Below are 43308 nucleotides of genomic sequence, written 5' to 3'. Positions count from 1 at the left end.
CCCGGTTTTCAAGCCATGCTTGCAGACATTGAAGCCGGGAAAGTGGGTACGGTCATAGTCAAGGACATGAGCCGGTTAGGGCGAAACTACTTGCAGGTAGGGTTTTACACGGAAATGCTGTTCCCCCAAAAGGGAGTGCGTTTTATCGCTGTCAACGACAATGTGGACAGCGCAAACGGCGGCATGGACAACGATTTTACCCCTCTGCGAAATCTGTTCAATGAATGGCTGGTGAGAGATACGAGCAAGAAAATCAAGGCAGTAAAACGAGCAAAAGGCATGAGCGGCAAGCCTGTTACCAGCAAGCCGGTCTATGGCTACCTCATGGACGAGGACGAGAACTATATCGTTGACGAGGAAACCGCGCCGGTTGTCCAGCAGATATACCAGCTTTGCCTTGCCGGGAACGGACCGACCAAGATTGCCCGTATGCTTACGGAGCAGCAAATCCCCACGCCGGGGACGCTGGAATACCGCAGGACGGGCAGCACCCGCCGCTACCACCCCGGCTATGAGTGCAAGTGGGCGACGAACACCGTCGTGCATATCCTCGAAAACCGGGAGTACACCGGCTGTCTGGTGAACTTCAAGACGGAGAAGCCCTCTTACAAGGTCAAGCACAGTGTAGAGAACCCCGTGGAGAAGCAGGCCATTTTTGAGAACCACCATGAGCCTATCATAGACCGGGAAACATGGGAGCGCGTGCAGGAGTTACGCAAGCAACGCAAACGCCCGAACCGCTATGATGAAGTGGGGCTGTTCTCCGGTATGCTGTTCTGCGCCGACTGCGGCCATGTGATGTACCAGCAGCGGTATCAGAACAAAACCCGCAAGCAGGACTGTTACATCTGCGGCAGCTACAAGAAGCGCACCCGCGACTGTACGGCGCACTTTATCCGCACCGACCTGTTGACCGCCGGTGTCCTCTCCAATCTCCGGCAAGTAACGGAATATGCCGCCAAGCATGAGAGCCGCTTTGTGAAGCTGCTTATCCAGCAGAACGAGATCGGCGGCAAGAGAAAGACCGCCGCAGCCACCAAGCAGCTTGAACAGGCGCAGGAGCGCATTGCCGAAGTGAGCCGCATTATCAAGCGGCTGTATGAGGACAATGTAAACGGCAAAATCAGCGACGAGCGTTTCATGGAACTGTCGGCAGACTATGAGCAGGAGCAGCGGGAACTGAAAGACCGCGCCGCCGCTTTGCAGGCCGAACTGGACAAGTCGCAGGCCGCCACCGTCAACGCGGAAAAGTTTATGGGTATCGTCCGAAAGCACCTTGCCTTTGAGGAATTGACCCCCACCCTCTTGCGGGAAATGATTGAAAAAATCGTCGTGCATGAGTGCAGCTATGACGAGAACGGCACCCGCAGGCAGGACATTGAGATTTATTACAGCTTTGTCGGCAAGATTGACTTGCCCGAAGCCTAACGCCCGACCTATCCGACACAATGGCCAAGTGCCGGATAGGAACGGCAAAATTTTTTACACTTCTATTACTTCTTTATCGCACATCAGTAAAAAGCCAGGGCATGAAACAGCTCATGGCCGGCGCGGGTGTCGCTATCGTCGGCATGGTGCTGGTGCCCCTGCTGTCCGGCCTGTTTACCGTCTGATCGTACCCCGCTGAAATCCTCGCCCCCTCCCGCGCACAGCGGGAGGGGCAGAAAGGAGGTTTGACACCGTATGGATTTCTTATTGGATGCCCTGACCAACTGGCTGAAAGAAATGCTGGTGGGCGGCATCATGGGAAACTTAACGGGGATGTTCGACAGCGTGAACCAGCAGGTCGCGGATATATCCGTACAGGTGGGCCAGACCCCGCAGGGCTGGAACGGCGACATTTTCAGCATGATCCAGAACCTCTCCAACTCCATCATGGTGCCGATTGCAGGCGTGATCCTGGCCATCGTGATGACGCTGGAGCTGATCCAGATGATTACCGACCGCAACAACCTGCATGATGTGGACACCTGGATGATCTTCAAGTGGGTGTTCAAATCCGCCGCCGCGATTTTGCTCGTCACCAACACCTGGAACCTCGTCATGGCCGTGTTCGACATGGCCCAGAGCGTGGTGGCCCAGGCGTCCGGCATCATCGGCTCGGACGCTTCCATCGACATCTCCGCCGTCATGACCGATATGGAGTCCCGGCTGATGGATATGGACCTGGGACCGCTGTTCGGCCTGTGGTTCCAGTCACTCTTTATCGGCATCACCATGTGGGCGCTGTATATCTGCATTTTTATCGTGATTTATGGCCGTATGATCGAAATTTACCTGGTCACATCGGTGGCCCCCATCCCGATGGCGACCATGATGGGCAAGGAATGGGGCGGCATGGGCCAGAACTACCTGCGTAGCCTGCTGGCCCTGGGCTTTCAGGCGTTTTTGATTATCGTCTGTGTGGCGATCTACGCCGTGCTGGTGCAAAACATCGCCACTGAGGATGACATCATCATGGCGATCTGGACCTGCGTGGGCTACACAGTGCTGCTGTGCTTCACGCTGTTCAAGACCGGCAGTCTCGCAAAGGCAGTGTTTCAGGCGCACTGAGGAGGCTTCCGCATGGGAAAATATCAGATTATTTATGCAGACCCGCCCTGGAGCTACCGTAGCGGCAAGGTGCAGGGGGCAGCCCAAAATCATTACCCAACCATGTCGGACGAACAGCTGTACCAACTTCCGGTATCTACGCTGGCTGCTGATACCAGTGTTTTATTTTTATGGTGTACTTTTCCCAAATTGCCGGAAGCGTTGAACCTCATTAAAGCGTGGGGATTCACCTTCAAAACGGTTGCGTTTGTCTGGCTCAAGCAAAATAAATCCGGCAAGGGATTCTTCTTAGGGCTTGGCTGGTGGACAAGAAGCAATGCAGAGATTTGTCTGTTGGCTGTGAAAGGAAAACCCAAAAGGAAGAATGCCAGTGTCCGGCAGCTGGTTTTTGCACCTATTGAGCAACACAGCAAGAAACCTGATATTGTGAGAGATCGCATTTTGGAACTAATGGGCGATTTGCCGAGAATTGAGCTGTTTGCCCGCCAAGCCTCTCCTGGATGGGACGTTTGGGGCAATGAAGTAAATAGCTCTATCGAATTTCCGTAAAGGAGGGAAAAACGTATGGCTTATGTACCCGTACCCAAAGATCTGACCAGGGTGAAAACCAAGGTCGCATTCAACCTGACCAAGAGGCAGCTTGTCTGCTTCGGCTGCGGGGCGCTCATCGGCGTGCCGCTTTTCTTTTTGCTCCGGGGGCCTGCTGGCAACAGTGTGGCGGCCATGTGCATGATGCTCGTCATGCTGCCCTTCTTCATGCTGGCAATGTATGAAAAACACGGCCAGCCCCTGGAAAAGATCGTCGGCAACATCCTCAAGGTGGCCGTCATCCGGCCCAAGCAGCGCCCCTACCGCACCAACAACTTCTATGCCGTGCTGGAACGGCAGGCAAATCTCGACAAGGAGGTGTATGACATTGTTCGCGGCAAAGACAAAGCGGCAGGCCGAACCGGCACAGCCGCAGACCAGACCCCGGCGTAAGCTGACCCGTGCCGAACGCAGACAGATCGAGGCAGCGATTGCCCGCGCCAACCGCACGGACAAAAAGGCGCTGTCCGCCCAGGACAGCATCCCGTATGAACGGATGTGGCCGGACGGTATCTGCAAGGTGGCGGATGGCCGCTACACCAAGACCATCCAGTTCCAGGACATCAACTATCAGCTCAGCCAGAACGAGGACAAGACCGCCATCTTTGAAGGCTGGTGCGATTTCCTCAACTACTTTGACAGCTCCATCCGCTTCCAGTTGTCCTTTTTGAACCTGGCGGCGTCCAAGAGGACCTTCGCCAACACCATTTCCATCCCCCTCCAGGGCGATGATTTTGACAGCATCCGCACCGAGTACAGCCAGATGCTCCAGGATCAGCTGGCGCGGGGCAACAACGGCCTTATTAAGGCCAAGTACCTGACCTTTTCCATCGAGGCCGACAGTATCCGCACCGCCAAACCCCGGCTGGAGCGCATCGAGACCGATGTGCTGAACAACTTCAAGCGGCTGGGCGTGGCCGCCGAGGTCCTGGACGGCAAAGCCCGTCTGGCCCAGCTCCACGCCATCTTCCATATGGATGAGCAGGTGCCCTTCCAGTTCGAGTGGGACTGGCTGGCCCCCTCCGGCCTCTCCACCAAGGACTTCATTGCGCCGTCCGGCTTCGAGTTCCGCACCGGCAAGCAGTTCCGCATGGGCAGGAAGTACGGGGCTGTCAGCTTCGTGCAGATTCTGGCCCCGGAGCTGAACGACCGGATGCTGGCGGATTTTCTCGATATGGAAAGCAGCCTGATCGTGAACCTGCACATCCAGTCGGTGGACCAGGTGAAGGCCATCAAGACGGTGAAGCGCAAAATCACCGACCTGGACCGTTCCAAAATCGAGGAACAGAAAAAAGCCGTCCGCGCCGGGTATGACATGGACATCATTCCCAGCGACCTGGCGACTTACGGCAACGAGGCCAAGAAGCTGTTGCAGGACCTGCAAAGCCGCAACGAGCGGATGTTCCTGGTGACGTTTTTGGTGCTGAACACCGCCGATACCCCGCGCCAGTTGGACAACAACATCTTCCAGGCCAGTTCCATCGCACAGAAGTACAACTGCCAGCTGACCCGGCTGGACTTCCAGCAGGAGGAAGGCTTGATGTCCTCTCTGCCGCTGGGGCTGAACCAGGTGGAGATCCAGCGGGGGCTGACCACCAGTTCCACGGCCATCTTCGTGCCGTTCACGACCCAGGAACTTTTTCAGAATGGAAAAGAGGCGCTGTACTACGGCATCAACGCCCTGTCCAACAACCTGATTATGGTGGACCGCAAGCTGCTGAAAAACCCCAACGGCCTGATTTTGGGCACGCCCGGTTCTGGCAAGAGTTTTTCGGCCAAGCGCGAGATCGCCAACTGTTTCCTGCTCACCAGCGATGACATCATTATCTGCGACCCGGAGACTGAGTACGCGCCCCTGGTGGAGCGGCTGCACGGGCAGGTCATCAAAATCTCGCCCACCAGCAGCAACTACATCAACCCGATGGATCTGAACCTGGACTATTCGGACGAGGACAGCCCGCTGTCGCTGAAATCTGACTTCATCTTGTCGCTGTGCGAGCTGATCGTGGGCGGCAAGGACGGTTTGCAGCCGGTGCAGAAAACCATCATCGACCGCTGTGTGCGGCTGGTCTACCAGAACTACCTCAACGACCCTAGGCCGGAGAATATGCCCATTCTGGAGGACCTGTACGACCTGCTGCGTGCCCAGGACGAGAAGGAGGCCCAGTACATCGCCACGGCGCTGGAAATCTACGTCACGGGTTCGTTGAATGTTTTCAACCACCGCAGCAACGTGGACATCAACAACCGCATCGTTTGCTACGACATTAAGGAATTGGGCAAGCAGCTCAAGAAAATCGGGATGCTGGTAGTGCAGGATCAGGTGTGGAACCGCGTCACCATCAACCGGGCCGCCCACAAGTCCACCCGCTACTACATCGACGAGATGCACCTGCTCTTGAAAGAGGAACAGACCGCCGCCTACACGGTGGAGATTTGGAAGCGGTTCCGCAAGTGGGGCGGTATCCCGACCGGCATCACGCAGAACGTGAAGGACCTGCTTTCTTCCCGCGAGGTGGAGAACATCTTTGAAAACTCCGACTTCGTGTATATGCTCAACCAGGCGGGCGGCGACCGGCAGATTTTGGCCCGGCAGCTGGGCATTTCCCCGCACCAACTCAGCTATGTGACCCACTCCGGCGAGGGCGAGGGGCTGCTGTTTTATGGCTCCACCATCCTGCCGTTTGTGGATCACTTCCCGAAAAATACTGAGCTGTATAAAATCATGACCACAAAATTGTCCGACCTGTCACAACAAACAAAGGAGGCTGATTGATTATGAAACCCGAAATTCTCAACAATGACCACATGATGTTTCTGGACCGCGCCCTGGACACCCAGCGCGCTGCGCTGCTGACGGCGATGGCGGACGCCGTTGCCGAGTGCCGCACGGCGGCGGACCAGGCGGCAGAGCTGACCGAAACCGGCGAGATTGGCCTGCTGCGGCTGGTAGAGATTCTGTGCGCCGCCAAGGTCCAGAGGGGGCAGGCCGGAGGGGCCATGCTGGAGGGCACCGAAGTCCAGATTCTGGCCGACGTGGTGGCCCAGCTCTACGCCTGCCTGACCGAGTGCCGCTTCGTGGGGCCGATGGGGCTGGCGGCCTATGCGGAGCTTTCCGGCATGATGGCCTCCCTCATGCTGGGGGAATGGTTTGATTAAGGAGCCGCGCCTGCGCTTCACCGAGGAAGAACGGGCCGATCCGGCGCTGGAAAAGCCCATCCGCAAGGCGGAGAAGGCCGCCGCCAAAGCGGACAAGGCGCAGGCAAAAATCCCGAAAAAACAGGTCAAGCGGGCCGAGGTGGACCCCAAGACCGGCAAGGTCACCACCAAGCTGGTGCTGGAGGATAAGCCCCGGCCGCCCTCCAAGCTGTCCCATTCCCTGTGGGATGCGCCGGGCAAAGCGGTGACAGGCAGGATTCACCAGGAGATACGGGAAACCGAGGATGACAACGTGGGTGTGGAGAGCGCCCACAGGTCCGAGAAAGCCGTGGAGACCGGCGTGCATCTGGCGCAGGAGGGCTACCGCAGCCACAAGCTGAAGCCCTACCGCAAGGCCGCCCAGGCGGAGCGGCAGCTGGAAAAGGCCAATGTAAACGCACTGTATCAGAAGTCGTTGCAGGAAAATCCCCAGCTTGCCAGCAACCCGCTGTCCCGCTGGCAGCAGAAACAGCAGATCAAAAAGCAGTACGCCGCCGCCAAACGGGCCGCGCAGTCCGGCGGGACTGCCGCCGGTGCCGCGCAAAAGACCGGCAAGGCGGCCAAAACGGTCAAAGAGAAAGCCCAGAAGGCCGGGGCCTATGTGATGCGCCACAAAAAGGGATTCGGCATCCTGCTGGCGATTTTCCTGCTGGTCTGCCTGCTGCTCAACACCATGTCCTCCTGCTCCATGATGGCGCAGAGCATCGGTTCGATGATCTCCGGCACCACCTACCCTTCGGATGACCCGGAGCTGGTAGCGGTGGAGGCGGACTACGCCGCCAAGGAGGCCGCGCTGCAAGCCGAGATCGACAACATCGAGAGCAGCCACCCCGGCTACGACGAGTACCGCTACGACCTGGACATGATCGGCCACGACCCCCACGAGCTGGCGGCCTACCTGTCCGCTGCCTTGCAGGGCTACACGCGGGCAAGCGCCCAGGCGGAGCTGGAACGTATCTTCGCGGCGCAGTACCAGCTGACGCTGACCGAGGAAGTGGAGGTGCGCTACCGCACCGAGACCCGGACAGACAGCGAGGGCAACGAGTATGACGTTGAAGTGCCCTACAACTACTACATCTTAAATGTGACCCTCACCAGCAAGCCGATTTCGGAAGTGGCGGCAGACCTGCTGACGCCGGACCAGCTGGAGATGTACCAGGTGTACCGGCAGACGCTGGGCAACAAGCCCCTGATTTTCGGCGGCGGGTCCGCCGACACCAGCGATTCCGAGAGTTTGGCCGGTGTGGAGTTTGTGAACGGCACCCGGCCCGGCAACCAGGCGGTGGTGGACATCGCCAAGAGCCAGGTGGGCAACGTGGGCGGCCAGCCCTACTGGAGCTGGTACGGCTTCAATTCCCGTGTGGAATGGTGCGCCTGCTTCGTGTCCTGGTGCTACGGCCAGATGGGGCTGTCTGAGCCGCGCTTTGCCGCCTGCCAGTCCCAGGGCATTCCGTGGTTCCAGTCTCACGGACAATGGGGCGGGCGTGATTACGCCAATATTGCCCCCGGCGACGCCATCTTTTTCGATTGGGATTTGGACGGCAGCGCCGACCATGTGGGCCTTGTGGTCGGCACGGATGGCAGCCGGGTCTACACCGTGGAGGGCAATTCCGGCGACGCCTGCAAGATCAAGAGTTATTCCCTGACCTACGAATGTATCAAGGGCTACGGCCTGATGAACTGGTAACAGAGTTTTTTCAAGAAGGAGTGATTGATTATGGCTAAGAACAAAATCCAGCGCATTGACCAGGAGATTGCCAAGGTCCGCGAGAAGATCGCGGAGTGCCAGGACAAGCTGAAAACCCTGGAGGCGCAGAAAACCGAGGCGGAGAACCTGGAGATCGTCCAGATGGTGCGCGCCCTGCGGCTGACCCCGGAGCAGCTGAACGCCATGCTCTCCGGTGGCACGGTCCCCGGCATGGCCGCTGCCTCCGCTGACTACGACGAACAGGAGGACACCGACCATGAAGAATAAGAGAATTTTCAAGACCTTTTCGGCCCTCTGCGCCGCCCTGGTGCTGATGTTGGGCCTTTCCGTGACCGCCTTTGCCCAGGGGACGGACCAGACCCCGGCAGAGGACGCCACCAATGACGCCAATGTGGTGGTGGAGGAAACCGAGGACAGTCCGGCCCTGACCCCGGAGGGCAACGCCGCCCTGGTAGATGATTTCGGCGGCAACAAGCAGCTCATCACCGTCACCACCAAGGCGGGCAACTATTTCTACATCCTCATTGACCGGGCCAACGAGGACAAGGAAACCGCTGTCCACTTCTTGAACCAGGTGGACGAGGCAGACCTGATGGCGTTGATGGAGGACGGTCAGACCACCCAGGAGCAGCCCGCCACCTGTACCTGTACGGAGAAATGTGTGGCCGGTACGGTGAATACGGCCTGCCCGGTGTGCGCCACCAATATGAGCGGCTGTACGGGAAAAGAGCCGGAACCGGAGACCTCGGAGGAAACCCCAGAGCCGGAAGAACCGGCGCAGAAACCTGCCGGGCTGAATCCGGCCATTCTTTTGGCGGTGCTGGCCCTGCTGGGCGGCGGCGGTGCTTTGGTCTACTTTAAGCTGGTGAAAAACAAACCCAAGACCAAGGGCAACGACAATTTGGACGATTACGACTACGGCGAGGACGATACCGACCAGGAGGACGAGGACTCCTGGGAGACTGAGGAATCTGACGAGCTGGACGCTGACGGGGGCAGCGACGAGGAAAGCGAGGACAAGACGGTTTGACCCGCTTCACCGACAGCCCCTATGAACGCATGATGACACGCAGGCCGGAGGGCGGGAAGGAAACTTCCCGTCCTCCTTCGTTATCTCCCGGCCACCCCTGTTATGGCTGTGGGAATTACCGTCCCGGACAACCCTGTGTAGGATTCTGCCACCGACAGCTGACCGCATGGCTGCGGGAAAGGAGGATGAAAAAACATGAAGCTGGTAATCGCTGAGAAACCGTCCGTTGCCCAAAGTCTGGCCGCCGTGATCGGGGCCACCGCCCGCAAGGACGGCTACCTGGAGGGCGGCGGCTGGCGGGTCAGCTGGTGTGTGGGCCACCTGGCTGGGCTGGCGGATGCCGACGCCTATAACCCGGACTACGCCAAGTGGCGCTATGACGATCTGCCCATTCTGCCGGACCATTGGCAGATGGTGGTGGGCAAGGACAAAAAGAAACAGTTTGATGTGCTGAAACAGCTGATGAACGCCCCTGATGTGACCGAGGTGGTGAACGCCTGCGACGCCGGACGCGAGGGCGAGCTGATCTTTCGCAGCGTCTACGAGCTGGCGGGCTGTCAGAAGCCCATGAAGCGGCTCTGGATTTCCTCGATGGAGGATTCCGCCATCCGGGAGGGTTTTGCGAACCTGCGCCCCGGTGCGGACTATGACGGCCTGCGGGATGCGGCCCTCTGCCGCGCCAAGGCGGACTGGCTGGTGGGTATCAATGCCACCCGGCTGTTTTCGGTGCTGTACCACCGGACCCTCAACATCGGGCGCGTCATGTCCCCGACGCTGGCTCTCATCGTCCAGCGAGAGGCCGAGATCGACACCTTCAAGCCGGTGCCGTTCTACACGGTCACGCTGGAGCTGCCCGGTTTTTCCGCTTCCGGGGAGCGCATGGCGGACAAGGCCGCCGCCCAGCAGCTGAAAACTGTCTGCCAGGGCGCGTCTGCCACGGTGAAAAAGGTGGAACGCAAGGACAAATCCGAGAAGCCGCCCGCCCTCTATGACCTGACCACCCTCCAACGGGACGCCAACCGGCTGCTGGGGTTCACCGCCCAGCAAACCCTGGACTACCTGCAAAATTTGTATGAAAAGAAGCTCTGTACCTACCCTCGGACGGACAGCTGCTATCTGACTTCGGATATGGCGGCGAGCCTGCCGGAACTGGTCCGGCTCACCGCTGGGGCGTTGCCCTTTGCCGCTGGTATGGAGCTTGCCTGCAGTGCGGCACAGGTCATCAATGACAAGAAAGTGACCGACCACCATGCGGTAATCCCTACTCGCAACCTTCAGGGCGCAGACCTGTCCGGCCTGCCGGTTGGCGAAAAGGCGGTGCTGGAGCTGGTGGCCCTGCGGTTGCTGTGCGCCGTGGCCCAGCCCTATACCTTTGCGGAAACCGCCGCCACGGTGGAGTGCGCCGGAGCGGAGTTTACCGCCAAAGGCCGCACGGCGAAAAATCACGGCTGGCGGGCGCTGGACGCTGCATACCGTGCAGGGCTGAAAAATGTGGAACTGGAAACCGAGGACAAGGCTCTGCCGGAGCTGTCTGAAGGTCAGACGCTGCCCCTTTCTGGTGCTGCCGTTAAGGAGGGCAAAACCACCCCGCCCAAGCACTTCACCGAAGATACGCTGCTTTCTGCGATGGAGACTGCCGGGAAGGACGATATGCCGGAGGATGCCGAGCGCAAGGGCCTGGGGACCCCGGCCACCCGCGCCGGTATCTTGGAAAAGCTGGTGTCCACCGGCTTTCTGGAGCGCAAAAAGAACAAGAAAACCGTGCAGCTCATGCCCTCCCATGATGCGGTATCCCTTATCACCGTGTTGCCGGAGCAGCTGCAATCGCCCCTGCTGACCGCTGAATGGGAGTACCGACTGGGTGAGATTGAGCGCGGTGAGCTGGCCCCGGAGGATTTCATGGATGGAATTTCCACCATGCTCAAGGAGCTGGTGGGAACCTATCGGATGATTAAAGGCACCGAGTATCTGTTCACGCCGCCCCGCGAGGTGGTGGGCAAATGCCCCCGCTGCGGTGGCGATGTGGCGGAGCTGCAAAAGGGCTTCTTCTGCCAGAACGAGGGCTGTAAATTCGCCATCTGGAAAAACAACAAGTGGTGGGCCGCCAAGAAAAAACAGCCCACCAAGGCTGTGATGACGGCGCTTCTCAAAGATGGTCGTGCAAGGATCACCGGCTGCTATTCCGAAAAGACCGGAAAAACCTACGATGCCACTGTGGTGTTGGCGGATGATGGGCAGTACGCCAACTTCAAGCTAGAGTTTGACCAGCAGAAAGGTGGCAAACGATGAAGCTCTCACGCTATGAACAGGAAACCATCATTCTCTATAACCAGGCCGAAGCCGCCGCCGAGGTCTATACCCATGACCCCCGACTGCTGGAAAAGCTGCGGCGGCTGGCGGAAAAGTACCCGGATCAAATCGCGAAAAAGGACCGCCAGACCTTTCTCGTTCCCAAACGCTGTGTGTCCGTCCGGGAACCGTACAGCACCGAGCGCCGTAAGGCAGCCAGTGAACGAGCCAAGGCTGCCGGGTACAGACCGCCTAAAAAGCAATGAATCGGCTACCAAAAGGTGTCAGATTGTGTTATAATATTTTCAATATATGTGTAACCGGGGGTATGCTTATGGACAATCAGAATAAAACAAGTAATCCATCAGATTTAAGCAATGGTTTTACATCTAAAGATATTATAAAAATCATCATAGCCGTAACAGTTTCTTTGATTTCTTTGGCATTTGCTTTGCTAATCTGCTTTGTAATATACAGCAATGGCCTTACAGCAGAAAGCATTTTATCCATGCTTTTGGCGTTTTTTTCAATTTTTATCTCTATTTTCTTTTACTTCAAAGCAGATGAGACAAGTAGCAGATTTTATGACAGCTCATATGAGTTCATGAAAGAGCAATCAGAATTGCTTGGACGGATAGAAGAACGCTTTGGCGAAAAATTTGAAAATCTATTTTCTCGCATAGATCACTTAGATGCAGGGCAAGTAGAAAAAGAAACTGAGCTACATGGTAAAACGGAAGAAATTTCAGATATTGTCAGTGAATTAGTGCAAACCATTACTACCCATAAGCAGCCTGAAAAAACAGAAGAATTGTTAGCAGAAATTCAAAAATACGCAATAGAATTAGCTGAGAAAAAGGCTGAATACAATCAATTAGCGGAAAACCTACAAGAGATACGGCAAGAGGCGCAGGAAGCATCGCATTATGTAAAAACATTGCAGACTATTTTGCCAAACAGCGTTTCAGAAGATATGTTACGCTTTTTTGCAGAACTTAGTAATAAAGAATTAACTTACCTTTTGCGATGCGGTGGGAGGATTCAGAGTTCTAACCGCGCATATCGTTTAGCTAGATCGTATGGGCTGTGTAACGAAAAAGGACAGCTATCCTCCGAATTGAAAAAGGCTTTGGACACGGTACGGCACAAAAACTATCATTTCTATTAACTCGAATCATAAAAGGGTGACCTTTAGAGGTCATCCTTTTTTATTTTGAAAACTAGAAAGGAGAGTGAAAGTCATGGCTAATAAGCCCACCAACCGGGAGCGGTTGCAGGAAATCACGGCAGGCATTGAACAGGGTATCAAGGAGCTGTTCGAGAGCGAAAAGTATATGCGCTACCTGTCTGTCATGTCCAAGTTCCACCGCTACTCCGTCAACAACACCATGCTCATCTATATGCAGCGCCCGGACGCCACCCTGGTGGCCGGGTTCAACAAGTGGAAAAACCAGTTTGAGCGCCATGTGAAAAAGGGCGAGCATGGCATTACCATTATCGCGCCCACCCCCTACAAGAAGAAAATCGAGGAAATGAAGCGCGATCCCGACACCAAAGCCCCCATCCTGGACGCAGACGGCAAGGCGGTCATGGAGGAAAAGGAAATTGAAATCCCCATGTTCCGCCCGGTCAAGGTGTTTGATGTAAGCCAGACCGATGGCAAGCCCCTGCCGGAGCTGGCGTCCAGCCTGTCCGGTACGGTTCCGCACTATGAAGCGTTCTTGGAGGCGGTGCGGCGCTCCGCCCCGGTTCCCATCGAGTTTGAGCCGATGGCCGACAACATGGACGGCTACTTTTCCTCCGAGCAGCAGCGCATCGCCATCCGTCCGGGGATGAGCGAGGTGCAGACCGTATCCGCTGCCGTCCATGAGGTTGCACACAGCAAGCTCCATGACCCGAAAAAGTATGCGGTGGAACCGGGCTGGAAGGTCGTCATGGTGAGCGCGGGCGGTGTCAAGCACGATTATCGCCTGGACTTTGCCACCGAAGCAGAGGCGGAACAGGCCGCCGCCGAGGAAGGCTGGCACTTTGTGGACGAGAATCGGTTTGAGTGGCGGTTGGAAGTGGAAGAAGATCTGACGGCGGTGAAACAGGCCGCCAAGAACCGCAACACCGAGGAAGTGGAGGCCGAGAGCATTTCCTATGCGGTTTGCCAGTATTTCGGCACCCAGACCGGTGAAAACAGCTTTGGCTACATCGCTTCCTGGTCCAAGGACAAGGAGCTGAAGGAGCTGCGGGCCAGCCTGGAGACCATCAACAAGACTTCCTGTGAGCTGATTAACGACATCGAGCGCAACTACAAGGAAATTTGCAAGGAGCGCGGCATTGACCTGACTGCCGTCCCGGAGCCGGAGCAGACACCCCCGCAGGCTGCGGAAGAAGTATCTCGGCCCAGCGCCGAGTACCAGGAGGCCCTGCTGGTGTTGGATGATGCCACATATCTTCATGTTCAGCCCTGCGATACCGGCTGGGACTACACGCTCTACGATGTGGCAACTATGAAGCAGATGGACGGCGGCCAGCTGGATGGACCGGACATGGGCCGTTCCGCAGCGGTCAGCCACATCTGCAAGGACCTGGGGCTGGGTGACAAATCCATCAAGTATGCGCCGCTGTCCATGATCGAGACTTTGTATGAACAGGCCAGCCAGCAGACCGCAGAAGCCGCAGCCGCCCTGCTGCCGGATGCTCAGGAACAGGCGCTGGACGAATATCCCATGCCGGACCCGGTTCTGACCCAGGACGATCTGGAGAAATGCGGCTGCCTAGACAGCGATCTTTTGCCCCTCTCCAAAGAGAGAGCCTATGAGCTGATGGAGCGTGACCTGACCGTTTACATTATCCAGGAGGGCGAAAATCCGGTGATGGCCTTTGACACCGCTGACCTGGATGCCCACGACGGTATCTTTGCCCTGCCCCGCGAGGAATGGGAGGAAAGCCCGGAGTTTGATAAGCTGGTCAAGGACCGCATGGCCCACCAGGAGGAACGGGAGCAGGCGTTTCTCTCCCACAAGGGGGACTGCTTCGCTATTTATCAGGTGAAGCACACCGACGAGCTGCGGGACATCCGCTACGAGGGCCTGGAATGGATCAAGTCCATCGGGCAGACAGTACAGCGGAACAACTATGAGCTGGTTTATACCGCCCCGTTGCAGCCCTCCGATCTGAAAGGCGATACCACCGAACAGCTCTTTTACCGCTTCAACAACGAACATCCCGCCGATTACGGCCACCCGTCCATGAGTGTCAGCGACATCGTTGCCATCAAGCGGGATGGCAAGGTATCCTGTCATTACTGCGATAGCTTCGGCTTTGAGCAGGTTCCCGGATTCCTGCCGGACAATCCGCTGAAAAATGCGGAAATGGTCGTGGAGGATGACTACGGTATGATCGACGGCATCATCAACAACGGACCCAAGGAGCCGACAGTGATCCAGCTGGAACAGCAGGCCCGCAGCGGCCAGCCGATTTCTCTCATGGATTTGGCTGCCGCCGCCCACCGGGAGGAACGGGAAAAGAAAAAGTCCGTCATGGAGCAGCTGAAAAGCCAGCCCAAGGCGGAACACAAAAAGACAGCGCCCAAAAAGAGCGCGGAAAGGGAGATTTGATATGGGAAACTTCACTTTTGAGGAAACGAACCTGCTTTGTATCTACAACACCGGCAGCCGCACCGGGCTGATCGAAGCCCTGACGGAGATGTGCGGTGAGCTTTCGCCGGAGGAAGCCGAGCTGCGGGAGCTGACCGACAGCGCCCTTATGAAGCTCCAGACCATGAGCGACGCCGAGTTTGCCGAGCTGGAGCTGTACCCGGATTTCGACGAGTAAAAACCACACCAAGACCCAGCGGGGCGGCCTGATGTGCCGCCCCGTTTCTATTTAACATGAAGGGAGGACAGAAAACCATGCCATCCAAAGCTGAATTTTACCGGCAGATGGCCGAGCAGGTATCGACCCGGCTTGTGGGCAGCTGGAAGGAATGGACGGCCTTTCTCACGACTGCCGCCCGTCTCTACAAATATCCGTTCCATGAACAGATGATGATTTACGCCCAGCGCCCGGACGCCACCGCCTGTGCCGAGTACGACCTGTGGAATGAGAAAATGGGCCGGTATGTGCGTCGTGGCTCCAAGGGTATCGCCCTGGTGGACGATTCCGGCGACAGGCCCCGCCTGCGCTATGTGTTCGATATTTCCGACACTGGCACCCGTGAACATTCCCGTACCCCCTGGCTGTGGCAGCTGGAGGAACAACACATCGGGCCTGTGTCGGCCATGCTGGAGCGCAACTACGGTGTTGCCGGTGACGATCTTGCGCAGCAGCTCACCGATGTGGCCGGAAAGCTGGCGAGTGAGTATTGGGACGAGCACCAGCAGGACTTCCGCTACATCGTTGACGGTTCGTTCCTGGAGGAGTACGATGATCTCAACATCGAAGTCCAATTTAAGTCCGCCGCCACCGTCAGCATCGCCTACGCCCTGATGTCCCGTTGTGGGCTGGATACGGAGCAATATTTCCAGCATGAGGACTTCATGCCGATTTTCGATTTCAATACCCCGGCCACGGTTGGGGCGTTGGGAGCGGCGGTCAGCCAGATGAACCAGCAGGTGCTGCGGCAGATCGGCGTCACCATCCAGAACTATGAGCGCGAACAACTCGCGGAAAGGAGCGTTACACATGGAGAACAACCTGACTTACACGATGAACGGAGATTATCAGATTCCCGACCTGAAGCTGACCGAACAGCCGGAGAAGCCCCTGGGCAAGTACGGCAGGATGCGGAAAGCGTACCTGAAGGAACACCGGCCCCTGATCTACAACCAGCTGCTGCTGACCGAGAAGCTGTACCCGCACCTCATCGAGATCGACGAGACGGCGAACAGCCGTCTGGAGCAGATGATGCCCCAGCTGGCGGAGTCGGCGGGCGCGACGGAGGAGCTGAAAGCCCGCGATCCGATGCGCTGGGTGGGCTTGATGAACACCTGCAAGGCCCAGGCCGAGGAGATTCTGATGGCGGAGCTTATCAACAGCTGACCTTAAACCTGTTCCTCTCCGAAGCGGAACAAATCCAAAGAATAGACGAAGCAGAGAATGTGCAAACATCCTCTGCTTTTTCTTTTGCCCAAGAACAGCCGCAGCCGGAAACTGTCAGCCATGCGGCAGAGACGGCAAAACCCACCCTCCGGGAGCTGCATGAGCGATACAAGCCCATCGTGCTGGAGGCCGTTACCCAGGACATCAGATACCGGAACGCCTGCGGTCACAGTGATTATGAAAACGCTATGATCGAGTGTAATGCTGCTGTGCGCCGCGCCATTCTTGATTCCCACGATATAGAGCTGATCCGCCTGTTCTCTGATGTGCCGGAATTTCGCCAGCGGCTGCACCGAGAAGTGGCAGACGAAACCTATCCCAAGCTCCATGAGCTGCTGCGTCCTCTCTCGGACAATGACATTGACCGGGCTATCCAGGAGTGGAATGGCAGGATCGAGAGCAAACACGCCGTTGTCCGCTACATGAGAGACCATGCGCGGGAGAAAGACACCGCCGCATGGCTGGCTCGTGAATTTGACGGCGGCGACGGCAAAACTCCGTTTGCGGTTCGCCCGGAAAGCCCCGAAGGAACGGCGCTTCCCTGGCCCAAGGTACAGCGCCGGATTGCCCAGCTCATCAAGGAGGATCGCTTCTACACCCAGGTCGAACAGGACAATCTGGACGATGTGGACCCCATCGCCATCCGGGAGGCCCTGGCCCAGCGCGGCATTGTGGACGGTCATGTGGTGGACCCGGAAAAGCTGGACAACGATCCCTTTATTCAGCAGGTCATGCGGGATGTGGAGGCCATATCCAGGGAGACCGCCCAAGCAGACCAGCCGGAACAGCCTTCCTCCGGCAATTCGCGTGTTCCCGTGTCAGACGAAGAATACGCTGCGGCCCGTGGCACGGTCAGGGAGCGGACTTCTTATGATCCAACAGTCCCTCCCTACCATGTGGGGGATATTGTCTATCTGGATGACCGCACTCACCAGATCACAGAGCTGCGGGATGACACGGTGGAGCTGCTGCCCACGGGCATGAGCTATCCCATCTACCGGGCCGAGCGTCAGGAACAGTTTGAGCAGCTTCTTCGGGCAGATAACCGCAACGACTTCTATACCGAGTTTCTTCCGGCAAACCCGGATGCGGTGGACCAGGACCTGCGGGATGTGCTGGCACATGGCCTGATCGGTGAGGCGGACAAGGCGGAGCTTTCCCAGCTGCTGCACAACGGCAAGAGCAACCGGGAGGTTGCCCTGTGGCTGAGCCGGGCCTATCCCAACATTGTGGAAACGATGGAGCTGGAGACCGGCGACACCGCCGACTACCGCACAATGCCTGAAGGTATCGAGCTGGAAGTGCTGGGCGCAGAGGAAAAGCGGCTGGCCATGCTGTTTTTCCGCTGGGACGAAGTTGCGCCTTTGCTGCGCGGGCTGTATGCCCGTCAGCTGGACGGTTTTGGACAGGAACGCCCGGAACCGGCTGCCGAACCCCCGGCTTATCACGCCGAGACGGTGGTTGTCTATCCGGGCGATAAGAACCATCTGCCCTATGATGTGGTGGTTCAGACCCTGCGGACCAATGAGCCGGAGCCGCCCGCACCTGCCGCTGAGCCGGAGAAAGCCCCGGATGAAGTGCTGGACGAACACCCTGTATCCGTTCAGGTCAATGGCGAGTGGCAGACTTTCCCCAATGCCAGGGCTGCCGAGGAAGCCGCCTATGGGGAGTACAAGGAGAACTTGCGCCGCAGCGCCGAGAATTTCCACATCACCGACGATCACCTGGGCGAAGGCGGCCCCAAAGCCAAGTTCCAGGCCAATATTGAAGCAATCAAGCTGCTGAAATACCTGGAGGAAACCACCGGGCAGGCAACGCCGGAGCAACAGCAAGTCCTCTCCCGGTATGTGGGCTGGGGCGGCCTTGCCGATGCCTTTGACCCCGACAAGGAAAGCTGGAGCAAGGAATATGCCCAGCTGAAGGAGCTGCTGACCCCGGAGGAATACGCCGCCGCCAGAGGCTCTACCCTCAACGCCCACTACACCAGCCCCACGGTGATCCGCGCCATCTATGAGGCCGTGGGCCGCATGGGATTTGAGACCGGCAACATCCTGGAGCCGTCCTGCGGTGTGGGTAATTTCTTCGGTATGCTGCCGGAGGAAATGCGAAACAGCCGTCTGTATGGCGTGGAGCTGGATTCCATCAGCGGGCGGATCGCCCAGCAGCTCTACCCCAAGGCTGACATTACCGTGGCAGGGTTTGAGACCACCGACAGGCGGGACTTCTATGACCTTGCCATCGGCAATGTACCTTTCGGCCAGTATCAGGTCCGGGACAAAGCCTATGACAAGCTGAATTTCAACATCCACAACTACTTTTTCGCCAAGGCGCTGGACCAGGTGCGTCCCGGCGGCGTGGTGGCTTTTGTCACCAGCCGCTACACGATGGACGCCAAGGATTCTACTGTGCGCCGGTATCTGGCCCAGCGCGCCGAGCTGCTGGGAGCCATCCGTCTGCCCAACAACGCCTTCCGCGCCAATGCCGGGACTGAGGTTGTGTCGGACATCGTTTTCCTGCAAAAGCGGGATCGTCCGCTGGACATTGTGCCGGAGTGGACGCAGACTGGCCAGACCGAGGATGGCTTTACTATCAACCGCTATTTCTTGGACCACCCGGAGATGGTGCTGGGGCGTCCCACCGCCGAAAGCACCCAATACGGCAAGCAGGATTACACCGTGGCCCCCATCGAGGGGCTGGAGCTGGCCGATCAGCTGCATGATGCCGTGAAGTACATTCGCGGCACCTACCAGGAGGCCGAGTTGCCGGAGTTGGGCGAAGGCGAAGCCATCGACACTTCCATCCCCGCCGACCCCAATGTGAAGAACTACTCCTACACCGTGGTGGACGGAGCTGTGTATTTCCGGGAGAACAGCCGCATGGTGCGGCCTGACCTCAACGCCACCGCCGAGGCCCGTGTCAAAGGCATGGTGAGGCTGCGGGATTGCGTCCAGGAATTGATCGACCTGCAAATGGACGCCGCCACGCCGGACAGCGAAATCCGGGAGAAGCAGGCGGAGCTGAACCGGCTCTATGACGAGTTTTCCGCCAAGTACGGCCTTATCAATGACCGGGCGAACCGGCTGGCCTTTGCCGATGATTCCAGCTATTATCTGCTCTGCGCGTTGGAGATCGTGGACGAGGACGGCAGGCTGGAGCGCAAGGCGGATATGTTCACCAAGCGGACCATCAAGCCCCATGAGGCGGTGACTTCCGTGGACACCGCCAGCGAAGCTCTGGCTGTATCCATCGCGGAAAAGGCCCGTGTGGATATGGAGTACATGGAACAGCTTACCGGCAAGACCAGCGACGAGCTGGCCTCTGAGCTGCAAGGCGTGATCTTCCGCCTGCCTGGGCCGGTGCCGGAGGGAGAACGGCCTGCCTATGTGACCGCCGACGAATACCTGTCCGGCAATGTGCGGCGCAAGCTGCGTCAGGCACAGCGGGCGCTGGAGGTCAGCGAGATTTTCCGTCCCAATGTGGAGGCGCTGGAAAAGGCGCAGCCCAAAGACCTGGACGCTTCGGAGATCGAGGTGCGCCTGGGCGCTACCTGGATCGACAAGGAGTACATTCAGCAATTCATGTATGAGACCTTCAACACCCCGTACTACCTCCAGCGCGCCATCCAGGTCAATTACGCCTCTTACACCGCCGAATGGCAGGTCACGGGCAAAAGCTCTGTTTCTGATAACGATGTGGCGGCCTATACCACCTACGGCACCAGCCGCGCCAACGCCTACCGGCTGCTGGAGGATGCTTTGAATCTGCGGGATGTCCGTATCTATGACACCGTAGAGGACGCAGACGGCAAGGAACGCCGGGTGCTGAACGCCAGAGAGACCACGCTGGCCGCCCAAAAGCAGCAGGCCATCCGGGACGCTTTCCGCGATTGGATTTGGAGAGACCCGGAGCGCCGCCAAGCCCTGGTGCGCCAGTACAACGAGGAAATGAACTCGACCCGGCCCCGCGAATACGACGGGTCCCACATCACCTTCGGCGGCATGAACCCGGCCATCACCCTGCGGGATCACCAGCTGGGAGCTATCGCCCATATTCTCTATGGCGGCAATACGCTGCTGGCACACGAGGTGGGCGCGGGCAAGACTTTTGAGATGGTGGCCGCTGCGATGGAGGCCAAGCGCCTGGGACTGTGCCAGAAGTCCCTGTTCGTTGTTCCCAATCATCTGACCGAACAATGGGCGTCGGAGTTCCTGCGGCTCTATCCATCCGCCAAAATCCTGGTCACGACCAAAAAGGACTTTGAGACCCATAACCGGAAGAAGTTTTGCGCCCGGATCGCCACCGGCGACTACGATGCCGTTATCATCGGCCACTCGCAGTTTGAAAAAATCCCCATCAGCCGGGAGCGCCAGGAGCGGCTCCTTCAGGAGCAGATCGACGAGATCACCGAGGGCATTGCCGAGGTGAAGTACAGCGGCGGTGAGCGTTTCACGGTCAAGCAGCTGGAACGCACCAAGAAATCCCTGGAGGCGAGACTGGAAAAGCTCCAGGCCGAGGGCAGCAAGGACGATGTGGTGACTTTCGAGCAGCTGGGTGTGGACCGCCTATTCGTCGATGAAGCGCACAACTACAAGAACCTGTTTTTATACACCAAGATGCGGAATGTGGCGGGCCTCTCCACCAGCGACGCCCAAAAGTCCAGCGATATGTTCGCCAAGTGCCGCTACATGGACGAGATCACCGGCAGCCGGGGGGTTATCTTTGCCACCGGCACGCCGGTCAGCAACTCCATGACCGAGCTTTACACCATGCAGCGGTATCTCCAGTATGAACGGCTGCAAGAGCTAAAAATGGTCCATTTTGACTGCTGGGCGTCGCGCTTTGGTGAGACGGTAACGGCGCTGGAGCTGGCACCGGAAGGCACCGGCTACCGGGCGCGTACCCGCTTCCCCAAGTTTTTCAATCTCCCGGAACTGATGAACCTATTCAAAGAGGTGGCGGACATCAAAACCGCCGATCAGCTCCATCTGCCCACGCCGGAGGTGGAATACCACAACATTGTGGCCCAGCCTACTGAACACCAAAAAGAGATGGTGCAGGTTCTCTCCGAGCGCGCCTCCAAGGTACACAGCGGCAGCGTTGACCCATCGGAGGACAATATGCTCAAGATCACCGGCGATGGCCGCAAGCTGGGGTTGGACCAGCGTATCATCAACCAGCTGCTGCCAGATGAACCCGGCACCAAGGTCAACCAATGTGTCGCAAATATCATGCAGATCTGGCGGGACGGTGAGGCCGACAAGCTGACCCAGCTGGTGTTCTGCGATATTTCCACACCCCAGGCGGCCCCTGCGAAAAAGGCGGCCAAGGCGCTGGACAACCCCACGCTCCATGCGCTGGAACAGGCTGTGCCGCTGGACGAGCCGGAGCCGGTCTTTACCGTCTATGAGGACATCCGGCAAAAGCTCATCGCCCAGGGGATGCCCGCCGATCAGATCGCGTTCATCCATGAGGCCAACACCGAAGTCAGAAAAAAAGAGTTGTTCGCCAAGGTCCGCACCGGCCAGGTGCGTGTCCTGCTGGGCAGCACCGCCAAAATGGGCGCTGGCACCAATGTGCAGGACCGCCTGGTGGCGCTCCATGACCTGGACTGCCCGTGGCGGCCGGGAGACCTTGCCCAGCGCAAGGGCCGTATTGAGCGCCAGGGCAACCAAAATCCCCTGGTCCATGTGTACCGCTATGTAACGGAAGGGACTTTTGACGCTTATCTCTGGCAGACGGTGGAGAACAAACAGAAATTCATCAGCCAGATTATGACTTCCAAATCGCCGGTGAGAAGCTGCGACGATGTGGACGAAACGGCATTATCCTTTGCCGAGATCAAGGCCCTGTGCGCCGGAGACCCCCGTATCAAGGAGCGCATGGACCTGGATGTGGAGGTCTCCAAGCTGAAGCTGATGAAAGCTGACCACCAGAGCAAGCAGTATCGTCTGGAGGACCAGCTGCTGAAATACTTCCCGGAGGAAATTGAAAAGCACAAGGGCTTTATCCAGGGGTTTGAGGCAGACCTGGAGACCCTGGCCGCCCATCCTCACCCGGAGGATGGCTTTGCCGGGATGGAGATCCGGGGCGATGTGCTGACCGACAAAGAAAACGCCGGTGCAGCCCTGCTGGACGCCTGTAAGGAGGTCAAAGGCTCCGAGCCTGTGCAGATCGGCAGCTACCGGGGCTTCACTATGTCCGTGGAGTTTTCGGCCTGGAAACAGGAATATACGCTCCTGCTGAAAGGCCAGATAACCCACCGGGCAAGCCTCGGCACAGACCCACGCGGCAACCTGACCCGCATTGACAATGCGCTCTCTCAAATGCCCCAGCGCCTGGAGGCGACCAAGGCCCAACTGGACAATCTGTACCAGCAGCAGGCCGCCGCCAAGGAGGAAGTGGGCAAGCCTTTCTCTTATGAGGATGATCTGCGGGTAAAGTCCGCCCGTCTGGTGGAGCTGGACACGCTTCTGAATCTGGACGGCAAGGGCCGCTCTCAGCCGGAGTCCGTGATCGCCAAGAGCGCACGGCCCTCGGTGCTGGACAGCTTGAAGCGTCCGGTGCCGCCCCGTAGCCCCGAAAAGAAACCGAAACAGCATGAGGAGGTGCGATAACATGAATACCAACGATCTGAATACGGCCCTCTATGAGAAGATGGCCGCTGAACAGGACAAATACCGGGACTGGCTGAAAAGCCAGCCCCCGGCAGAGGTCCTGAACCACGCCTACGAATACACCGTCCGGGAGGACATCGTGATGGCGATGGAGGAACTGGAGCTGACCGCTGCCCAGGCCCAGGCGCTGCTGGATTCGCCCACGCCGCTGGCCGATGTGTACCGTTACTTTGAGAAATTGGAGACCGGCTACATGGATGTGGTCCGGGACAGCATTGAGAACCGGGCCGATGATGCTTGCAAGGCCCAGGCGGAGCTTCGGAAAGCCGCCATTTACCCTCACTCCGCTGCCTATGCGAAAGAGCATGGAGAGCTGGAGCAGTACAGGGCCTCCAACAACGCCAATCTCCAATGCAAGGAGGCCATTGAAGCGGCGGCGCGGGAACACTTCGACGGGATGTATCTCAGTCACGATGCCGCCAAGGGCGTGATCGAGACCTACGGCATGGACCGGGTCATGCTGGTCCTTGCCAACACCGTCCAGCTCCAGGACTGGGATGGGCGCTACTCACCCCGCAACAAGGAATGGGCAAAGACCATCCCCAACTACAACTCCGATACCGTCCGGTGTGGGTATGCCCTGAACAGCCACCCCGCTGTTTTGAACGGGTTTATTGATCTGGTGCGCGAGGAACATCTGCGCCGCCAGCCCTTGACGGCAGAGGACATCCAGGCAGAGGCAGAACGGATTTTGCGGGAGCTGCGCGCACCGGATATGCCGAACAGCCCCCACGGGACCCATTACATGGCCCGCATTTCCCCGGAGTTTCTGAATCGTGCCGGGAGCAAAGACCATGATCGGCTGATGAATCTCCTGCCGTTTCGCAGTCTGGCTTTTACCAGCATGAAAGGACTGCCTGGGACCTATGCTACCATCCTGGCCAGCGAGGACCGCTCCAAGGAGCTGCGCCAGCCCCGGCCCTCTGTTCGGGAGCATTTGAAGCAGGAGCCGAAACAGGCAGCCCCCAAAGCTCCGGCCCATAAGAAACGGGAGCCGGAGCGGTGAGTGCCCCGAAGCGCAAACGGGAGGTCCAAGTGAATTTCCGGGTCTCCCCGGAGGAGCTGGCGCTGATCGAGCAGAAAATGTCCCAACTTGGGACAAAGAACCGGGAAGCCTATCTGCGGAAGATGGCCCTGGACGGTTATGTGGTGCAGCTGGACCTGCCGGAGCTGAAGGGGCTGGTGTCCCTGCTGCGCCGGAGCAGCAACAATCTGAACCAGCTTACCCGCCGGGTGCATGAGACCGGGCGTGTCTATGACGCTGACCTGGAGGATATAGCCCAGCGGCAGGAGCAGTTATGGGAGGGCGTGAAGGAAATCCTGACCCAGCTCTCCAATCTTTCGTGACAGGGGTATATATTCCATCTGCGGAGGGAGGAACGGCGTTCTTTTCGCCGCGCCTCCCTCCGCTTTTTCTTTTTGTCCGCATCCTTGCCTTTTGACAGGGCTTGCCGGATAATAAAGGCAGATAGCAAAATGTTCTCACATCTCACAAAGGAGTTGAGATACCGATGTTGACCTTTGAAAAGGTTTTAGAGATTTTCGAGGACTATCTGGCGCAGGATATGGAGCTGGAAGTCTACAAGAGCCGGTACGGATATGTCTGTGTGTCCTTCAACGGCTCGCCCCCGGACCCGCCCTATTGCGAGGGTGATGTGTGCCGGACCCCGGAGGAACTATTTGACCATCTGCTGGTCGAGTACGAATCCTTTGCCTCCATTCAGCTGACAAAGGGACGCCGGGAAGAAAACGAGGCCGACGAGGATCAGGTCCGCCGTCTGTGCCAGAAGTATTTGGATCGTCGAGAGGAGGCCATGAAATGACCGTATTGAAACTGATTTTGAAGATTGTGATTGCGCCGGTGATCCTGCTGCTCACCCTGGCCATCTGGATTTGCGTGGGGCTGGTCTATGTGTCCGGCTTGGTGCTGGGACTGCTCAGTACGGTGATTGCTCTGCTGGGCGTGGCCGTCCTGGTGACATACTCCCCGCAGAACGGTCTCATCCTGCTGGTAATTGCGTTTCTCATAAGTCCCTTTGGGCTGCCGAAGCTGGCCTTTTGGCTGCTGGGCAAGGTGCAGGATTTTCGGTATTTATTGCAAGATTCAATCTATAGATGAACAAAACACCCCATTTGGTACGGTATCTAAACCGATCATATGGGGTGTTTTAATATAAACCTGTCACATTATCTATGATTAAATTATTTGATTAAACGCAATATGTTGAAGAAGATACCTTAAAGGTATATACTGTAAAAATAGGTTGAAATGTATCAGAATGCCTAGAACTATTGATGTATCTGAAAATAGCAACCTCATCTAAAGATAATATTAATACAAGAATTTTGTCCGAGTCAGCTTGGACAATAAATATTCTGTCAGGATCGTTGTTCAAGCTGCAAAAGAGGTGGATTAGTTGTTTTCAATGAGAGATATTGCCAAACAGGACAACCTGCTCCTAGCATATAATCGTCTATTAACCAATCCAGAGAGTACCTATAAAAATTTTTTTAGAGATACTTATTCTGCGTATGGAATGGCTATTAGTAAAAATATTGCTTTATTACATAAGAAAGTAAAATCTGGATATTTGCCGGTTGATACGGTTCGTGTATTTATGCCCAAAGCAAATGGCTTAAGTAGAATGTATACTTTGATGTCCATCGAGGATCAAATTGTATATCAAGCATATGCGAATGTTTTAGCAGAAGCTTTAGTAACAAATCCAAAGGTAAAAAGGCGATACAAGAAAAGTGTATTTGGCAATTTATATTCCAATGCTGATAGTTTGTTCTTTTATCAGAAATGGCAAGATTCCTATAAAGCTTATACGAAAGCTATAATTAAGGCATATGAAAATGGAAACAAATATATTGCCTCATTTGACCTTACGGCTTGTTATGACAGTATAAATCATCATCTGTTACGAACTATATTAAAGGACAAATGCCACTTTAGTGATAATTGTGCTGATCTGTTTATTCAATTACTGGCTCGATGGGAGTCATCGGACGGTTTGGAACTTGCTACTGGAATACCTCAAGGCCCCCAAGCATCTGGGATAGTAGCAGAGGCAGTTTTACAAGAATATGATTTATATATTGAGAGACTACAAAAACAGATTCCCTTTCGCTATTTTCGATATGTAGATGATATTCGTATCCTTGCTGATAATGAGGAAACTGTTCGCTGGGTGTTATTTCTTTTAGACAAAAAGAGTAAAGAGCTAGGATTATTTCCTCAGTCATCTAAAATTGCTATTCATGAGATTTCAAATATTGATGATGAAATTAAACGCATCAGTAAACCATTATTCGAAGATGAACTTGATGATGAGAAAAAACCAGACATAGCTGTAAATGCAATAAAGTTATTGATGAAGGAAGAACCCGCTGATCTTACAACGATCAAACGCTATTTTCAATATGTAAAGCAAGACACAAAATCAAATAAACTAGCTATTGCTGCGGTTGAAAAATTCCCTAATATGATTCACTCGTTTGCATCCTATGTGCAAAGGTATCCTAGAAGAATACCTCCGACCATTAGCAATTATATTTATAAATGTTGTCAAGATAAGACCCAACAATTCTCTTCAGGCATATTGTTGCAGGCTGTTATCGGTAATCTAAATGATAAAGATGCACACAGATTTACAGAACTTGCAAAACAGTTACTTAATGCAGATAAAAAGAGTAGCTTTATTATAGATAGTAGATACCGTTTACAACTAATCGCATTCATCCTTTTGTATGATTCCAAATTTGGAAGTAGGCAGAAAAACTACATTAAGAAAAGTAACTGGTGGGTTAGAAGCAATGTGGTTTATCAGGCGCAAAAAAATGGTTCCTTAAATAAACTTGGACCGTCTTTTATTGAAGAATATATCAAGTCTCAAGAGTGCGAGTTAGCTACATCTGGTGCATACTGCTATTTACTGGCCCCGATGCCTAATAATTTGCCCCCAGTTAATACGCTTTCTCCATATGCTCAAAACATATTTAAACAAGCTGGAGTAATAAAACGAAATAGATATTCCAATAGTCAGATTCAACGATATTTGAAGGAGTTGGCAAACATTCAGCAAAAACTTCAATGGAAAAAGAAGTTAGGGAAAGATCATGATCAAATTGAGAGGACATTATTTACTGCAATAGGCTATTGGAAAACAGATCTCACTGCATTTGTAAACATTTGGGACACGATGGACGATAGGATTTGTAGTCTAATTACAAAGGATCATCCGGAACTGGGCGGCTACACACTTGGAAAGATTGGAGCGATAGTGCAAAGTAGAGGATTTATCAGCAATATGCCTAAATTTCACAAAATGTGCATGGAGTTACATCAACTACGACTTCATTCACATTTATCACATTCTGAAATCAAGAGTACTCATCAGTATACGGGGCCAATCCCTCAAAACAAGAGAAGGTTGATTATTAAGCTCATAAAGGAAGGTGTTGAAGAACTAATTCAATATTGGTAACTCATTACAACATTTTTTGTAATAATGATTCACACGGCGGTCTGCTTCGGCAGGCCGCTATTCTTTTTCAAGGGAGGTATCGTAGTAATGGCAACCACACGCATCATGCCGCTGCATATCGGCAAGGGCCGGACCGAGAGCCGTGCCATCAGCGCGATTATCGACTATGTGGCCAATCCGCAAAAGACAGACCACGGCAAGCTCATCACCGGCTACGAGTGCGACAGCCGTGTGGCCGACGCCGAGTTTATGTTGGCCAAGCGCCAGTATATCGCCGCCACCGGACGGGTTCGTGGAGCGGACGATGTGATCGCTTACCATGTCCGTCAGTCCTTTTGTCCTGGGGAGATCACCCCGGAGGAGGCCAACCGGTTGGGCGTGGAGTTTGCCAAGCGGTTCACCAAGGGCAAACACGCCTTTATCGTCTGCACTCACATCGACAAAGCCCATGTCCATAATCATATCATTTGGAGTTCGGTCAATCTGGACTGTGACCGGAAGTTCCGCAACTTTTGGGGCAGCACGAAAGCTGTCCGGCGTTTGAGCGACACCATTTGCATTGAGAACGGGCTGTCCATTGTAGAGAATCCCAAGCCCCACGGAAAGAGCTACAACAAGTGGCTGGGCGACCAGGCGAAACCGTCCCATCGGGAATTGCTCCGTGTTGCCATTGATAAAGCCCTGGCACAAAAGCCTGCTGATTTGGACGAGCTGCTGAAGCTGCTCCGGGAATCCGGCTGCGAAGTATCCGGGCGCGGCAAATCCTACCGCTTGAAACTCCCCGGCTGGAGCAAAGTGGCCCGTCTGGACAGTCTGGGTGATGGCTACACCCTGGAGGACCTGCTGGCTGTCCTCGCCGGTCAAAAGGAGCATACGCCCCGTCAGAAACCGGTCAAGCAGGCAGATCCGTCCAAGGTCAATCTGCTAGTTGACATCCAGGCAAAGCTCCAGGCCGGAAAAGGTGCCGGGTATGTGCGGTGGGCCAAGGTTTTTAATCTGAAACAGATGGCACAGACCGTGAACTATCTCACCGAGCATAACCTGCTGGAGTATGCTGTGCTGGAGGAAAAGGCTGCGGCGGCCACGGCCCACCACAATGAGCTATCTTCAAAAATCAAGGCAGCGGAGAAACGCATGGCGGAGATTGCTGTGCTGCGGACCCATATCATCAACTATGCCAAGACCCGTGACACCTATGTGGCTTACCGGAAGGCCGGTTACTCCAAGAAATTCCGCGAGGAACATGAGGAGGAACTCCTGCTCCATCAGGCGGCCAAAAAAGCCTTTGACGATATGGGGGTCAAGAAGCTGCCCAAGGTCAAGGAGCTGCAAGCCGAGTATGCTCGGCTGCTGGAGAAAAAGAAAAAGACCTATGCCGAGTACCGGCGCTCCCGCGAGGAAATGCGGGAGCTGTTGGCAGCAAAGGCCAATGTGGATCGGCTCTTAAACATGGAGGCGGAACACGATGCCGAAAAAGAAAAAGACCGCGACCAGCGGTGAGCTGGTCATGGTCAAAAGCGTCCATCGGACGCGCAGCCGCAGAATGAAATTCTGCGTTCATGGGGGCTTGGGGGATACCCTCAACAAGCAGCGCCGGAAGCCGGATGGCTATCCAGGGGCATTGCTTGCCGATTTTATCCCGAATTTGAAATATGTGGCTGATTTCCAATCAAATTTTTTACCGATAAGCAAGCTGCGAACATCTATTAAAAAATATTGATAACACCAGCGTGATGCACTCCGCTGCCAGCGGCGCCAGCCAGATCACGCCCTCTCCCAGCAGCGCCGGCATCAGGAAAATACACGCCGCTTTGACCACGATTCCCCGGCTGACGGCGATCACATCCGCCTGAACCGTTCGCTTGGTGGAGTAAAAATAGGCGGTAAAAATCAGGTTCAGCGCCATGGGGATGAAGGAGAGGGCAAACAGGGGCAGGGCTTTGGACGCGGCATCCACCAGCGCCGGTTCCTGGTTGAAGATGCGGATCACCGGGACCGCCAGCAGGAACAGGAACCCATATACCAGTACCGACAGCGCCGCGTTGATGGTTATCCCGTCCCGCAGCAGTGATTTCAGGCCGCCCGTATCTTTCTGCCCGTAGTGATTGCCCCACAGAGGCTGCAACCCCTGGGCCACGCCGGAGAGGATCGCGTTTGCCAGCGAATAGATAAAGCTGAGGACGCTGAAGGTGGAGACGCCCATGTCCCCCACCAGATGGGCCAACACCAGGTTATAGCAGAACGCGGTGACCGGCGTGTTGAGCTGGGAGACCGCCTCCGGCACGCCGCGCTTGCAGATTTTTCCCATGAGCGGAGCAGACAGGTGGAACCCGCTCAACCGCAGGCTGCCCCGCTTGCGGATGAAATGGGTGAGCAGAACCAAAACAGCGGAGATCTGCCCCAGGCCGGAGGCGACCGCCGCGCCGATCACTCCCATCTGGAAGGGGAAAATGAACAGCCAGTCCAGAAAGATGTTGGCTACCGCACCCACCGCCATACCCAGGAAGGAGAGGGCCGGCGAACCATCGTTCCGCACGAAGGTGGACAGGCAGGTACTCATGAGCATGGGGATGGAAAAGGCGGAGTAATAAAACAGATAATCCACTGCCATATCCCGCATCTCGCGGCTGAGCTGCGCGCCGCCGCTGAGATCCACAATCGGCCCGGCAAATACCATTCCCACAACCGTCAGGATGGCCGATACCAGCAACGTCAGCACCACTGAGGTCATAAACGCCTGGTTGGCTCCTTTTTCATCCCCCCGCCCCATGCGGATAGCGACCACCGTAGCGCCGCCCATGGGAAACATAGCGGCAATGGCGACCACCGAAGTGATAAACGGCACTCCGATATTGACCGCGCCCAGGGCGGCGGCTCCCACTCCCTGGCCTACGAAAATCCCGTCCACCACATTGTAGAGATAGGTCATGAACAGGCCGCCTACTGCGGGGAACACATACCGGGGGATCTCTTTTCTCTGTGTGTTTGTCATTGTGAAAAGCACCTCCATCGTTTGATTGATTGCGGCGCTGTCCCCAACGGCATAAAAAAGAAGCGGGACAGGCCCCAACGGGCTTATCCCACTTCAACAATCTCATTGGATTGCAAGTCCTCTGACAAGCAATTTTAGCTTAACACGGCTGCCCCGCAATGTCAAGGAAGGGTTTGCCTGTTTCAAATTTTCTTCAGCAGCCCCATCATATAATCCACCATTTCTTCCGGCGTCTCCACAAAGCCGGTGGAGCACCATTTATGGATGATCCCTTCGATCATGGACAGCTTGGCTGCTGTGTCATATTTTTCATGAAGTGTGGCAGTCCCTCTGTTTCGCTCTAACTGTGCAATTTTTGCGTGGAGGCTGCTCGTGATAAATTCCTGGTTGAATTTGTTTTCCGGGCAAAAGCTGCGGAAATGTTTTTGAAAGCCATACAGATAGCCAAACAGGAACTCCCGCGCTTTCCGCTCATTCGGATGGGCCAGCAGCTCTCGCAGGTCCTCCAGAAAGGTGTCTGCCATTTTGTCCGTCAGGCTTTCGATCACATCCGCTGTGGAGGAAAAGTTTCGGTAAAACGAAACTCTGGCCACCTCCGCTTTTTGGATCAGGTCGGTTACGGTGATTTCCGGGAATGGCTTTTCTTCCATCAAATGAACCAGCGCGACCTCAATGCGCTCCTTTACGGTTTTCCCTTCTGATACTGTCATGATACAACATTCCCCCTTTTTGTACCATTTGTGCGAGGTTTATTGATTAGCCAAGGCTAACGATATATGATATAACTCAAATGAAACAATATGTTTCATCTCTGGTGAAAGAATATCACAGAGGGGAGAAGAAATCAAGGGCAAACCCGGAAAGGAGTTCTTTTTTATTTATGCTTAGGCTACTGCGATACCTGACAAAGCGGGAATGGGCGCTGGTGGCTGTCTCCATTTTGTTTATCGTGGCGCAGGTCTGGATGGAGTTGACCATGCCGGATTATATGTCAGAGATCACAACGCTTTTGCAGCGCGGTGGCAGTACACCGGGAGAGATCCTGCGCTCCGGCGGGATGATGCTGCTGTGCGCCTTGGGCAGCCTTTTTGCCGCTATGGTCACGGCAGTCTGCGCCGCCGGCATTTCCGCAAGCTGCGGCCGCATTTTGCGCGGAAAATTATTTGCGAAGGTACAGTCCTTTTCTATGGAGGAGGTCGGTCGATTTTCAACTGCCAGCCTGATTACACGCTCCACTAACGATGTGACCCAGGTACAGACCCTGTTGGTCATGGGGTTGCAGACCATCGCAAAGGCTCCCATTATGGCGGTGTGGGCCATCTGGAAAATTGCCGGAAAGGGCTGGGAGTGGACGCTGGCTACAGGGATCGCTGTCCTGCTCCTGTTGGCGGTGCTTCTGGTCTGCCTGGGGCTGGCGGTCCCTAAGTATCGGAACATCCAGGTTCTCACGGATGAAATAAACCGGGTCACGAGGGAAAATCTGACCGGTCTGAAGGTCATCCGGGCTTATAACGCTGAGGAATACCAGGAACAGAAATTTGAGCATTGCAATGAAAAGCTGACCCACGACCAGCTTTTTGCCATGCGGGCGATAGCTTTTGTCATGCCCACCATGTATTTTGTCATGAGCGCCCTGACCCTGGCGGTCTACTGGATCGGCGCAGTGTTGATCAATCAGGCGGGCATGACAGAAAAAATCACCCTGTTTTCGGACATGGTGGTGTTTTCCCAATATGCCATGCAGGTCATCATGTCCTTTATGATCCTGGTTTCTATCTCAATGAGCCTGCCCCGCGCTGCGGTATCTGCGAAGCGTATCCTGGAAGTGCTGGAAACAAAGCCTACGATCCTGGACGGCAGCAGAACACAGGGAGTAAGCGGGAAGGCAGGCGAGGTGGAATTTAGGGATGTTACCTTTCAATACCCGGACGCCGAGCAGCCCGTTTTGTCCCACATTTCGTTTACGGCAAAGCCTGGGGAAACGGTGGCGATTATCGGTTCCACCGGCTGCGGCAAGAGTACCATTGTCAATCTGATCCCCCGGTTTTATGAGGCTACGCAGGGCCAGGTGCTGGTGGATGGGATCAACGTGAAGGACTACTCCCAGCGTGCCCTGCGGAACAAGATCGGCTATGTTTCTCAGACCGCCGCCCTGTTCACGGGGACCATACGCTCCAATATTGCCTTTGGGGAGAACGGGAAGGAAGCCGCTGATGATGCTACGATCCGCAAGGCCGCCGAAACTGCCCAGGCATCGGAATTTATCGAAACAATGGACGGCGGCTACAACGGCTTTGTTGCCCAGGGCGGAGCAAACCTGTCCGGCGGGCAGAAGCAGCGGCTCTCCATTGCCCGCGCCATTGCCAGAAAGCCGGAGATCCTTATCTTCGATGATTCCTTCTCCGCACTGGATTACAAGACGGACAAGATTCTCCGCCGCGCGCTGGAACGGGAGTGCAGAGACACCACCCGCATCATCGTGGCCCAGCGGATCGGCACCATCCGAGACGCTGATAAAATTCTGGTTCTGGACAAAGGCAGGCTGGTCGGCACAGGCACCCATGAGGAATTGATGAAAAGCTGTGCCGTTTATCAGCAAATTGCCCTCTCCCAGCTTTCCAAGGAGGAGTTGGCATGAGTACATGGAATAATAAAACCGCTCACCGGCCGTTGAGCTGGAAAGAACAGAAAAAAATATATAGCCACTTATTCTCCCTTTGCAGGCGCTACCTTTGGCTGATTGCGTCTGCCGTCATTCTGGAGGCCGCCGGTTCGGTCCTGACCCTGTTGGGGCCGGATCAGCTCTCCCGCCTTACAGACTGCATCACGGACGGGATCGCGTCCCAAATCGATCTGCATCAGGTCGCCTCCATCGGGTTGACCCTGGTGTGCTTTTACTGCGGCAGCTACCTGTTGACCGCAGCCCAGGGCTGGATCATGGCTACGGTGGCCCAGCGGCTGTCCCGCGGGCTGCGCTCGGACATTTCCCACAAAATCAACCGCCTTCCCATGCAGTATTACAACCGTACCACGGTTGGGGACATCCTCTCCAGGGTTACCAACGATGTGGATATGGTGGGGCAGTCGCTGAACCAGAGTGTCAGCAATTTGGTGCTGGCGGTGATCCTGTTCGCCGGCAGCCTCATCATGATGGCCTATACCAATCTTCTGATGGCGGTGACCGCCGTAGCGGCCAGCAGCGTCGGCTTTGTAGCCATGACATTTTTGACCGGCAGGAGCCAGAAATATTTTCGGATGCAGCAGCAGAACCTGGGAAAGCTCAACGGCCACATTGAGGAAATCTACACCGGGCACACAGTCGTGAAGGCATACAACGGTGAGGCGGCGGCTCAGCGGACATTTGACGATTACAACGACCGCCTCGCAGGCAGTCATTTCCGGGCGCAATGCCTGTCAGGGCTGATGACACCTATCATGAATTTTGTCGGCAATTTTGCCTATGCGGCGGTCTGCGTAGTGGGCAGCGTGCTGGCTCTGACCGGACGCGCCAGCCTTGGCACCATTGTGGCATTTATGATGTATGTCCGCTACTTTACCCAGCAACTTTCCCAGGTTTCCCTATCCTTTCAGACGCTCCAATCAGCTGCTGCCGCAGGAGGTCGGGTGTTTGAGTTTCTGGATGCCGAAGAAATGCCGGATGAAGCCGGAAAGAAAACGGAGATCGGCCCTGTGCGTGGCAGCGTGGAATTTGACCATGTGAAGTTCGGCTACGGGGACGATCGAAAAGGCAAATGTGTCATTCACGATTTTTCCGCACAGGCAAAGCCAGGTCAGAAAATCGCCATCGTTGGGCCAACCGGGGCAGGCAAAACCACATTGGTCAATCTTTTGATGCGGTTCTATGAGCTGTGGAGCGGCGACATTCGCATTGACGGCGTGTCCACAAAGGATATGACCCGCGGCACGGTCCACGCTCAATTCTGCATGGTGCTTCAAGATACCTGGATATTTGAGGGAACGGTGCGGGAGAACCTGATCTACTGCACACAAGGGGTCAGCGATGAAAAGATGGAGGCCGCCTGCAAGCTGGTCGGTCTGGATCACTTCATCCGCACCCTGCCAAATGGGTATGACACCGTACTGAACGACCAGGTGAATTTGTCCCAAGGCCAGAAACAGCAGCTTACCATTGCCAGGGCCATGATCGCCGACCGCCCCATGCTGATCCTGGATGAAGCCACATCCTCAGTAGATACTCGTACAGAGCAGCAGATCCAGACGGCTATGGATCGGCTCATGAAAGGCAGGACTTCTTTTGTAATTGCCCACCGCCTGTCCACCATTAAGAACGCAGATTTGATTTTGGTTCTGAAAGACGGGGACATCGTGGAAAGCGGCAGCCATGAAGCATTGCTGAAGCAGAACGGTTTTTACGCGGAGTTGTATAACAGCCAATTTGAAAATGTTTCATAAGGGACTTTTCATTCGGCTGTGATGCAATAAAAATCAAAAATCAATGGAGGTACTTTATGAACGTAGAAGAACGACTCAGGACGGAACGGATCAGTAAGCTGCTGCTTACCTTTTCTGTTCCCAGCATTATTTCCTTAGTGATCACCGCAGTCTACAACATGGTAGACCAGATTTTCATTGGCCAGGGCGTCGGCTACCTGGGAAATGGAGCAACCAATGTCATTTACCCGCTGACCCAGGTGGCGCTGGCGCTTGGCCTGATGATTGGGGAAGGCGGCGCCAACTACATCAGCCTGCATCTGGGGGCGGGAGAGCGGGACAAGGTATCCCGTGCCGCAGCGGCGTCGATTGCCGCCTTGCTGGGATGCGGTATCGTGCTTGCCGCAGTCTATCTGGCGTTTCTGGAACCGCTCTGTATGCTGTTCGGGGCTACGGAACAGACGCTGCCCTATGCGCTGGATTATGGACGGATCATTTCCCTCGGCATGATCTGGAATGTTTTTTCCATCGGCTCTACCTCCCTGGTTCGGGCGGACGGACAGCCCGGCATGGCGATGGGAGGCATGATCGCCGGTTTCATCGTGAATATCATTGGCGACCCGGTTGCCATCTTCCTGCTGGGCATGGGAGTAAAGGGTGCCGCCTGGGCCACCATTTTGGGGCAGATGGCTACCGCTGTTGTCAACATCGTTGCCTTGCGCCGCTGCCGCACGATTCCTCTGGACCGCAGTTCTTTCTCCGGCTGTGTGGGGCTGATCCCCGCCGTGGCAAAAGGCGGGCTGTCCAGCTTTATGAGCCAGTTCACCATCGTCATTGTGTCCGCTGTTCAGAATAACCTGTATGTCTACTATGGCGCACAGAGCATCTACGGAAGCGATATTCCCATGACCACAATGGGTGTTACGGTTAAGATTTTTGTAGTGGTACAGTGCTTTGCACTGGGGCTCTCCAGCGGCAGCCAGCCCATCATCGGCTACAACTATGGCCGGGGACTGTATCAGCGGGTCAAAGATACCTACAAGACAATTCTGGTAGCGTCTGCCATCTTTTTGCTGGCGGCCACGCTTTGGTTCCAGCTTGCGCCCATGAGCATTGTCCGGCTATTTGGCGAAAGCGACCCGCTCTATCTGGAATTTGCGGTGAAATGCCTGCGGATCTATCTGCTGCTGATCGTTGTGGACGTGTTCCAAATGACGGGAAGCATCTTCCTGCAATCCCTGGGTCAGCCGGTGCGGGCCGCCATCCTTACCCTGATCCGGCAGATCATCATTGTGCTGCCTGCCATGTTCCTGTTAGGCCGGTGGTTCGGTGTGGAAGGCTTGCTCTGGTCCGGCCCAGTGTCTATGGGGCTGACCGCTATCGTGGCCGTTGCGTTTTTGAGAAAAGCGTGGAAAGGCTTATCGGAGGGGGGAAAGAAAGCAGGCGGATCGCATGAGGCATGATTCGGTGATCCGTTCCTCTGGCGAGGACTATCTGGAGGCTGTTCTGGTTCTTCAAAAGGAAAAGGGCGTTGTGCGCTCTATTGATGTAGCACGCTTTTTGGGAGTATCAAAGCCCAGTGTCAGCAACGCAGTCGATCTATTGCAAAAAGGCGGCTTTCTGATTAAAGACAGCGACTATCTCTTATCTTTAACGGATCTTGGCCGTGAGATCGCAGAACGGACATACGAAAAGCACCGCTTTTTCGCGGAACTGCTCACAAGTGCCGGCGTTGATTCGGCATTGGCGGAACAGGATGCCTGCCGGATGGAACACATGATCAGCCAGCAGTCTTTCGAGCGTCTGCGGGATGCTTACAATGCACATAAAGAATAGGGTATCTGTATGAAAGGCGAAAAACGCTTTAGATCGGCTCACTCAACATCAAAAAGGAGAATTTTTATGAACCGTATTATAACAATCAGCCGTGAATTTGGAAGTGGAGGCCGGGAAATCGGACGCCGCTTAGCGGAGAAAATGGGGATCGCCTATTACGACCAGGAGATCATCACGGAGTTAATGAAACGGACGGATTTTGCTGAGGAGTACGTCCGGCACATGGAGGAAACGGCTCCGATCCCGCTTCTTCCCATCACAACGGCGCACACCTTTGGCTCACCGACAAATTATGTCGTGGAACAAAATTTGAAGTTTTATATGCAGGAAAGCAAGGTGATTCGGGATTTTGCCGAGAAATCCGACTGCGTGATCGTTGGCCGCTGTGCGGACTACACATTAAGAGAGATGAACCCTGTTCGGATTTTTATTTATGCAGATATGGAGAGCAAAATTGCCCGTTGCCGGAGCAAAAATAGCGATGTAGATGCTCTGGATGACCGAGAGCTTCGACAGAAGATCATTTCTGTGGATAAAAAACGGGCACGATATTATAAATTTTATGTTGAGCAGGTATGGGGTGACAAAGCGAATTATGACCTCTGTATCAATACATCACGGTTTCCAGAGGTAAAGACGATTATTCCAGGATTGGAACAGTTGGTAACAGGTTTCGGCCATTGATCTGGTTCGGTGGAACAGGATGTCTGCCGGACTGGAAAGGGACAACTATTTCATGTTCACAGAACCAGACATACCATGCAGAGTCGTAATATGAAATAAGGCAAGCAAAATGAACCATAGAAAAGAGTCACGATGGATACACTGCCCGATTTGCGGCGGTAAAACGCGAACAAAAGTGTATGAAGATACCGTTTTGATCAAATTCCCGCTCTATTGCCCAAAGTGCAAACGGGAAATTTTGATTGACGTAGTAAAGCTGAAAATGGTGCCCAGCAAAGAGCCAGACGCTTAAAGTGCAGAGCCTGCTACCCGATGATCGGGAGGCAGGCTCTGCGTTTTTTACTTATTGAATTGTGATACCGCTCCTTGAGCGCAGCGCGGTCAAAACAGCCTCAATCACAGGAAGCAAAGTAGCCGCTTCGTCCTCGCTGCATTCATTGATGAGCAGACACGCACGATGGATTGATGGGCTGCCATCCTGTGGTCTATCCTCAAATAATTCTCTTGCGTCTATTTTCAGAACACGGACGACTTTGAATAGCGTTTCGAGCTTAGGGTTTCCGCGCCCCTTCTCCATATTGATGATAGTTCGCACGTCGGTGTCGCATCGCTCGGCTACTTCTTCTTGTGTGAGGCCGAGTTCTAACCGGGCAGTCTTTACGACATCAGCTAAATGTTGTGCGTATTGTTGCATCCTGATTCACCTCAAGGATATTCTACAATACACTTTCGTTCATTTTAATTCACCGCGTACCACCTTAAAACTGTATTGTAATGTATAAATGCAGTGAAAGGGGATGCACTTGAAACAAGGTACATTGGATAAAACCAACCAGTTTTACATGAATTTCAGTGTTTCACTCGAAAGCGGTATGCCCTTGTACCTGTACTCCAATACAGATTAAAAGAAGCCGGTAATTTACCCGGCTGCCGTTCCCCGCCTCCATTCGATTCACCCGTTTACAACGCTTGAATCGAACTGGAGGTCCATAATGAAAATCATCAATCTTCGGGAACTGTATCCCGATGTTTATAAAACAGATACCTATGTGGAAGTAACTGAGGAAGTGCTGGACGCTATCCAGGCCGCCCAGCGGATGGACGCGGCCTATGAGCGCCGTATGTACCGTCATAAGGCACACTACTCCTTTGACTATGGCAATGGCATTGAAAAGGCAACTGTGACCCATGTGCCGACCCCGGAAGATATTTTTGAGGCCAGACAGCAGCAGGAACGGTTGTACGCTGCGGTGATGTCCCTGCCGGAGAAGCAGGCTAAACGGCTCTATGCCCACTTCTATCTCGGCATGACGCCGGTGGAGATCGCGCACGCTGAAGGCGTTGATCCTGGCAGCGTCCGCCGCAGTATCCGCAACGGGCTGAAGCGGTTGGCAAAAAAATTCTGCTAATTTTCTCTGCCTATGCCTGTTTGAACTGTTTTTTGTCAGTACCTATAAGAAGGCTATTTTCCCTTCACAGGTACATTGACAACCGAATACACGGCAGAACAGGTACATAACCCGCGTATGAGCGAGTGCAGGACGCCGCGAAGATGGAGCAGCCAGGAGGTGATGGACAAGCTGTTTCGGAGCGATCAACGACCCTGTACCCCGGATAGTGGCACATCCGGCGCGATGAGGACGGGGGGGCTTAAAGATACTTCCTCACGGCCCGCCAAAGACTTGGGGGGAACCCTGCGGCGCACGCTACGAACGACGCTGCGGAGTTATGACAGCCGCGCCAGCGGAGACCTGTTCTGTCCCCGGCGTCAGGGGTGCGTGGCAAATGTGGCGTACTTATTATCAATGAAATAATGACAGCCGTACTGAAACTGTTGAACAACATTCCAGTACGGCTGTCTGCTTTGTGATATAAGAAAACGGAGGACACAATGGTTGCATCAGCTATTCATGGAGATGAAACTGTTGTCTGTATTCACGATGATTACTGCCAACGCATTGAGGCAGCGGAGATTGCACAAATCCTACTGAAAATTGGTAATCTCGTCTCAAATGCCTATCGCAGCATAGAGCAGATACAGAGCGAAACTTAAATATTAGCTTAATCGCTTCAAGTAAGCAAGGATATGGATGAATGCTGTCACACCTTTGCGAAATCACAAAGTGTTGCGTAAAATGATGACATAGTGATTCGCAGAAGGGAGGTGTGAGACTTGGAGCGATATTTGATGTATTTAAGGAAATCCCGGATGGATACCGATTTTGACGATGTTTCTGTTGAAGAAACATTAAATAGACATCGGCATATCTTGGAGGCTTTTTGCAAGGAACGGCGGTTGAATGTTGTTGAGACGCTGGAGGAAGTGGTTTCTGGTGAGTCACTCTCCGCACGCCCCAAGATGCTTCGTCTGTTGGATTTGGTCAACACAGGGATGTATGCAGGCGTAGTCTGTGTAGATATTGAGAGACTGTCCAGGGGCTCGTCTTTGGAGTCTGGCTACATCATGCAGGTTTTACAGACAAACAGCTGCAAGATTATCACACCATCTAAAACATACGATCTTCAAAATGAGTCGGATGAGCAGTTTACAGACATGAAGTTCATGTTCAGCCGATACGAACTGAAAACTATCACCAAGCGTCTGGTCAGAGGCCGTAACCAATCGGCATCTGAAGGAAAATTCCTTGGATCTATGGCTCCTTACGGGTATCGTTCTTACAAGTTGCCCGGTACAAAGGGTAGCAGCTTGCAAATCGAACCAGGCGAAGCGAAAATCGTACAAATGATTTTCGATATGTATGGGAGGCAAGGCATTGGGTATAACACCATAGCATATCAATTAAACCAGATGCACATTCCTTCTCGTACTGGCACATGGGGACAAACTTCTATCACAAACATCCTGAATAATGAGGTTTACCTGGGTGTGATTCGTTGGCGGCACGAGCCTACAAAGCGAATTGTAAAAGACGGAATGCTTGTAAAAAAGCGAGTTCAGTCTCGTGATTATGAGTTATACCAAGGCTTACACGAACCAATCATTACCCAGGAGCAATGGAACAGCGTTAAAGCTGTACAAAACAGCAGAAATCACGCATCTGTTCATAAAGACAAGCGATTGATGAACCCTTTTGCTTCAATTTTGTTTTGCGAGAAATGCGGAGCAGTTTTAAAAAGAAATGTCCCCGGAAAATCTCAGCATACTTCACCGTGGTATCGCTGCCCAACGCGAGGATGTAACTGTCGAACAATGAAATGCGACTTCGTTGAGGAAGCTGTAGTAAATGCGATGCGAGAATGGCTTTCTGAATATACGATTAAGGTGGAAACAGAGCAGCCCCCACAAACTGATCAAACTGAAACTGCACTAAACATGATTCGGCAGCAGCTTTTGGAGCTTCAATGCCAGCAAGATAAAATCTGCGAATATCTCGAAAAAGGTGTCTATACGGTGGAGATGTTTTCAAAACGCAATGATGCTTTGACCAGAGAAATGCATAAACTTCAGGAAGCGGAAGCAGACTTGCAAAAAAAGCACGCAACAAGAAATGGTGAGAAAAAAGCTGTGGAAGAACTTATTCCAACAACACAGCGTATTCTCGACAGCTATCCGCATCTGTCTGTTATAGAAAAAATAGTCTTTGGAAGATTGTGTTGGAGAAGATTACAGTGTTTCGCACACCAGAGGGTGAATTTAGCTTGCATCTCTATCCCAAACTTCCCAGATAAAGAAAAAACGATGCCTCGACTCGCGCCTCCTCTTATGATATACTATGTTAAGTATATTCTTATGAGAGGGGGCGCTTTTTGTGGGCGAACAGAAAGAAGAAAAGCCAATCAAACGAATATGTGCTGGTCTGTTGGCCCATGTGGACGCGGGCAAGACCACCCTGTCCGAGGGACTTTTGTACACCAGCGGCCAGCTGCGCCGCCTGGGCCGGGTGGACCACGGGGACGCCTTTCTGGACACCGACGCCCAGGAGCGGGAGCGGGGCATCACCATCTTCTCCAAGCAGGCGGTGCTCCCCCTGGAGTCCATGACCATCACCCTGCTGGACACCCCGGGACACGTGGACTTCTCCAGCGAGATGGAGCGCACCCTCCAGGTGCTGGACTACGCCATTCTGGTCATCAGCGGCACCGACGGGGTCCAGGGCCACACCCTCACCCTGTGGCGGCTCCTGTCCCGGTACCACACCCCCACCTTTCTCTTTATCAACAAGATGGACCTGGCGGGGGCCGACCGGGACGCCCTGCTGGAGCAGCTCCGGCAGAGGCTCAGCAGCGGCTGTGTGGACTTCTCCGCCCCGGAGGATGCGTGGCAGGAGGACGCCGCCGTGTGCGACGAGGGCATTTTGGAAAAATACCTGGAGACGGGGGCTCTGGAGGACCCCGACGTGATCTCCCTCATCCGGCACCGGAAGGTGTTCCCCTGCTGGTTCGGCTCCGCCCTGAAGCTGGAGGGGGTGACCGAGTTTCTTCGGGGGGTGGAGCGGTACGCCGTCCCGCCCCTCTACCCCCAGGAGTTCGGCGGGAAGGTCTTTAAGATCGCCCGGGACCCCCAGGGGGTGCGCCTCACCTATTTAAAGGTGACCGGGGGCTCCTTGAAGGTGAAGGATCTGCTCACCAACCGCCGCCCCGGCCTGCCCGAGGACCAGGTGTGGGAAGAGAAGGCCGACCAGCTGCGCATCTACTCCGGGGCCCAATATCGGGTGGTAGACCAGGTACCCGCCGGAGCGGTGTGCACCGTGGCCGGCCTGAGCCGCACCCACGCCGGGGAGGGGCTGGGCTTTGAGGGCGAGTCCCCCATCCCCCTGCTGGAGCCGGTCCTCTCCTACCAGGTCATTCTGCCCCAGGGGACCAATGTGCACACCGCCCTGAAGCAGCTGGGCCAGCTGGAGGAGGAGGACCCCCAGCTCCACATCGCCTGGAGCGAGCAGGCCCGGGAGATCCGGCTGCAGCTCATGGGTCCCGTGCAGCTGGAGGTGCTCACCCGCCTGATCCGGGACCGGTTCGGCCTGGAGGTGTCCTTCAGCACCGGCAGCATTCTCTATAAAGAGACCATCGCCGCCCCGGTGGTGGGGGTGGGCCACTTTGAGCCCCTGCGCCACTACGCCGAGGTCCACCTGCTCCTAGAGCCCGCCCCCCGGGGCTCCGGCCTCCGCCTGGCCACCGCCTGCCCCGAGGACGTGCTGGACCGGAACTGGCAGCGGCTCATCTTCACCCACCTGATGGAGAAGGAGCACCTGGGGGTGCTCACCGGCTCCCCCCTCACCGACGTGACCATCACCCTCCTCACCGGCCGGGCCCACGTGAAGCACACCGAGGGGGGCGACTTCCGCCAGGCCACCTACCGGGCGGTGCGCCAGGGCCTCATGCAGGCGGAGAGCGTTCTGCTGGAGCCCTGGTACGACCTGCGCCTCCTCCTGCCCCCGGACCAGGTGGGCCGGGCCATGTCTGACCTCCAGCGGATGGGGGGCGAGCTCCAGGCCCCGGAGGTCCTGGGGGACATGACCCTGCTCACCGGCTCCGCTCCCGTGTCCGGCCTCCAGGACTACGCCGCCCAGGTGGCCGCCTACACCCGGGGGATGGGGCGGCTCACCCTCACTCCGTCCGGGTACCGGCCCTGTCCCAATCAGGCGGAGATCGTGGCTCAAACCGGCTACGACGTGGAGCGGGATGTGGAAAACACCCCCGACTCGGTGTTCTGCGACCACGGGGCCGGGTACATCGTCAAGTGGGACCAGGTGAAGGCCCACATGCACCTGGACAGCGGCCTGGACTTCGGGGCGCCGGAGGAG

General features: G+C 55.2%; 35 protein-coding genes and 2 pseudogenes. 33 read left to right on the top strand and 4 right to left on the bottom strand.

Going from position 1 to position 43308, the window contains the following annotated elements; genetic code table 11:
- The 16 genes and pseudogenes from B5F19_RS10605 to B5F19_RS10530 all read left to right on the top strand — a co-directional run.
- Positions 1 to 1428 (top strand): recombinase family protein (locus tag B5F19_RS10605; protein WP_140394215.1); only part of this gene is annotated, 1428 nt, incomplete at its 5' end.
- Positions 1429 to 1517: 89 nt separating this feature from the next.
- Positions 1518 to 1613: pseudogene (locus tag B5F19_RS18325) on the top strand (Maff2 family protein); the annotation flags it as partial.
- A gap of 70 nt (positions 1614 to 1683) precedes the next feature.
- The gene (locus tag B5F19_RS10595; protein WP_087290321.1) at positions 1684 to 2553 is read left to right on the top strand and encodes a CD0415/CD1112 family protein; all 870 of its coding nucleotides are present in this window, start codon (positions 1684 to 1686) and stop codon (positions 2551 to 2553) included.
- A 12-nt stretch (positions 2554 to 2565) separates the two neighbouring features.
- A complete protein-coding gene (locus tag B5F19_RS10590; protein ID WP_087290320.1) occupies positions 2566 to 3102 on the top strand; it encodes an MT-A70 family methyltransferase in 537 nt (178 codons plus the stop codon).
- A gap of 15 nt (positions 3103 to 3117) precedes the next feature.
- Complete coding sequence (locus B5F19_RS10585; protein WP_087290318.1) at positions 3118 to 3534, top strand: PrgI family protein; 417 nt, start codon at positions 3118 to 3120, stop codon at positions 3532 to 3534.
- Positions 3464 to 5917: an ATP-binding protein gene (locus tag B5F19_RS10580; RefSeq protein ID WP_242972785.1), complete on the top strand. Its 2454-nt coding sequence runs from the start codon at positions 3464 to 3466 to the stop codon at positions 5915 to 5917. Before B5F19_RS10585 ends, B5F19_RS10580 begins: the two co-directional genes overlap by 71 nt.
- Positions 5918 to 5919: 2 nt before the next feature.
- The gene (locus B5F19_RS10575; RefSeq protein WP_087290314.1) at positions 5920 to 6300 is read left to right on the top strand and encodes a DUF3851 family protein; all 381 of its coding nucleotides are present in this window, start codon (positions 5920 to 5922) and stop codon (positions 6298 to 6300) included.
- The gene (locus B5F19_RS10570) at positions 6293 to 8026 is read left to right on the top strand and encodes a CHAP domain-containing protein (protein WP_087290312.1); all 1734 of its coding nucleotides are present in this window, start codon (positions 6293 to 6295) and stop codon (positions 8024 to 8026) included. The genes B5F19_RS10575 and B5F19_RS10570 overlap by 8 nt, the downstream gene beginning before the upstream one ends.
- 30 nt (positions 8027 to 8056) lie before the next feature.
- On the top strand, positions 8057 to 8314 hold the full coding sequence (locus tag B5F19_RS10565) for a DUF4315 family protein (RefSeq protein ID WP_087290310.1): 258 nt from the start codon (positions 8057 to 8059) through the stop codon (positions 8312 to 8314).
- Positions 8304 to 9077, top strand: a complete 774-nt coding sequence (locus B5F19_RS10560; protein ID WP_087290308.1) for a DUF4366 domain-containing protein — start codon at positions 8304 to 8306, stop codon at positions 9075 to 9077. Before B5F19_RS10565 ends, B5F19_RS10560 begins: the two co-directional genes overlap by 11 nt.
- Positions 9074 to 9292 carry a hypothetical protein gene (locus B5F19_RS18015; protein WP_087290306.1) on the top strand — a complete coding sequence of 73 codons (219 nt, stop codon included), beginning with the start codon at positions 9074 to 9076 and terminating at the stop codon, positions 9290 to 9292. Before B5F19_RS10560 ends, B5F19_RS18015 begins: the two co-directional genes overlap by 4 nt.
- Entirely contained in the window at positions 9273 to 11366 is a 2094-nt protein-coding gene (locus B5F19_RS10550; protein ID WP_087290304.1) for a type IA DNA topoisomerase, read from the top strand. The genes B5F19_RS18015 and B5F19_RS10550 overlap by 20 nt, the downstream gene beginning before the upstream one ends.
- Complete coding sequence (locus B5F19_RS10545) at positions 11363 to 11632, top strand: immunoglobulin (protein ID WP_087290302.1); 270 nt, start codon at positions 11363 to 11365, stop codon at positions 11630 to 11632. Before B5F19_RS10550 ends, B5F19_RS10545 begins: the two co-directional genes overlap by 4 nt.
- A gap of 68 nt (positions 11633 to 11700) precedes the next feature.
- Positions 11701 to 12534, top strand: a complete 834-nt coding sequence (locus B5F19_RS10540) for a hypothetical protein (RefSeq protein WP_140394214.1) — start codon at positions 11701 to 11703, stop codon at positions 12532 to 12534.
- Between the two features lie 73 nt (positions 12535 to 12607).
- On the top strand, positions 12608 to 14974 hold the full coding sequence (locus B5F19_RS17695; RefSeq protein ID WP_242972784.1) for a YodL domain-containing protein: 2367 nt from the start codon (positions 12608 to 12610) through the stop codon (positions 14972 to 14974).
- 1 nt (position 14975) lies between these two features.
- Entirely contained in the window at positions 14976 to 15191 is a 216-nt protein-coding gene (locus tag B5F19_RS10530) for a transposon-transfer assisting family protein (RefSeq protein ID WP_087290298.1), read from the top strand.
- Positions 15192 to 15238: 47 nt separating this feature from the next.
- On the opposite strand, the gene B5F19_RS18010 is transcribed toward B5F19_RS10530, so the two are convergent.
- The gene (locus tag B5F19_RS18010; RefSeq protein ID WP_242972783.1) at positions 15239 to 16042 is read right to left on the bottom strand and encodes a hypothetical protein; all 804 of its coding nucleotides are present in this window, start codon (positions 16040 to 16042) and stop codon (positions 15239 to 15241) included.
- On the opposite strand from B5F19_RS18010, the gene B5F19_RS18005 reads away from it, so the two are divergent.
- The 9 genes and pseudogenes from B5F19_RS18005 to B5F19_RS10490 all read left to right on the top strand — a co-directional run bounded on the left by B5F19_RS18005 (position 16041) and on the right by B5F19_RS10490 (position 29341).
- Complete coding sequence (locus B5F19_RS18005; RefSeq protein WP_242972782.1) at positions 16041 to 16397, top strand: TnpV protein; 357 nt, start codon at positions 16041 to 16043, stop codon at positions 16395 to 16397. The two genes, B5F19_RS18010 and B5F19_RS18005, sit on opposite strands and share 2 nt — an antisense overlap.
- A gap of 482 nt (positions 16398 to 16879) precedes the next feature.
- Complete coding sequence (locus B5F19_RS10525) at positions 16880 to 23071, top strand: SNF2-related protein (RefSeq protein ID WP_242972786.1); 6192 nt, start codon at positions 16880 to 16882, stop codon at positions 23069 to 23071.
- 1 nt (position 23072) lies between these two features.
- Positions 23073 to 23765 (top strand): annotated as a pseudogene (locus tag B5F19_RS10520) (DUF3849 domain-containing protein); the annotation flags it as partial.
- A gap of 368 nt (positions 23766 to 24133) precedes the next feature.
- Entirely contained in the window at positions 24134 to 24478 is a 345-nt protein-coding gene (gene mobC / locus B5F19_RS10515; protein ID WP_087290293.1) for a plasmid mobilization relaxosome protein MobC, read from the top strand.
- 164 nt (positions 24479 to 24642) lie between these two features.
- Positions 24643 to 24954 (top strand): hypothetical protein, encoded by a 312-nt coding sequence (locus B5F19_RS10510; RefSeq protein WP_087290291.1) that lies wholly within the window; start codon positions 24643 to 24645, stop codon positions 24952 to 24954.
- The gene (locus B5F19_RS10505; RefSeq protein WP_087290289.1) at positions 24951 to 25250 is read left to right on the top strand and encodes a CD1845 family protein; all 300 of its coding nucleotides are present in this window, start codon (positions 24951 to 24953) and stop codon (positions 25248 to 25250) included. Before B5F19_RS10510 ends, B5F19_RS10505 begins: the two co-directional genes overlap by 4 nt.
- A 307-nt stretch (positions 25251 to 25557) precedes the next feature.
- Positions 25558 to 27621: an RNA-directed DNA polymerase gene (locus B5F19_RS10500; RefSeq protein ID WP_140394213.1), complete on the top strand. Its 2064-nt coding sequence runs from the start codon at positions 25558 to 25560 to the stop codon at positions 27619 to 27621.
- Positions 27622 to 27708: 87 nt separating this feature from the next.
- Entirely contained in the window at positions 27709 to 29121 is a 1413-nt protein-coding gene (locus B5F19_RS10495) for a relaxase/mobilization nuclease domain-containing protein (protein ID WP_087290285.1), read from the top strand.
- Positions 29087 to 29341 carry a hypothetical protein gene (locus tag B5F19_RS10490; RefSeq protein WP_087290283.1) on the top strand — a complete coding sequence of 85 codons (255 nt, stop codon included), beginning with the start codon at positions 29087 to 29089 and terminating at the stop codon, positions 29339 to 29341. Before B5F19_RS10495 ends, B5F19_RS10490 begins: the two co-directional genes overlap by 35 nt.
- On the opposite strand, the gene B5F19_RS10485 is transcribed toward B5F19_RS10490, so the two are convergent.
- Both B5F19_RS10485 and B5F19_RS10480 read right to left on the bottom strand, forming a co-directional pair.
- Positions 29300 to 30613 carry an MATE family efflux transporter gene (locus B5F19_RS10485; RefSeq protein ID WP_087290281.1) on the bottom strand — a complete coding sequence of 438 codons (1314 nt, stop codon included), beginning with the start codon at positions 30611 to 30613 and terminating at the stop codon, positions 29300 to 29302. The two genes, B5F19_RS10490 and B5F19_RS10485, sit on opposite strands and share 42 nt — an antisense overlap.
- 182 nt (positions 30614 to 30795) lie before the next feature.
- Positions 30796 to 31323: a TetR/AcrR family transcriptional regulator gene (locus B5F19_RS10480; protein WP_140394212.1), complete on the bottom strand. Its 528-nt coding sequence runs from the start codon at positions 31321 to 31323 to the stop codon at positions 30796 to 30798.
- Positions 31324 to 31493: 170 nt separating this feature from the next.
- On the opposite strand from B5F19_RS10480, the gene B5F19_RS10475 reads away from it, so the two are divergent.
- The 6 genes from B5F19_RS10475 (at position 31494) to B5F19_RS10450 (ending at position 37838) form a co-directional block, all read left to right on the top strand.
- A complete protein-coding gene (locus B5F19_RS10475; protein ID WP_087290276.1) occupies positions 31494 to 33251 on the top strand; it encodes an ABC transporter ATP-binding protein in 1758 nt (585 codons plus the stop codon).
- Complete coding sequence (locus B5F19_RS10470; RefSeq protein ID WP_087290275.1) at positions 33248 to 35047, top strand: ABC transporter ATP-binding protein; 1800 nt, start codon at positions 33248 to 33250, stop codon at positions 35045 to 35047. Before B5F19_RS10475 ends, B5F19_RS10470 begins: the two co-directional genes overlap by 4 nt.
- A gap of 56 nt (positions 35048 to 35103) precedes the next feature.
- Positions 35104 to 36489: an MATE family efflux transporter gene (locus tag B5F19_RS10465; RefSeq protein ID WP_087290273.1), complete on the top strand. Its 1386-nt coding sequence runs from the start codon at positions 35104 to 35106 to the stop codon at positions 36487 to 36489.
- Positions 36479 to 36862, top strand: a complete 384-nt coding sequence (locus tag B5F19_RS10460) for a metal-dependent transcriptional regulator (protein ID WP_087290271.1) — start codon at positions 36479 to 36481, stop codon at positions 36860 to 36862. The genes B5F19_RS10465 and B5F19_RS10460 overlap by 11 nt, the downstream gene beginning before the upstream one ends.
- A gap of 66 nt (positions 36863 to 36928) precedes the next feature.
- Positions 36929 to 37546, top strand: coding sequence for a cytidylate kinase-like family protein (locus tag B5F19_RS10455; protein ID WP_087290269.1), 618 nt, complete (start codon positions 36929 to 36931; stop codon positions 37544 to 37546).
- Between the two features lie 109 nt (positions 37547 to 37655).
- Positions 37656 to 37838, top strand: a complete 183-nt coding sequence (locus tag B5F19_RS10450; protein ID WP_087290268.1) for a cysteine-rich KTR domain-containing protein — start codon at positions 37656 to 37658, stop codon at positions 37836 to 37838.
- A 51-nt stretch (positions 37839 to 37889) separates the two neighbouring features.
- On the opposite strand, the gene B5F19_RS10445 is transcribed toward B5F19_RS10450, so the two are convergent.
- On the bottom strand, positions 37890 to 38240 hold the full coding sequence (locus B5F19_RS10445; protein ID WP_087290266.1) for a helix-turn-helix transcriptional regulator: 351 nt from the start codon (positions 38238 to 38240) through the stop codon (positions 37890 to 37892).
- A 298-nt stretch (positions 38241 to 38538) separates the two neighbouring features.
- Here B5F19_RS10445 and B5F19_RS10440 point away from each other — a divergent pair, with 298 nt between their 5' ends.
- Positions 38539 to 38955, top strand: coding sequence for a sigma-70 family RNA polymerase sigma factor (locus B5F19_RS10440; RefSeq protein ID WP_087290264.1), 417 nt, complete (start codon positions 38539 to 38541; stop codon positions 38953 to 38955).
- A 2388-nt stretch (positions 38956 to 41343) separates the two neighbouring features.
- Positions 41344 to 43308: TetM/TetW/TetO/TetS family tetracycline resistance ribosomal protection protein (locus tag B5F19_RS10420; RefSeq protein ID WP_140394216.1), on the top strand; the 1965-nt coding region annotated here is incomplete at its 3' end.

This window comes from Pseudoflavonifractor sp. An184 (assembly GCF_002160305.1).
GTDB lineage: Bacteria > Bacillota > Clostridia > Oscillospirales > Oscillospiraceae > Lawsonibacter > Lawsonibacter pullicola.
Note: the sequence above shows the minus strand (reverse complement) of the source record. Positions and strands in the feature narration are given on the sequence as shown.

Excerpts from the sequence above, each read along its gene's own strand:
- B5F19_RS10525 (WP_242972786.1), top strand. The coding sequence starts at position 16,880 with ATGAGAGACCATGCGCGGGAGAAAGACACCGCCGCATGGCTGGCTCGT.
- B5F19_RS10490 (WP_087290283.1), top strand. The coding sequence starts at position 29,087 with ATGCCGAAAAAGAAAAAGACCGCGACCAGCGGTGAGCTGGTCATGGTC.
- B5F19_RS10455 (WP_087290269.1), top strand. The coding sequence starts at position 36,929 with ATGAACCGTATTATAACAATCAGCCGTGAATTTGGAAGTGGAGGCCGG.
- B5F19_RS10460 (WP_087290271.1), top strand. The coding sequence starts at position 36,479 with ATGAGGCATGATTCGGTGATCCGTTCCTCTGGCGAGGACTATCTGGAG.
- B5F19_RS10475 (WP_087290276.1), top strand. The coding sequence starts at position 31,494 with ATGCTTAGGCTACTGCGATACCTGACAAAGCGGGAATGGGCGCTGGTG.
- B5F19_RS10470 (WP_087290275.1), top strand. The coding sequence starts at position 33,248 with ATGAGTACATGGAATAATAAAACCGCTCACCGGCCGTTGAGCTGGAAA.
- B5F19_RS10440 (WP_087290264.1), top strand. The coding sequence starts at position 38,539 with ATGAAAATCATCAATCTTCGGGAACTGTATCCCGATGTTTATAAAACA.
- B5F19_RS18010 (WP_242972783.1), bottom strand. The coding sequence starts at position 16,042 with ATGTGTAACGCTCCTTTCCGCGAGTTGTTCGCGCTCATAGTTCTGGAT.
- B5F19_RS10560 (WP_087290308.1), top strand. The coding sequence starts at position 8,304 with ATGAAGAATAAGAGAATTTTCAAGACCTTTTCGGCCCTCTGCGCCGCC.
- B5F19_RS10540 (WP_140394214.1), top strand. The coding sequence starts at position 11,701 with ATGGACAATCAGAATAAAACAAGTAATCCATCAGATTTAAGCAATGGT.
- B5F19_RS10465 (WP_087290273.1), top strand. The coding sequence starts at position 35,104 with ATGAACGTAGAAGAACGACTCAGGACGGAACGGATCAGTAAGCTGCTG.
- B5F19_RS10510 (WP_087290291.1), top strand. The coding sequence starts at position 24,643 with ATGTTGACCTTTGAAAAGGTTTTAGAGATTTTCGAGGACTATCTGGCG.
- B5F19_RS10445 (WP_087290266.1), bottom strand. The coding sequence starts at position 38,240 with ATGCAACAATACGCACAACATTTAGCTGATGTCGTAAAGACTGCCCGG.
- B5F19_RS10550 (WP_087290304.1), top strand. The coding sequence starts at position 9,273 with ATGAAGCTGGTAATCGCTGAGAAACCGTCCGTTGCCCAAAGTCTGGCC.
- B5F19_RS10565 (WP_087290310.1), top strand. The coding sequence starts at position 8,057 with ATGGCTAAGAACAAAATCCAGCGCATTGACCAGGAGATTGCCAAGGTC.
- B5F19_RS10495 (WP_087290285.1), top strand. The coding sequence starts at position 27,709 with ATGGCAACCACACGCATCATGCCGCTGCATATCGGCAAGGGCCGGACC.
- B5F19_RS18005 (WP_242972782.1), top strand. The coding sequence starts at position 16,041 with ATGGAGAACAACCTGACTTACACGATGAACGGAGATTATCAGATTCCC.
- B5F19_RS10505 (WP_087290289.1), top strand. The coding sequence starts at position 24,951 with ATGACCGTATTGAAACTGATTTTGAAGATTGTGATTGCGCCGGTGATC.
- B5F19_RS10545 (WP_087290302.1), top strand. The coding sequence starts at position 11,363 with ATGAAGCTCTCACGCTATGAACAGGAAACCATCATTCTCTATAACCAG.
- B5F19_RS10585 (WP_087290318.1), top strand. The coding sequence starts at position 3,118 with ATGGCTTATGTACCCGTACCCAAAGATCTGACCAGGGTGAAAACCAAG.
- B5F19_RS10450 (WP_087290268.1), top strand. The coding sequence starts at position 37,656 with ATGAACCATAGAAAAGAGTCACGATGGATACACTGCCCGATTTGCGGC.
- B5F19_RS10580 (WP_242972785.1), top strand. The coding sequence starts at position 3,464 with ATGACATTGTTCGCGGCAAAGACAAAGCGGCAGGCCGAACCGGCACAG.
- B5F19_RS10480 (WP_140394212.1), bottom strand. The coding sequence starts at position 31,323 with ATGACAGTATCAGAAGGGAAAACCGTAAAGGAGCGCATTGAGGTCGCG.
- B5F19_RS10530 (WP_087290298.1), top strand. The coding sequence starts at position 14,976 with ATGGGAAACTTCACTTTTGAGGAAACGAACCTGCTTTGTATCTACAAC.
- B5F19_RS10485 (WP_087290281.1), bottom strand. The coding sequence starts at position 30,613 with ATGACAAACACACAGAGAAAAGAGATCCCCCGGTATGTGTTCCCCGCA.
- B5F19_RS10500 (WP_140394213.1), top strand. The coding sequence starts at position 25,558 with ATGAGAGATATTGCCAAACAGGACAACCTGCTCCTAGCATATAATCGT.
- B5F19_RS10575 (WP_087290314.1), top strand. The coding sequence starts at position 5,920 with ATGAAACCCGAAATTCTCAACAATGACCACATGATGTTTCTGGACCGC.
- B5F19_RS10590 (WP_087290320.1), top strand. The coding sequence starts at position 2,566 with ATGGGAAAATATCAGATTATTTATGCAGACCCGCCCTGGAGCTACCGT.
- B5F19_RS17695 (WP_242972784.1), top strand. The coding sequence starts at position 12,608 with ATGGCTAATAAGCCCACCAACCGGGAGCGGTTGCAGGAAATCACGGCA.
- B5F19_RS10595 (WP_087290321.1), top strand. The coding sequence starts at position 1,684 with ATGGATTTCTTATTGGATGCCCTGACCAACTGGCTGAAAGAAATGCTG.